This is a genomic window from Sphingomonas sp. (assembly GCF_019746665.1).
In the GTDB taxonomy this organism is placed as follows: Bacteria; Pseudomonadota; Alphaproteobacteria; order Sphingomonadales; family Sphingomonadaceae; genus Sphingomonas.
This window is the reverse complement of sequence record NZ_JAIERS010000006.1, coordinates 107,729-162,776: the sequence shown is the minus strand read 5'-3', so window position 1 is coordinate 162,776 and position 55,048 is coordinate 107,729. Positions and strand designations below refer to the sequence as shown.

Below are 55,048 nucleotides of genomic sequence, written 5' to 3'. Positions count from 1 at the left end.
TCGATTCGGTGCTCGAGATCACCGGCCCGGGCACTTCGCGCATCCGCTTCGAGATCGACCCCCGTCATTTCCACGCAGGCGGCGCGGCGCACGGCACGAGCTATTTCAAGATGCTCGATGATGCCGCCTTCTATGCCGCGAATACGCTTGTGACCGATCGGTTCCTGCTCACCACCCAGTTCAACCTGCTGTTTACCCGCCCGATGGGAGCGGGGCCGGCAATCGCCGAGGGGCGTTGGGTGAGCGGCCAACGTCGCGTGCTGATCGCCGAGGCGCGGTTGATCGATGGCGGCGGCGAGGAGGTGGCGCGCGGCACCGGCACCTTCATGCGCTCGCGCATCCCGCTCGCCGGGCTCGCGGGCTATCGTTTGGGATGAGCGACCGGCTGCCGACTCACCTGCGCGTGGGCGCGCTGCTCCGCCGGGTGAACGACTCGGGCGGCATGGGGATGGTCCGCGCCAAAGGCGAGCCGCAAGGCGGCGCGGTGCTGCTGATCGTCAGCGAAAAGGGCGCCGACTTCAAATGCTTCGAGCGTGGGATAGGGGCCGCTGGCGTGCCCGGGCTGATCCCGGCCGGACCGATTGACGGCGACGCGGCCGCGATCACCGAATATTGGCAGCGCCGTCGCGCGCGAGACCCGGATTTGTGGGTGATCGAACTGGACGTCGCATCCCACTCACGGTTCACCGCTGAAACGACCGACTTTTATTGACCTGTTAAGCAGGCGGGAGCCTAAGGCGCAGGCCTATTGCAAAGCGTAGGCCGGCAGGGGTGCGATACCGGCCGGCAACGTAGTCGGGGGGCCACCCGAGAACGGCGTTTGACCGCGAACCGCGGATCAGCGGCGGTTCTTCGCGTACCCACCGCCCATTGATGACGGTTGATGCTTTTTTCTTTCCGGCAAGCTGCGGCCACGTTGCTGCTCTGCTCGCTATCCCTTACCGGCGCCGGCAAGCCTGGCCTGGCGCTGACGCTCGACAAGCCGGCCGGTGCGCCGCTTGCGACCACCAATCTTCCGGCCGTGCCTTCGGTTCCCGCGCCAGCCGCGCTCCCACCGCAAATTTCCGTCGATGACGATGAGGCCGAGGCGCCCGCGCGCTATGCTTCGCTCGCCGAGGCGATCGACGCGCAAGACATGCCCGAGGCACCCGATGACGAGCTGCGCTGCCTGGCCGGCGCGATTTACTTCGAAGCCAAGGGCGAACCGCTGGTCGGCCAGCTCGGCGTGGCGCAGGTGATCCTCAACCGTACCCAATCAGGCCGCTTCCCACGCACCATCTGCTCGGTCGTCAAGCAGCGCGGCCAGTTCGCTTTCCTGCGCGACGGCGAGATGCCGGCGATTCCCGACAATGCGCATTATCGTACCGCGATGGCTGTCGCGCAGGTTGCGCTTGACGGTGGCTGGGAAAGCCCGGTCGGCGACGCGCTGTTCTTCCACGCGAGCCGTGTCGCCCCCAGCTGGGGCAAGCGCCGTGTCGCCGCAATCGGCGGGCACGTCTTCTACCGCTGAGGGTGTTTGGGGCGTGATGGCGCCTGCCAGCCTCTAAGTTCGAGTCCACGGCATCGGTACTGTGCCCCCCGACGGATGTCGGGGGCCAGCATCCGGCGCGCTGCCATTGAGCGCCGCGCGGCGAGCGTCGCATGCCTCGGCCTTGGCCGTCGCCGGGCAGGATTGGTCAGGCTCTCGGGAAGGTAGTCTTCCCCTTGTTCGGCAAATGTTCTAGGACGTGGCGATGCTTTCGCCCGATCTCACCGCTCGTGATGTCTGCCGCGGCGTATCGCGGCTGTTGCTGCGCCACGATCTGACGCCGGTCGCCGAAGTCCCGCTCGAGGGTGGGCGGCGGGCCGACATCATGGCGCTCGATCCGCGCGGCGGCATCACCATCGTCGAGATCAAGGTGAGCCGCGCCGATTTGCTCGGCGATGGCAAGTGGCAGGATTATCTGGCGCATTGCGACCGTTATTTCTGGGCGGTCCCGCAGGGGTTCGATCACGCCCCGCTCGCCCAGCCGGCGTTTCTCCCCGAACGCAGCGGGATCATCGTCGCCGATCGCTATGATGCGATGATCGTCCGCGAGGCGCACAGCGTTCCCCTCCCGGCGCCCGCGCGTCGGCGGGAGACACTGGCCTTCGCAAGGCGCGCCGCTAGGCGGCTGGCGTTGACGCTCGATCCCGATGCCGAAGCGGGCCTGATCGAGGGGTAAACCCACCACCGATATTGATAGTCACTCGCAAAAGACGTATCTGGCGACTCATGCTCGCCCCCGCGCTGACTCTGGAACAATTGGCCCCGCGCATCGCGGCCCAGATCGCGACCATCGATTGGGACCGCCTCGCCGAGCCCGAGGCGCGGCGCCTGCGTGAGCTCGGCTTCGACGAGGGCGTGAGCGTCGAGATGTTGCACCGCGCGACTTTGTGGGGCGGGCCGGTCGCCTGCCGGATCGGGCGGATGACGGTCGCGCTGCGCCGCCCGGTCGCCGCGGCGATTCGGGTCACGCAGACCGGCTGATGCACGCCGCCCCGCTGGTCGCGCTGGTCGGCAATCCCAATGCCGGCAAGAGCGCGCTGTTCAACGCGCTCACCGGCGCGCGGCAGAAGGTCGGCAATTATCCTGGCGTGACGGTGGAGCGTCGTTCGGGGCGCGCCCTGCTGCCTGATGGCCGCCCGCTCGAACTGGTCGATCTCCCCGGCGCCTACAGCCTCGATCCGCTGTCGCCTGATGAGCGGGTGACGCGCGACGTGCTGCTAGGGACGCAAGCCGGCGAACGGCTGCCCGACGCGCTGGTGATCGTGCTCGACGCGGGCAATCTCGACAATCACCTGCGCTTCGCGCTCCAGTTGATCGCGCTCGGAATGCCGGTGGTGGTCGCGCTCAACATGGTCGATCTCGCCGAGCGCGACGGGCTGATGCTTTCGCCCGAGCGACTCGCCGCCGAGCTGGGCGTCGCGGTGGTGTCCACCATCGCGGTCCGCAAGCGCGGGCTCGACGCCTTGCGCGAGGCGCTCGCGGCTGCGCTGGGGACAAGCGGCGCGGTGCGGCTGCGCGCGAGCGACACGCCGCCCGCCGCTGATCTGCGCGCGCTCCAGCAGCGCGCGCGAACGATCGCGCGGAACGTGATCGTCAGCGAAACCCCGACCCGGCGGATCACCCATGCGCTCGACGCGGTGGCGCTGCATCCGGTCTGGGGCACGGCGCTGCTGCTGACAATTCTGTTCCTGATGTTCCAGGCGGTGTTCAGCTGGGCGACGGTGCCGCAGGACGCGCTCGACGCGCTGTTCGCCGATGCGGGGCGTGCGGTTTCGGCCGCCTTGCCCGAGGGGTTCGTCCGCGGGTTGATCGCCGACGGGATCATCGCCGGCGTCGGCGCGGTGATCGTGTTTCTGCCGCAGATCCTGATCCTGTTCCTGTTCATCCTGCTGCTGGAGGCGAGCGGCTATATGGTCCGCGCCGCGTTCCTGATGGACCGGCTGATGGCGGCGGCGGGGCTTTCGGGGCGGGCGTTCATCCCGCTGCTGTCGAGCTTCGCCTGCGCGGTGCCCGGCATCATGGCGACGCGCACGATCGAGGATGAGAAGGACCGGCTGACGACGATCCTGATCGCGCCGCTGATGACCTGTTCGGCACGGCTCCCCGTCTACACGCTGGTGATCGGCGCGCTGATCCCCAACACGCGCATCATCCCCGGCGTGGGCCTGCAGGGGCTGGTGATGTTTACGCTGTATATCCTTGGCATCGTCGGTGCGTTCGTCGCCGCGCTGGTGCTGCGGCGGACGGTGACCAAGGGCGCCTCGTCGGGCTTCATGATGGAGCTGCCCAAATATCAGCTGCCGCGCGCGCGCGACGTGGCGCTGGGGCTGTGGACCCGCGCCTACAGCTTTTTGCGCCGGGCGGGGACGATCATCCTGGGCACCACGATCGTGCTGTGGCTGCTGCTCAGCTATCCCAAGCCGCCGGCGGAGAGCACGGTGAACCCGGTCGACTATTCGGTCGCGGGACGGATTGCCAACACCGCCGCGATCGTCACCAAGCCGATCGGGTTCGATCGCGATATCACGCTGGCCTTGATCCCGGCGATCGCCGCCCGCGAGATTTCGGTCGCGGCGCTCGGCACCGTCTATGCGGTAAGCGCCGATCAGAACAGCGCGGCGGGGCAGGCGGCGATCACGGATGCGCTCAAGCGCCGCTGGTCGCTCCCCACGGCGCTCGCTTTCCTGATGTGGTTCGTGTTCGCGCCGCAGTGCATCTCGACGATCGCGGTCACCCGGCGCGAGACCAATGGCTGGAAATGGCCCGCATTCATGGTTGGCTATTTGTTCGCGCTGGCCTACGCCTTTTCGGGCGCGACCTATTGGCTGGCGGTCGCCGCAGGGCTTTGAGAGGATGTTATGGCGGGCAGCGTCAACAAGGTGATCCTGGTCGGCAATCTGGGGCGCGACCCCGAGACGAAGAGCTTCCAGAACGGCGGCAAGGTGGTGAACCTGCGCATCGCCACGTCGGAAAGCTGGAAGGACCGTACTTCGGGCGAGCGCAAGGAGCGCACCGAATGGCATTCGGTCGCGATCTTCAACGAAAGCCTGGCCGGCGTCGCCGAGCGCTATCTGCGCAAGGGCAGCAAGGTGTATATCGAGGGCCAGCTCGAGACGCGCAAATGGCAGGACGCGAACGGGCAGGACCGCTACACGACCGAAGTGGTGCTGCGCCCCTATAACGGCACGCTGACGATGCTCGATGGCGCGCCCGGCGCGGGTGGTGGTGGCCGTTCGAGCGGCGGCGACGACTATGGCGATGATTTCGGCGCTGGTCGGAGCGGCGGCGGTCGCGGCGGCTTCAGCGAGGATCGCGGCGGGTTTGGCGGCGGCTCGGGCGGCCGCAGCGGTGGCTCGGGTGGCGGCTTCGGCGGGGGCGGCGGATTCCCGGACGACCTGGATGATGACGTGCCGTTTTGAGCGATTGACGAAACTGGTGAAGGTGCGGAGCGCCAGCCGAAGGCCGGTTTCCATGCTTCTCTAGCAACATCTGCGGGAGTCTATCCCCGCACCAAAAACACCGCATGTTCCGCGAACCAGTTCGCCCCCGCCGCGCCGCACGCCTGGTCGCCCGCCAGGAACCACGCCTGCTCCACCGTCACACCTTGCGCCGCGACAAGGGCGCGAAAATCTTCGATCGTCAGGTGGTGGATGTTGGGCGTGTCGTACCAGCGTTCGGGTAGCAACCGCGTCACCGGCATCCGCCCGGTCGTGAGCAGCGAAAGCCGCACGCGCCAATGCGCGAAGTTCGGGAAGGAGATGAACGCGCGGCGCCCGATCCGCAGCAGCTCGGCCAGCACGCGATCGGGGGCGCGCGTCGTCTGCAGCGTCTGGCTCAGGATCGCATAGTCGAAGCTCGCCGAGGGGTAGGCGCTCAAATCACGGTCGGCATCGCCCTGCACCACCGCGAGCCCGCGCGCGACGGCGGCGGCGACATTGCCCGCATCGAGCTCCAGCCCCCGCGCATCCACCCCACGCTCGTCGCGCAACGCGGCCATCAGCGCGCCGTCGCCACAGCCCACGTCGAGCACCCGCGCGCCGGCTGCGACATTGGCGGCGATGATCGCGAGGTCGGGACGCAGGCTCATTGCCCGGCATAGACCCGGGCGAGTTCGGGGCTGATCCGCTCCATATAATAATCGGCGCGCATCAGCGGGCGGAAGCCGAGCGCGGCATAGACGCCGTGCGCGTCGCGCGTCGTGAGCCCGATGCGGCGCAGATCGCCGTAATCGGCCTGATCGACGAACCACGCGGCCAGCCGCCGACCCAGCCCCTGGCCACGCGCGCTTTCATCGACCCACACATCCGCGAGCCAGGCGAAGGTCGCGCGGTCGCTGATCAGTCGCGCGAAGCCGATCTGGTCGCCGCCGCGATAGGCGCCCAGGCAGTGCGAGTTCGCGATCGCGCGCTCCACCCGCTCGCGCGTGATCCCGGGCGACCAATAGCTGCCCGCCAGCCAGCCATGAATGCGATCGACATCAAGCCGCGCCTTGTCGTCGCACAGTTCAACGTCGTTCATGCCGGCGCTCCCAGAAAACCGCTCACCACCCGGTTGAGCTCGGGCGCATCGAGCAGGAAGGCGTCGTGCCCGAACGGGCTCGACAGTTCGACGAAGCTCACCGGCGCGCCGGCGGCGTTCAAGGCTTGAACGATCAGCCGCGATTCGGGGGTCGGGTAGAGCCAGTCGGTATCGAAGCTCACCACGCAGAAGCGCGTCGCGCGGGCGCCAGCGAAAGCGCGGGCGAGCTGCCCGCCATGCGGCTCGGCGAGGTCGAAATAGTCCATCGCGCGAGTAATGTAGAGATAGCTGTTCGCGTCGAAGCGATCGACAAAGCTCAGCCCTTGATGGCGCAGATAGCTTTCCACCTGGAAATCGGCGTCGAAGCCGAAGCTCTTGGCCTCGCGCGCTTGGAGCCGGCGGCCGAATTTTTCGGTGAGCCCGGCTTCGGAGAGATAAGTGATGTGCGCCGCCATCCGCGCCACCGCGAGGCCCGCCGCTGGCGGCTCGGCGCCATAATAGTCACCACCCTGCCAGTGGGGATCGGCCATGATCGCCTGGCGGCCGACCTCGTGAAAGGCGATGTTCTGCGCGGTGTGGCGCGCGGTGGTGGCGATGGCGACGCACGTCCGCACGCGCTGCGGAAAGAGCGATGCCCAGCCGAGCGCCTGCATCCCCCCCATCGATCCGCCGACCACCGCCGCGAGCGTCTCGATGCCCAGATGATCGAGCAGCAGCGCCTGCGCCCGTACCATATCGGCGATGGTGATGACCGGGAACCGCATTGCGTAACGCGCGCCGTCGGGCGCCAGGCTCGCCGGGCCGGTCGAACCGAGGCAGCCGCCGAGCACATTGGCGCAGATGATCAGGTGGCGCGCGGGGTCGATCGGCTTGCCCGGCCCGATCATCCGGTGCCACCAGCCCGGCTTGCCGGTGATCGGATGGGTGCTCGCGACATGCTGGTCGCCGGTGAGCGCGTGGCAGATGAGGACGGCGTTGTCGCCGGCGGCGTTGAGCGCGCCATAGGTTTCGTACGCGATGTCGAGCGGCGCGAGGCTGCTTCCCGCGTCGAGCGGGAGCGGCCCCGCCAAAGTCACCCGCCGGGCGAGCCCGAAACGTCCATCGCTCATCGCTTGGCGGCTAGGGGGCTGGCGCCCGGCTTGTCAATCGCGCTAGGGGCGCAGGCCATGAGCAAGCCCCAAGCCAAGCCCTGGGTGATGGCGATCGCCCCCTATGTTCCCGGCAAGTCGAAGGTCGATGGCGTGGCGGTGAAGGCCAAGCTGTCCTCCAACGAAAACCCGCTCGGCACGCCCGAGGGCGCGCGTGCGGCGCTCGCCGAAGCGCGGGGGAGCCTTGATCGCTACCCAGACCCCGGCGCTACCATCCTGCGCGAGGCCGTGGCGGCGAAGTACGGGCTCGATCCGGCGCGGGTGATCTACGGCACCGGCTCCGATGATATCCTCCATCTGGCCGCGGGCGCGTTCGCCGGGCCGGGGGACGAGGTGGTGTTCGTCCGCTACGGCTTCGCGGTGTATGAGATCGCCGCGCGGCGGGTCGGCGCGACGCCGGTGATCGCGCCGGACAAGGATTATGCGACCGATATCGACGCGGTGCTCGCCAGCATCACCGAGCGGACGCGGATCGTGTTCCTCGCCAACCCGAACAACCCGACCGGCACCTTCGCCCCGCGCGCCGAGATCGCCCGGCTGCACGCGGCGCTCCCCGGCGATGTGCTGCTCGTGCTCGATCAAGCCTATGCCGAATATCTCGAGCCCGACGAGGATGATCACGGCCTGGAGCTGGCGAAGACCGCGGTCAACGTGCTGGTGACTCGCACCTTCTCCAAAATCTATGGCCTCGCCGCCGAGCGGATCGGCTGGGGCTATGCGAGCGCCGAGGTGATCGAGGCGCTGCACCGCATCCGCCTGCCCTTCAACGTCACCACTGCCGGGCAAGAGGCGGCGGTGGCGGCACTGGCGGACGAGGGCTTCGTCGCGCACGCCCGCGCGCATAACGCCAAGTGGCGGGCGTGGTTCGCCGAGCAGATCGCGAGCCTGGGCAATGCGGGGCTACGGGCGATCCCCAGCAAGGCCAATTTCGTGCTGGTGCTGTTCGAGGGCGCGGTGAGCGCGGAAGTGGCGTATCATGGCTTGCTCGAGCGGGGCTATATCGTCCGCTGGCTGCCCGGGCAGGGCCTGCCGCACGGGTTGCGCATGACGATCGGCACCGAGGACGAGACCCGCGGCCTGATGGCGGCGCTGCGGGAAGTGGTCGGCTGAGGGCCGCACACGAAAGCGCGAAAAAGCCGCTGCGCATCCGCTTCGTGGACCTCGCTGTTTTCCTTCCCCGGCGAAAGCCGGGGCCTAGTATCGCGCGCAGTGGCAACGGGAGCGCGCGCTATCCATCTGCCGCGCGGCTGGGCCCCGGCCTTCGCCGGGGAAGGGGAAAATTGCTGCTCTTGGTCAGGCACTTCCGCCGCAATCGAGCAGTATCTTGGCGTCTTCGCGTGATCCTACCCTCAATGCCGGAAGTGCCGCATCCCGGTGAAGAGCATCGCCACGCCATGCGCATCGGCGGCGGCGATGACTTCCTCGTCGCGGATCGAGCCGCCGGGCTGGATCACTGCCGTTGCCCCCGCTGCGATCGCCGCGAGCAAGCCGTCAGCGAAGGGGAAGAAAGCGTCCGAGGCGACAGCCGACCCATGGGTGCGCGGCGTGGACCAGCCGGCTTTGGCGGCGGCGTCCTCGGCCTTCCACGCCGCGATCCGTGCCGATTCGAGCCGGTTCATCTGCCCCGCGCCGATGCCCGCGGTCGCGCCGTCCTTCGCATAGACGATCGCGTTCGACTTCACATGCTTGGCGACCGTCCAGGCGAACAGGCAATCGGCGAGCTCCTGCTCGCTCGGCGGGCGCTTGGTCACCAGCTTCAGCGCGTCGCGGTCGAGCGCGCCATTGTCGCGCGATTGCACCAGCCATCCGCCGATGATCGACTTGATCGCGAGCCCCGACCGCTTGGGTTCGGGCAAGTCGCCCGTCAGCAGCAGGCGCAGATTCTTCTTGGCGGCGAAAATCTTTAGCGCCGCTGCGTCGGCATCGGGCGCGACCACGACTTCGGTGAAGATCCCCGTGATCGCCTCGGCCGTCGCGGCGTCGAGCGGTCGGTTGACCGCGATGATCCCGCCGAACGCCGACACCGGATCGCACGCCAGCGCCGCTGCATACGCCTCGGCGATCGTCCCCGCGCGGGCGACGCCACACGGGTTGGCGTGCTTCACGATCACCACCGCCGGATCGTCATGCTTGAACTCGCTCACGAGCTCGAGCGCGGCGTCGGCATCGTTATAGTTGTTGTAGCTCAGTTCCTTGCCCTGCACCTGGCGCGCCTGGCCGATACCGCGCACGGCGGGGCCGCGATGCGCGTAGAAGGCGGCGCGCTGGTGCGGGTTCTCCCCATAGCGCAACACCGCCGGCGCCTGCAGGATCAGCGGCAGCGTCGGCGGGAAGGCCTCCCCCTGATCGGCGAAGGCGAACCAGCTCGCGATCATGGCGTCATAAGCAGCGGTCGCCGCATAGGCGCGTGCGGCGAGGCGGCGTCGGGTGTCGAGCGTGGTCGCGCCGTCCTGGGCATCGAGTTCGGCGATGAGCGCGGCATAATCGGCGGGATCGGTAAGCACTGTCACGAATTCATGGTTCTTCGCCGCCGATCGGATCATCGCCGGGCCGCCGATGTCGATATTCTCGATGATCTCGGCGCGCTCGGCGCCCCTGGCGACGGTCGCCTCGAACGGATAGAGATTCACCACCACCAGATCGATCGGCGCGATGGCGTGCTCGGCCATCGCCGCCTGGTGATCGGCCGCGTCGCGCAAGCCAAGCAGGCCGCCATGGACCTTGGGATGGAGCGTCTTGACGCGGCCGTCCATCATCTCGGGAAAGCCGGTGAGTTGGGCGACCTCGATCACCGCGAGTCCCGCGTCGCGCAGCGCCAGCGCGGTGCCGCCGGTCGACACCAGCTCGACCCCGTGCCGGGCAAGCGCCTGCCCCAGCGCCACGATTCCCGTCTTGTCCGAAACCGACAGCAGCGCGCGCTTGATCGCGGTCATACCCATCCCCTTGATCCGAAGCGCGGCTGATAGCGTGATGCTGGCGCACCGCCTAGGCGCAATAGGCTGGCGTCGCCGCGACACGCGGATTAGCAAGCGGGGATGATCGCGTATCTCAAAGGCCGGCTGGTCGCGACCGGCGTCGACCATGCCGTTGTCGAGCTTGTTGGCATTGGCCTACAGGTCAATTGCTCGGCCAAGACGCTGGCGAGCATCGGTCCGGTTGGGGAAGCGGTGCTGCTCCACACCGAATTGCTGGTGGGCGAGGACTTCATGCGGCTGGTGGGCTTCGCGAGCGCGGCCGAGCGCGACTGGTTCCGGCTGCTCACCGGGGTTCAGGGGGTGGGCGCGCGGGTGGCGCTCGCGATCCTGTCGACGCTCGCGCCCGATGAGCTGGCGCGGGCGGTGGCGGCGCAGGACAAGGCAATGGTGGCGCGCGCCAACGGGGTCGGACCTAAGCTTGCCGAGCGGATCGTTCGCGAATTGAAGGACGCCGCCGGTCCCGCGCTCGGACCGGCAGCGTCTGGCACGATGCCAGCCGCCGGCGCGACCAATGACGCCATCTCCGCGTTGCTCAATCTCGGCTTCAAGCCCGCCGAGGCAAGCGCCGCGGTCGGGCGAGCGAGCGAAGATCTGGGCGAGGGCGCGAGCCTAGACGCGCTCGTCCGGCTCGCGCTGAAAAAAGCCGCACGATGATTACTTCGCGCCGACCGTCTCGTGGTCGTCGGCGCTTTCTTCGCCCGAATCAACCAGTGCCTCGCCGAGCGCGCGGACCTTCTCGCTAACCTTCTCGTCATCGCAACGATCGGCGAGCTTCACCGTGGCTGGCCCGAGCTTGCCCAGCAACTTCTCGATCTTCGTGGGATCGGCGTCGTCCTTTTCAAGCTCGGTCGCGAGCTTTTGCAGATCGCCGTGCAATCCCTTGGCACCGGGCAGATCGAGCTTTTCGACCTCGCCCAGCCATTCGCGCACCAGCTTGGCGCCTTGCTTCGGGCTGGTGTTCTCCAGGCCCTTCTCGATTGCATTCTCGGTCGCGGTGAAACGCTTGGGCATCTGGGCTCTCCTAGTGTGCGATGCCTCTAACCGCTTGGATTAAAGGCTGTTCCCGGCAAGCTGGCGCAATTTGTTCGGCAGAGCCGGGCGCCTGGCCACACTGGCGCGCGCGCCGCCGCACCGTTAACACAGCGCAGCGATCATCGGTTTTTTAGGAGGCCCGGCATGGCGCGTCTCGACCCCGGGATGGCAGGAAGGATCAGCGATCAACGCAACGGCGCCATCCGTCGCCGCGCGCGGTTGATCCATGGCGGACGGATGATCGGCGGAATGTTCGCGCTCCTATTCGGCTTGACGGCACCGCTCGTGGCCGCGCCTAGTGGCGCCATGTCCACGCCCGCCAGCGCCAACCCGATCGCTTATGTCGAATTGCCGGTCCACGATTTGGATCGCGCGACCGCCTTCTACACCGCCTTGTTAGGGCTCACGTTCGAGCGCGAGCGGATCGACGGCTATGAGATGGCGTTGTTCCCCGCAGAGGCGGGCGCTGAGGGGGCGAGCGGCGCGCTGGTGCGTGGCGACGTCTATGTGCCCGCCAAGGCAGGAGCGATCGTTTATTTTCGGGTCGCCGAGATCGACCCGACGCTGGCACGCGCCCGCACCCTTGGCGCGAAAATCCTCTATGAGAAGAAGGCGATTGGGCCAGCCGGGTTCGTCGCCGAAGTCGAAGACAGCGAAGGCAATCGCATCGCGTTGATCGCGCCGCGATGACCGTGAACCCCCTCACGACCCCCGCTCGCCAACCCGAAGACGCCGATGCGGCGCTGCGCCCCAAAACGCTCGCCGATTTCGTGGGCCAGCAGGCGGCGCGGGAGAATCTGCGGGTGTTCATCGCCGCCGCCAAGGCGCGGGGCGAGGCGCTTGATCATGTGCTGTTCTTCGGTCCCCCCGGGCTCGGCAAAACGACGCTCGCGCAGATCATCGCGCGTGAAATGGGGGTCGGATTCCGCGCCACATCCGGCCCGGTGATCGTCAAGTCGGGTGATCTCGCCGCGCTCCTCACCAATCTGGAGGAAGGCGATGTGCTGTTCATCGACGAAATTCACCGCCTGCCGCCCGCGGTGGAGGAAGTGCTCTATCCGGCGATGGAGGACCGCGCGCTCGATCTGATGATCGGCGAGGGACCATCGGCGCGGTCGGTGCGGATCGACCTGCCGCGCTTCACGCTGGTCGGCGCGACGACGCGGCAGGGATTGCTCACCACGCCCTTGCGCGATCGCTTTGGCATTCCGGTGCGGCTCAACTTCTACACGGTCGACGAGCTGGAACGGGTGGTGACGCGTGCCGCCGGACTGCTCGGGCTTGGCATCGCGCCCGACGGTGCGCGCGAGATCGCGGGCCGCGCACGGGGCACGCCGCGCATCGCCGGGCGATTGCTGCGCCGGGTGCGCGATTTCGCCGATGTCGCGGGCGTCGCGATCGTCGATGCCGCGCTCGCGGACCGCGCGCTCACCCGGCTGGAGGTCGATGCGCTGGGGCTCGACGCGATGGATCGCCGCTATCTGACGATGATCGCCGATGTCTATCGCGGCGGCCCGGTCGGGGTGGAGACGCTCGCCGCCGGCCTTTCCGAACCCCGCGACACGATCGAGGAAGTGATTGAGCCCTATCTGATCCAGCTCGGCCTGATCGCGCGGACCGCGCGCGGGCGGTGCCTGAACCCGCTCGGGTGGAAGCATCTGGGGCTGAACCCGCCGGCGGGGGCGCAGGAGGGGCTGTTCGAGTAGCGGAACGTTGCGTGCTTAATCGACCCACCCCCGGCCCCTCCCTGTCAGGGAGGGGGGTTTAAGACGAGCTGGAGCCCCTCCCTGAAAGGGAGGGGTTGGGGTGGGTGGCAGCGAAGCCTACCGGCCGTCCCCCCGCTTACACCACCGCGAGCGCCTGCTCGAAATCGGCGATCAGATCCTCGGGATCCTCCACCCCGATCGAGATGCGCACCAGATTGTCGGTGATTCCCAAGGCGGCCTTGCGGGCCTCGGGCACCGACAAATGTGTCATCCCCGCGGGATGGCTGGCGAGCGTCTCGGTTCCGCCGAGCGAAACGGCGAGCTTGGCGATCTTGAGCGCGTCGAGGAAGCGGAACGCCTCCGCCTCGCCGCCCTTCAGATAGAGCGAGAAGGTTGAGCCAGCCCCGGTGCAGTGGCGGCGATAGATGTCGGCCTGGCGCGCGTCCGGCCCGTCCTCCAGGAAACCCAGATAGCCGACGCGCTCGACCTTGGGGTGATCGCGCAGGAAGGCGCAGACCTTGGCGGCATTCTCGCCCGCACGCGTCATCCGCAGCTCGAGCGTCTCCAGGCTGCGCAGCAGCATCCAGGCGGTGTTGGGATCGGTGATCGTGCCGATCGTGTTGCGCATCAGCCGCACGACATCGATCTGCGCCTTGGAGCCGAGCAGACCGCCCGCGACCAGGTCCGAATGGCCGCCGGCATATTTGGTGAGGCTGTACACCACCATATCGGCGCCATGCTTCAGCGGCTGGTGCCACAGCGGCCCGAGGAAAGTGTTGTCGATCGCGATCGGCGGTTTTTCCGCCGCATTGGCGAAGATCGCGTCGCGGCTGGCGGCAACGGCTTCCACATCGACCAGCGCGTTGGTGGGGTTGGCGGGGCTTTCGAGATAGATCAGCGCGACCCGGCCCGACGCCGCCTTGCTCAGCACCGCGTCGATTTCGGCTCGGGTGGCGCCCGCCGGAAAATCGAGGAAATGCACACCGAACCGGCCGAGCACGCGCGCGATGAGCGTCTCGGTCGCGGCGTAGAGCGGACCGGAGTGGACGATCGTGTCGCCCGGCCGGACCAGCGACAGGAACAGAGTCGCGATCGCCGACATGCCCGAGGAGAAGGTGAGCGCGTCCTCGGCCTCTTCCCACACGCTCAGCCGATCCTCGAGGATTTCCTGATTGGGGCCGTTGAAGCGCGAATAGACCAGCCCCTCGGCGCCGCCCGGGCGCTTGCCTGTCACACCCTCGAAATGGCGCTTGCCGGCGGCGGCGTTGGGGAAGACGAAGGTCGAGGTGAGGAAGATCGGCGGCTTGAGCGAGCCTTCTGAGAGCATCGGATCGAAGCCATGCCCCATCATCAACGTCGCGGGCTTCAGCTTGCGGCCGTTGATCTGATCGACATCGGGCTTGGGCCGCGCGCGCGCGACGGCTCCGGTGAGATCGGCTTCGGTTTCCTGAGTCATGGGATGCTCCCTGGGGATGATGCGCCCCTAGTAACGCGCGAAACCGTTTGCCGCCATGCCCCGCGGCGTGGTGCTAAAGCCCGATCAGGCTGATCTGCCGGCCATAGCTGCTTTCGCGCGCGTGCGTCGCGCGGCGATAGCTGAAGAAGCGGTCTTCGTCGGCATAGGTGTCGAGCCCCAGCGCCTCGATCCGGGTGACGCCGGCGGCGGCAAGGCGTGACGCGACATAGCCTTCGAGGTCGAACTGATGATGCCCGGCGCGGCCGGGGGAAAAGAAGCGCTCGGTCGCCGGGTCCGCCTCGGCGAAGCGGGCGAAGAACGCATCGTCCACCTCATAGCTCGCACGGGCGATACAGGGGCCGATCGCGGCGGCGATCCGCGCGCGATCCGCGCCGAGCGCGACCATCGCTTCGACCGTCGCCTCGCACACCCCCGCGAAGGCGCCCTTCCAGCCGGCATGGGCCGCGCCGACCACGCCCGCTTGCGCGTCAGCAAGCAGCACCGGCGCGCAGTCGGCGGTGAGGATGCCCAGCACGAGCCCGGGCGTCGCCGTCACCATCGCGTCGGCACGCGGGCGCTCGTCGAAATCGATCGGCGCGACCACGGTCACCACCTCGGCTGAATGGATTTGATAGACCGTCACCAGCGTCGCCCCCGGCGCGACTGCGTCGACGGCCAGCGCCCGGTTCTCCGCGATCGCCGCCGCCTCGTCGGCCGAGCCGGTGCCGACGTTGAGCCCGGCATGGACCCCGCTCGAAACCCCGCCGCGCCGGCCGAGAAAGCCGTGCTTTACGCCGTAAAGGGCGTCCGCCCGGATGACCTCGACGCTCACAGCGCGAGCCGCATGATATGGTCCTCGTCGGCGTGGCTGCCGACCATGAAGGCATAGGTCCGGACGAATTCGAAGCCGTAGCGCTCATAGAAGCGTCGGGCGCGGTGATTGTCCGTGAAGACCGACAGGTACAGCTCGTCGGCGCCGCGCGCGCGGGCTTCGGCGATCGTCCACTCCATCAGCCGCGCGGCGAGCCCGCAGCCGTGCCAGGGCTTCAGCACGTAAAGCTGGCGTAGCTCGATCGGGTGCCCTTGGGGGGTGAAGGGCAGCGAGGGCGGGCCGAGCTTGGCATAGGCGATCGGTCGCCCCTCGGCCTCGGCGACGCGGATCGCATAAGCGGGATCGGCGAGCTGTTCGGCCCAGCGCTCGGGCGCGTGATTTTCGAGGAACGCGGCGAGGTTTTCGGGCGTGTAGAGATGGCCGAAGGTTTCGACGAAAGTCTCCTTGCCGAGCGTCGAGAGCGCTTCGGCATCGTCTGGTTGGGCGAGCCGTTCGATCATGCAAACCCCTCCGGTCGCGGCCAGCCGGGGGCGGTCGCGGCCAGCACCTTGAACAATTGCCCCATCTGGTCCGGCGCTACCAGCCGATCCCGGTCCGCCGATACCGCCGGGCCAAGCGCCGCCGCGCGCGCGTCGATGCCGAGCGTCGTCAGGAAGGCGCCTTGCGTCACCGGCCCGTGCGGCACTGCCCCGCCCTGCGCGAGCGCGGCAGCGAGCGTCGCGAAGTCGACATGGGCGGTCAGGTCATGCTCTCCCGGCGCCTCGAACGGGTTGACGAAGGCATGGGCGCGCACCGCCTGCAGCGTCTCACCAAGCGCGGGCCCCTCATAGCCGTAATCGACCGCCAGCAACCCGCCGCCCTGCCGCGCCAACCGCTCGGCCAGCGCGCGGGCGATCGCGACGCTCGCCGGGCTGGTTTCGATCACCGCGCCGGGCGGGGCGGGGCGTAGCGGTTCGGGGATGATCGCCTCCGGCACCGGATCGCCCGCGATCGGCAGGAACAGTGTGTCCTGGCAGGCGACCAGCCGTTCGTGCCATGCGTCGCGACCGCGCACCAACTGCCGGATCGGCAGCGCGTCGAAAAACTCGTTGGCGACGATCAGCAGCGGCACGTCATCGGGAAGCGTCTCGATGCTGTCGTGCCATGCGGCATCCGCCACCCGCTCGGCTTGCGCCGCGCGCAATACGGGGCTCGTCTCGACGAAATGGACGGGCGGCGCGAACCCTGCTTTCGCCATCGCCCGCCGCGCATCGGCGGCAAGCGTTCCGCGCCCCGGCCCAAGCTCCACATAGGCGGCGTCGGGTCGCCCGGCGCGGTCCCACAGATCGGCGAGCCACAGCCCGATCAGCTCGCCAAACATCTGGCTGATCTCCGGCGCGGTGATGAAGTCCTGCCCCAGCGGGTCGCGGGTCGCGTAATAATGGCCGTTCGCCGCAGCCATATACTGCGCGACCGAGATCGGCCCGGCCAGCGTGATCGCCCGCGCCAGCCGCTCGGCGAGCAGCGGCTCGGCGCTGCTCATGCGACGCTCTGCTGCCCGGCGATGCTTTCGACGCGCTGACGGCGGCCCTTGGCGGTGGCGATCAGATAAGCGCCGCCCAGGATCATCGGCACGCACAGCCATTGGCCCATATGCACGCCGCTCTTCACCAGCAGCACATCGTACAGGCCGTAAAAGGCGTTGTTCGGATCGTAGAATTGGGCGTCGGGCTCGCGGTAGAATTCGACGATGAAGCGCGCGACGCCATAGCCCCCCATGAACAGCCCGGTCAGTCGCCCCGGCTGATAGCGCGCCTTGGTTCGCCAGAACGCCAACCAAAGCAGCGCGAACAGCAGGATGCCCTCCAACCCCGCCTCGTAGAGCTGGCTCGGATGGCGCGGCACGTCCGCCGGGGTGCGCGGGAAGACGATCGCCCAGGCGACCTGGCTCGGCTTGCCCCACAGCTCACCATTCACGAAATTGGCGATGCGCCCGAAGAACAGGCCGAACGGCACGCAGCAGCTGAGATAATCATGCACCCGCAGCCAATCGAGCTTGTGCGCGCGGGCGAACAGGATGATCCCGATCGAGGTGCCGATCGCGCCACCGTGAAAGCTCATCCCCCCGTCCCACAGCCGGATGATCTTGAGCGGACTCAGGAACATCTCGGGCGCGTAGAAGATCACATAGCCCAGCCGCCCGCCGGCGATGATCCCGATCGTCGCATAGAACACCAGATCATCGGCATGGCGCCGCGCCATCGGCGCGCCGGGCTGCGCGATCAGCTTGAGCATGTACCAGTAACCGATCAGGATGCCGGCGATATAGGCGAGCGAATACCATTTGATGTCGAACGCGAAGCTGCCCAGCCGGATCGGGATCGCGACGGGATCGATGCCCAGATCGGTGAAACGCAGGTGCCGGTCGGCGGCGGCGACGAGAGACAGGATCAAGGCTTTTCCCCAGGCTGCGCCGCCTCCATAAGGGGCGCAACGCATAAGACCAAGAGGAGAGAGTGATGCCGTCAGTGCTCGACCAGCGCATGGATGCGGTGCTCGCCGCGCTCACCGCGCCGGGGGGCCAGCTGCCGCTGACCTCGGTGACGCGTGACGGGCGCGATTATCCGGCGATTGCCACCGCGCCGCCCGCGCTTTCTTACTATTTCGCGCATTTCTGCCAGCAGCATGGCGACAAGACCTTCCTGGTGGCGGGCGAGGAGCGGCTGAGCTTCGCCGAGGTGTACGCCATCGCCCAGAATGTCGCGCGCGCGCTGGTGAGCGGGTTCGGCGTGGCGAAGGGCGACCGGGTCGGCATCGCGATGCGCAATTCGCCGAGCTGGATCGCGCTCTACATGGGGGTGCTGATGGCGGGCGGCGTCGCGACCCTGCTCAACGGCTGGTGGCAGGCGGGCGAGCTGGCCGAGGCGGTGGCCGATGTCGAATGCCGGCTGGTCTTCGCCGATGCGCCGCGCGCGCAGCGCCTGGCCGAGGCGACCGGGGTCGGGGCCGAGGTGGTCGCGATCGACGATCGCCTGCCGCTCGCCCAGGCGCTCGCCAGGCTGACCGAGCGCGGGCGCGACGATGCCGCGTTGCCGATACTGGGGCCGGACGATCTCGCGACGATCCTGTTCACCAGCGGCTCCACTGGCCGCTCCAAGGGCGCGTATAGCGATCACCGCGCGGTGACGCAGGCGGTGTTCAACTATCTGACGAGCGCGCTCACCATGTTCGCGATCCTCTCGCAAGAGGGCGGCAGCGCGCCCACCGAGCACGCGACGTTGCTCAACGTGCCGCTGTTCCACGTCACCGCCGAAGTCCCCGTGTTCCTGCAAAGCTTCGCGATGGGGCGGAAATTGGTCCTCATGCCCAAATGGGACGCCGAGGAGGCGATGCGGCTGATCGAGCGCGAAAAGGTGACCTATTTCGTCGGCGTGCCGCTGATGAGCTATGAGATTCTGACGCATCCCAATCGCGCGCGCTATGATCTGTCGACGGTCACCGATTTCGCCGCCGGGGGCGCGCCGCGTCCGGTCGAGCATGTGCGGCGCCTGAACGAAGAGATGGGCGGGGCCAAGCCGCTGATCGGTTATGGCCTCACCGAAACCAACGGCGTCGGCTGCGGCAATTTCCGCGACAATTACCTCGCCAAGCCCAATTCGACCGGCCGTGCCTCGCCTCCCTTGGTCGAGTTGGCGATCCTCGACGGCAATGAGCGGCCGGTTCCGGCGGGGACGCGCGGCGAGGTCGCCATCCGTTCGATCTGCAACTTCCGCGGCTATTGGAACAATCCGCAGGCCACGGCGGCCGCCTTCACCACCGACGGCTTCTTCCTGACGGGCGACATCGGCTATCTCGACGAGGACGGCTATCTGTTCATCGTCGATCGCAAGAAGGACATCATCATTCGCGGCGGTGAGAATATCTCGTGCCAGGAAGTGGAGGCCGCGCTCTACGAGAACCCGGCGGTCGCCGAATGCGCGGTGTTCGGCCTGCCGGATGAGCGCTATGGCGAAGTGCCCGGCGCGGTGGTGCTGATCCGCGCCGGCGAGGTGATGGACGCCGAGGCCCTGTGCGATTTCCTCGAAGCGCGCATCGCCAAGTTCAAGGTGCCGGCGAAGATCTGGCTCGCCGAGGGACCGCTCCCCCGCCTTGGCACCGAGAAGATCGACAAGGTGGCGCTCAAGGCCGAATATCGCGCGCGCTGGGCCGAGCGGGCGGTGGCGTAGGGGGCCGATCTGGAGAAATCGCCCCCGTCACCCCGGTTCCCGAGCCGAGTTACCCCCGCCGATTGAGCCGCAGCGCGACCGATCGCGCGTGCGCCGGCAACCCCTCGGCTTCGGCCAGCGCCACTGCCGCCGGGCCGATTTCGGCGAGGCCGTCGCGCTCCAGCGCCAGGAAGCTGGTGCGCTTCATGAAATCGAGCACCGACAGCCCGCTCGAGAAACGCGCGCGGCGGCCGGTGGGGAGGACGTGGTTGGGTCCGGCGACATAATCGCCGATCGCCTCCGGCGTGTGGCGCCCCAGGAACACCGAGCCGGCATGGCGCACCCGGTCGAACAGCGCCTCGGGCTCCGCGACCGCGAGCTGGAGATGCTCGGGCGCGAGCGCGTCGACCAAGGGCGGCACCTCGGCGAGCGGCGCGACGATGATCGCGCCATTGGCTTCCCAGGAGGCGCGCGCCACGGCCTGCGTCGCGAGCGTCGCCAGATGTGCCTCCACCTGCGCCGCGACCGCCGCGCCGAAAGCGGCATCGTCGGTGAACAGGATCGATTGGCTGGTGGGATCATGCTCGGCCTGGCTCAGCAGGTCGGCGGCGGTGAGGACGGGATCGTTGTCGCCGTCCGCCACCACGACGATCTCGCTCGGCCCCGCAACCATGTCGATCCCGACCACGCCGTAAAGCTGGCGCTTGGCCTCCGCCACCCACGCGTTGCCGGGGCCGGTGATGACGTCGACCGGCTTGATCCGCTCGGTGCCGAAGGCGAGCGCGGCGATCGCCTGCGCGCCGCCCACCCGCCACAGCTCGTCCACCCCCGCGACATGCGCGGCGGCGAGCACCAGCGGGTTCACCTCGCCGCGCGGGGTCGGCGTCACCATCACCAGCCGCTCGACGCCGGCGACCTTGGCGGGGAGCGCATTCATCAGCACCGAGCTGGGATAGGCCGCGCGCCCGCCGGGCACATAGACGCCCGCCGCATCGACTGGGCGCCAGCGTGCGCCGAGCCGGATGCCGGCTTCCTGATAGCTGGCATCCTCGGGCCGCTGGCGCGCGTGATAAGCGCGGATGCGCGCGGCGGCGAGATCGAGCGCGTCGCGCAATTCGGGGGCGAGCCCGTCATAAGCCGCACGCCACTCGGCCGGGTCGATCCGCCAGCCGGTCTCATCAAGGTCGTGACCATCGAACTGCGCTGTGAGCGCGTGGAGCGCGGCGTCGCCCTCGGCGCGGACGCGGGCGATGATCACGGCGACATCGCGCGAGACATCGGCGTCCGCCTCGCGCCGGGCGTTGACGAGCGCGGCGAAGCGGGTGGGGAAATCGGGGTCGGTGGTGGTGAGGTGGATCATGGCAAAGCCCTAAAATCCTCCCTGAGCTTGCTCGGGGACGGGGACCATTGGCGCGGCCAATGGTGGAGGGGCAAGCGACGGTCGCACCCGGCGGCGCCCCACCACCGTGCTGCGCACGGTTCCCCTCCCCAGCAAAGCTGGGGAGGATCTAACAAAGAACGCCCTCATCCCACCGCCCCGCGAAACGCCTCGACCAGCGGCACCAGTTCGGCACGGGTCTTGAAGGCGGCGCGGTTGACAATCAGGCGGCTGGTGACCTCGGCGATCACTTCCACCTCGACCAGCCCGTTCTCCTTCAGCGTCCGCCCCGAACTCACCAGATCGACGATGCGCGGCGCGAGGCCGAGCACCGGCGCCAGCTCCATCGCGCCGTTGAGCTTGACGCACTCTGCCTGCACGCCCCGGGCCGCAAAATGCGTCTTGGTGACGTGCGGATATTTGGTCGCGATCCGCACATGGCTCCAGCCGCGCGGATCATCGGTCGCGGCGAGCGCGGCGGGCTCGGCGACCGACAGCCGGCACGGGCCGATCCGAAGATCGACCGGGGCGTACAGCTCGGGATAAGCGAATTCGAGCAGCACGTCCGAGCCGACAATGCCGATCTGCGCCGCGCCATGCGCGACGAAGGTCGCGACATCGAAGGCGCGCACGCGGATCAGCTCGATACCGGCGACGTTGGTCTTGAAGCGTAGCGCGCGAGAGGCTTCGTCGCTGAAGGCGGGCTCGGGCTCGATCCCGGCGCGGGCGAGCAGCGGCACGGCTTCGGCCAGGATGCGGCCCTTGGGGACGGCGAGGATCAGCGGCTCGGTCATGGAAGGCGCCGCTTTACTTAGCGGGCCGAGCGGGTGCAACCTGAGCGCGATAGGAGCGTGCCGTGGCGGACGAAGCGAATAATCGCGGGGCCTTCGCGATCCAGGAATATTATTGCCGCACGATGGACGCGCCGATCTATGCGCGGCTGTGCACGGCGATCGAGCAGGGGTTGTCGCGCGAGAGCACGATCGGACGGCGTATTCTCGATTGGCCCGGCGAGCCGACCAAGGACGCGCTCCCCTTGCGCTTCATCGGCGGGCTGCATGCGCTGGTGAGGGCGGGGGCCGATGCGGAGCTGGCCCAGGTGTTCGCGGGCGCGATAACCGAAGCGGGCGCGATCGCGGCCGTGGTGAACCGCGTCTGCGCCGAGCATCACGCCGCGCTCGACCCCTGGCTCGACGGGCCGCCGCAAACCAACGAGCCGGGGCGCTCGGCGGCGCTGATGCTCGGGCTCATGGCGGTCGCCAAGCGCTGCACGCCCCGACTGGAGGTGCTCGAGATCGGGTCGAGCGGCGGGCTCAACCTGCTGATCGATCGCTACCGCTTCGTGCTCGGCGGGGTGGCGGTGGGGCCGGCGGACAGCGCGGTGACGATCACCCCCGACTGGCGCGGGCCGCCGCCCGAGCCGCAGGCGCTCGAAATCGTGTCGACGCGCGGGTGCGATGTGAATCCACTAGACGTGACCGATCCCCAAGTCGCGGCGCGGCTCGCCGCCTATGTCTGGGCCGAGACCCCCGAGCGGGGCGCGCGGCTGGCGCGCGCGATCGAGATGGTGCGCGCGAAGCCGGTGGACCTTGCCCATGCCGACGCGGCCGACTGGCTCGAAGCGCGCCTTGTCGAGCCGCAGGCGGAAGGCGTGACGCGGGTGCTGATGCACTCGGTCGTCTGGCAATATCTCCCCGAGCCCGTCGCCGAGCGTATCCGCCGGGCGATGGCGGCGGCAGGGACACGGGCGACCGCCGAGCGGCCGCTCGCCTGGGTGGCGATGGAGCCCAACCGGGCGTTCGCGCATATGTTGCTGTCGGTGCGCGGCTGGCCGGGGTCCGGCGAACGCGAGGTGATTGCGCATAGCCATGCCCATGCGGCGTGGATCGAACCGGGTGTCCCGGTGCCGACTGGCCCGGGCGTACCGGCGGGAGCGGTGATCGAGCTTTGACCCTCGCGCCGACGTTTTTAGTTCACGCGGAGACGCGGAGGTTTTGGGATTCAAGTGCGGTTCGTGCAGCTACGGAGTTCGCGCAGAGGCACAGAGGCGCAGAGGGAGGACGCCGAGGGCCTCGCCCATTTCCTTCGCGCCGAAGGCGCTTCAATCACGTCGATGAACGGCGCTACGCGCTGGCCCTTGGCACCGCGTCCCCTCTGCGCCTCTGCGCCTCTGCGCGAACCAAATCCTTCTTTCTTCTTCCTCCGCGATCGCCGCGCCTCCGCGTGAACCAAAACGCCAGCACCACCCGCCAATCATTGGTAAACCACAATCTCACACCACCCCCGGCACTAACCCGATCTTAGCGCGCCGCCGCCTAAGCCTCAGGCTCCAGGAGGCTATGCATGCGTCACTATCCGCTGATCGCGCCGCGTCCGCCGCGGTTGAGCGCGCACCCCGAAGCGCTCGCGCGGCTCGAAGCGTCGGGCCAGTTCAGCAACAATGGCCCCGAGGTGCAGGCGTTCGAGGCCGAGGCGACCGAGCGGCTGTTCGGCGGGCGGGGCGCTAGCCTTGCCGTCGCCAACGCGACCCTGGGGCTGATGATCGCGATTCGCCAGGCCGCCGGCTGGCTGCCCGAGCCCGGCGCGCTCGCGCTGATGCCGAGCTTCACCTTCGCCGCGACCGCCCATGCCGCGCTGTGGGCAGGGCTGACGCCGCTGATCTGCGACATCGATCCCGATGACTGGACCGCGAGCGCCGCCGAGGAAGAGCGGCTGATCGCGCATTATGGCCGCCGGATCGCGGTGGTGGTGCCTTATGCGACCTTTGGCACCGCGATCGACCTCGATCGCTACGCCGCGCTCCAGGCGCGCAACATCGGCGTGGTGGTCGATGCCGCCGCGTCGCTTGGCACGCTCGACGATGCTGGCGAGGGCTTTGGCGCCGACGCACCCTTCGCCGTCGTCCATTCGATGCACGCGACCAAGACCTTCGCGGTCGCCGAAGGCGGGCTGATCCATTCGGGCAACGCCGCGCTGATCGACAATTTGCGCGCGATGGCCAATTTCGGTTTCGCGGGGAGCCGCAGCGCGGCGATGCCGGGGCTGAATGCCAAGCTTCCCGAACTGCTCGCGCTCACCGCGCGGCTGAAGCTGGACGAGTTCGCCGGGGTCGCGGAGAATCGTGCCGCGATCGAGGCCGCGTATCGCGAGGCACTCGCCGATTTCTCGCTCCAGGCGCCGCGCGGGAGCCGCCGTGCACCGCAATTCATGCCGGTGCTGTTGCCGGAGGCCGCCGCGCGCCGCCGTCCGATGGTGCTCGCCGCGCTGGCCGAGGCCGGGGTGCAGGCGGGCCAGTATTTCAGCCCGCATCTGGCTGAACAGCCTTTCTTCAAGGCGAGCGCGCTGATCGAGCCGACCCCGGTCGCCGATCGCATCGCCGCACGCGCCGTCTCGTTGCCGATCACCGATGCGATGACGCCGGACGACGCGCGGGCGATCGCCGAACGCTTCCGCGCCGCCTGCACCGCGACCCCCAAGGTGACCCAGTTCCCGGCGCGCACGCGGCGCTTCGCGGTCGCGCGCACGCTGGTGGTGGGCGCGGGGCCGGCGGGCACCGCGATGCTCACCGCCGCCGCCAAGCACGGGCTGCTGCCGCGACTGGCGCAAGGGCTGGTGCTGGTCGACCGCGACGACGCGGTCGGGCGCGGACGGTTGGGCGATTATGCGATCACCTCCGACAGCACGGCCCAGACTTTCCTGACGGCGGTGAAGGACAATGCCGAACCCGCGCTCGCCGCGCTCGCCGATCATCCGGCGGCGCGCACCGTGGGCAATTTCACCGATGCGCTCGGGGTGCCCTTGGTCGATGTCGGGCCGCTGCTGCGGGTGACCGGCGAGCGGCTTGCGGGGCTGGTCGAGCAGCATGGTGGCGCGGTGCTGACCGGGCATGAAGTGCTTGGCGCCGAACGCACGCCCGAAGGCCCCTGGCGCGTCCGGCTGCGCGCGCGCGCGAGCGGGCGCGAATTCGATCAGCTGGCCGACAATCTGGTGATCGCGACCGGCGGGCATCAGCCGATCGAGCCGATCGCGCGGGCGAGCGTCGCCGGCGCCCCGCTCGCCGCGCTCGCGGGCGAGCGGTTGGTCACGTCGGACGAGGTGCTGGCGCTGGGCGGGATGGCGAAGCTCGTCGATCGCCTGAGCGCCAAGCGCGCGCCCAAGGTGGCGGTGGTCGGCGGCTCGACCAGCGCGCTCGCGACCGTCGCGCTGCTGTTGAAGACGATTCCCGCGCTGCCGTTCGGCGCCGGCGCGATTACCCTGCTCCACCGCCGGCCGCTGCGGCCTTTCTACCACAGCGCCGAGGCCGCCCATGCCGATGGCTTCACCGATTTCGGCCCGGACGATATCTGCCCGGTCTCGGGCTTCGTCTATCGCCTCGCGGGCTTCCGGCTGGAGGCGCGCGAGCTGGTGCTGCGGATGCTCGGCATTGGCGGGCGGGTGCCCGATCCACGCGTCGCGTTGCACCGGATCGACGCCGACGAGGCCGGCGCGCAAGCGGTTCTGCGCGAGGCCGATCTGGTGGTCGGCGCGCTCGGCTATCGCCCGCACGCGCTGCCGCTGAGCGATTATGCCGGCCGCCCGATCCGGCTCGCGGCGGATGGCGGCGCGCCGATGGTCGATCCGCATTGCCGGGTGATGGCGGCGGACGGCACGCCGGTGCCGGGCGTCTATGGCATCGGGCTCGCGGCGGGCTTCGTCCCCTGGGGCAGATTGGGCGGCGAGAAGAGCTTCCGCGGCCAGGCCAACGGGCTGTGGCTGTGGCAGAACGATGTCGGGCTGATGATCGTCGAGCAGCTGCTCACGCAAGGCGCGCGGGCGGTGGCGTGACCCCCGCCGTCAGCGTCATCATCGCCGCCTATAACGGCGCGTCGCTGATTGGCGAGACGATCGTGAGCCTCAGCCGTCAGACGCTGACCGATTTCGAGGTGGTGATCGTCGACGATCGTTCGACCGACACCACCCGGGAAGTTTTGCGCGCGATCGGCGACCCGCGCTTCCGGGTGATCGAGGCCGAGGCGAACCAAGGCCCGGTGCGCACCCGCAACCGCGCGCTCGCCGCCGCGCGTGGGCGCCACATCGCCGCGCTCGATCAGGATGATCTTTGCGCGCCCGATCGCCTGCGCGCGCAGTTCGACTATCTGGAGGCGCACCCCGATGTCGTGCTGGTGGCGAGCGCCGCCGATGTGCTGGAGGATGGCACGCTCTCGCCCTCGCCGCTGCCGGCGGTGACGACCCCCGCGCTGGTCGAATGGATGCTGTGGGTGTGCAACCCGCTCGTCTGGTCGAGCGTGATGGTGCGCGGCGATGTCGCGCGCCGGCTCGATCCCTTCAGCCGGCCTGAAATCCTCTATGCCGAGGATTTCGATCTCTATCACCGGCTGAGCGCCTTTGGTCGGATCGCGCGGATCGACACCCCTTTGCTCCATTATCGCCGCCATGCCGGGGGCGCTTCGCAGCGCTATACCGATACGATGCAGGCGAGCGCGACCCGCGTGCTCGCCGAGCGCCACGCCGACATTTGGGGCACTGACACCGAGGCGCGGGCGGCGCTGCTCGTGCGCCATGTGATGCTGGGCGCGCCGGTGCCCGACCGCGCCACGCTGCTTGAGCTCGGGGCGACGCTGACCGCGTTGCAGGCGGCCTTTATCACGCAACGGCGGCCAAGTGCCGAGGATCGCAAGCTGATCCGCTGGCAGACCGCGCGGCTCTGGGCGCGGATCGGGCGTGCCGGGCTGCGCTCCGGGCAATTGGCGCTCATGGATGTGATGGCGGTGCGCCCCGATCATCTGGGGCTCGGCTATGCCGGGCTCGACGCACTGGTCCGCTCACGGCTGGTCGGCGCGGCGCGCGGCGCGACCAATAGATTTCGTCGATCAAACTGATGAACGAAATTTAACCCCGGCCCCACTGCAAAGCTAGATGGTAGTTCCTACATCGGAACGGTCGTCGTGCCCTGCCCCCTGCCGGCGACCTTGTGCGGCGGCGTCCGGTCGCTCCCCCTGAACCGGACGCCGCCCCTTCAGCCGCAGACAGTCGATCACTCCGACGCAGCGCCGCCCCCGCGCGCCGTCCGGTGCCCCCGATCGTCCGTGTCATCAGCCGCTGCTTCGTGTCGCGATCGTCAGGACTGCCTTCAGCCCCGGTCCGTTATCGCGCAGCGCCAGCCCTCCATCGTGCAAATGCGCGACCGCCGCAACTAGGGAAAGTCCCAGGCCCGATCCGCCGGGCCGTCGCGCGGGATCGAGCCGCCCGAAGCGTTCGAGCGCTTTGCCGTGCGATTCCGGGGGGATGCCGCGGCCGTCATCGGCGACCCACAGGCACGCGGCGCCGGGTTGCGTCGCGGCGCCAAGCGTGATCGTCTGCCCGCCTTCGGCATAGAGCGTCGCATTCTCGATCAGATTGCCCAGCGCTTGCAGCAGCAGCTGGCGGTGGACCGGCGCGGTCAGGTGTGGCGGCGCCTCGATCCGGATCGTGAAGCCGCGTTCCTCCGCGAGTGGACCATAAACCTCTGCCAGATCGTCAAGCAGAGGCACGAGGTCGATCGACTCGAACTGGTCGCGTCCGATCCCCGCCTCGGCGCGACTGATGAGCAGCGCGGTGGAGAGCATCGCGAGCAGCGAGTCGGCCTCCGCCATCGCCCGGTCGAGCGCGGCGCGCGCGGCGGGATCACTAGTCTGGCTCGCCGCCTGATCGACCACGGTGCGCAGCCGGGTGACGGGGGCGCGAAAATCGTGGGCGAGGCCGTCGGTCATCATCCGCAGCTGCGACACCAGCCCCTCGATCCGATCGAGCATCGCGTTGATCGCCGCGCCCAGCCGATCGAAGGCGTCACCGCTGCCATCGGTCGGCGCACGGCTGGCGAGCCGCCCCGCGGCGACATCGCGTGTGGTATCGACCAGCGCGCCGATCTGCCCGGCGAGCAGGCGGCCGAGAATCAAGGCGCTGGCGAGCGCGAGCATCAGCCCGATCAGCAGGCCGGTCGCCGCCGCCTCCTCGGTGGTAAGCGCGAGCCCGGTGCTCGCCGCGACCGAGCGGGCGATCAGCAGCCGGCCGCCCGGAATCTCCCAGCTCGTCACCCCGGTCGGCTCGTCGCCAGCGACACCGGGCAGGGAGACCACCTGCCAGCGGGTGCGCGCCGGCACCGCGCGCGGCCAGGCGGCGAGATTACCCGCCAGCTTGTGCCCGTCCGCCGCGAGCAGCAGCAGCAGCACCCGGTCGCGCGCGCTACTCCCCAGCCGGCTTTGATCGTTTACCGCGCGGACCAGCGCCGGCATCCCGCCGTCGAAGAAATGGGTCATCAGCTCGCGCCGGACGCCGTCGATCCGTTCGCGCTGGTCGGCGCGGATCGCGGCGTCGCTCGCCTGCCAGACGAACAGCAGCACCCCGCCGAACACGGCGAGCTGAAAGCCGAAGGCGAGCAGGACGAAGCGCGCGATGCGCGATCTGAACCAGCCGGCCAGCTTAGCTCTCCATGCTCAGCCGATAGCCGGCGCCGCGCACGGTATGGAGCATCGGCCGCGCACCCTCGTCGATCTTCTTGCGCAGCCGGCTGATATGCACGTCGATCACATTGGTGCCGGGATCGAAATGATAGTCCCACACGCCTTCGAGCAGCATCGTGCGTGTCACCACCTGATCGGCGTGGCGCATCAGATATTCGAGCAGGCGGAACTCGCGCGGTTGAAGCTCGATCGCCCGCCCGGCGCGGCGGACCTTGCGCGCAAGCAGGTCCATCTCCAGCTCGCCGACCATGAGCTTGGTGACGGGCGCCGGCCCGCCACCGCCCGCGCGGCGCAGCAGCAGGTTGAGCCGGGCGAGCAGCTCGGCGAAGGTGAAGGGCTTCACCAGATAATCGTCCGCGCCCGAAGTGAGCCCGCGCACCCGGTCCTCGGGCGTGCCGAGCGCGGAGAGGATCAGCACCGGCGTCGCGATCCCGGCGGCGCGCAGGGCGCCGAGCACCGCCATTCCCTCCATCGCCGGCAGCATCCGGTCGAGCACGATCGCATCGAAGCTGCCGTCCGACGCCAGGAACAGCCCGTCGCGGCCATTATCGGCGCGATCGACGGTGAAGCCCGCTTCGCCCAGACCCTTGGCGATATAGGCGGCGGTCGCGTCGTCATCTTCGATCAGCAATATCTTGGCCGTCACCAGGGTCCCCTCGCGCGGGAGCCGCTGTAGCGTGATTTCGGTGTCGGTGAAATGACGCGAGACTGCGGAAATTACGGGGGTTCGCCAAGAGCATGGCCGCTCGCGGCTGGGCCGTATCGCATGCTATATGACAAAACGGTAAGGCAGGTGCCATTCCCGGGCAACGCCCGCGCGGCTAGGCCACGTGCTTCCCTATGCCGCCCTTGGGGCAGGATGGCCATGACCAAGCCCGTGTTCTTCGATCCCAGCGGCGGGCGCAAACGCTGGTCCCAACGCACCGTCGCCGCGCTGGCGCTGCTCGTGGTGGGCGCGGCCTTGTTCTTCGCTTTCACCCTGATCCAGGTGTCGGCCCAGGCCGAGCTGCCGCTGGGGCTGGAGCGGCTGCAGGCGGCGCCGCTCAGCAAGCAATTGAACCGAGTGGGATCGCGGCTGCGCGCCAATGCGCGCGGGCTCGGCTGGCTTCCCGCACGCGACCGCGCCGCGCAGGGCGAGGCAATCAATCTGGGCTTCTATGTGCCCTGGGATCCGTCCAGCGCATCCTCGCTCCAGGCGCATCTGGGCGAACTCGATTGGCTGGCGCCGGCGACGCTCAGCATCACCGGTGGCCAACAATTGCTCACCCAGGTCGCCGATGCGCGGCTGGGGCGGGTTTTGGCGGGCGCGGCGCGGCGCCCGGTGGTCCTGCCGATGGTTCAGAACGCCTCGGGAGGGGCGTGGGACGGCACGGGCGCGGCACGGTTGCTCGCCCGGCCGGTCGCGCGCCGGCAGCTTGCCCAGGCGCTGGCGGCCGCGATCACGGCGCAACGGGGGCAGGGGATCGTCTTCGATCTCGAATCGCTCCCGCCCAGCGCGCTCGCCAATTACCGCCGCCTGATCGCCGAAACGCGCGCGCTGCTCCCCGCCGGGCGCCGCCTCGTCGCGGTGACGGTGCCCGCGGGCGATACCGACTGGCACCTGCCCGATTTCGCCCGCGTCGCCGACCGGGTGATCCTGATGAACTATGACGAGCATTGGCAGACCGGCACGCCCGGCCCGATCGCCTCGCAGCCTTGGTTTGTCGATCAGGTGCGCGGGGCGGTGCGCGCGATCGGCGCGGGCAAGCTGATCGTCGCGGTCGGCTCCTATGCCTATGATTGGCCGAAGGGTGGCGCCGCCGACGCCGAGTCGATCGAGGAAGCCTGGCTCGACGCGCATGACAGCGGCAGCCCGATCCTGTTCGATAAGGCGAGCGGCAATCCCGGCTTCGGCTATGAGGACGAGCAGGGCACCCACCACGATGTGTGGTTGCTCGATGCCGCCACCGCCTGGAACCAGCTGCGCGCGGTGCGGGCGATGGGGGTGGCGGGCGTCGCGCTGTGGCGGCTGGGGAGCGAAGACCCCGATTTCTGGCGTGTGCTCAAGAACTTCCGTGGCGGACAGCGCCCCGATCTGCGCCAGATCGCCGAGCTCGCCAATGTCGATGTCGAGGGCAGCGGCGAGATCTTGCGAATCACCGCCACGCCGCAAATGGGTACGCGTGCCCTGCAATTCGATTCGCGCGGGCTGATCCGCGACGAGCGCTACGTCACGCTGCCCACGCCTTATGTCGTCGAGCGCACCGGCGATCGCGACAAGCTGGTCGCGCTGACCTTCGACGATGGCCCCGATCCCAGCTGGACGCCGAAGATCCTCGACATCCTTCAGGCCAAGCACGTGCCCGCCACCTTCTTCGTGGTGGGCGAGAACGCGCTCGAAAATCCGGGGCTGCTGCGGCGGATCGTCGCCGAGGGGAACGAGCTGGGCAACCACACCTACACTCACCCCAATCTCGCGCTGGAGAGCAACAGCGGCAGCCGGATCGAGATGAACGCGACCCAGCGGCTGATCCAGGCCTATGTCGGTCGCTCGACACGGCTGTTCCGCGCGCCCTATTTCGGCGACGCCGAGCCGACCACCGCCGACGAACTCGGCCCCGCGCTGATCGCGCAGCAGCTCGGTTACACCGTGATCGGGCTCCACACCGATCCCGATGACTGGCAGCGCCCGGGAGTCGACGCGATCGTCGCGCGCACGATCGACGAGGTGACGCACCCCAAGCCCGATCATTCGCAAAATATCGTGTTGCTTCATGATGGCGGCGGCGAGCGGCAGCAGACGGTCGACGCGCTCCCCCGGATCATCGATGCGCTGCACGCGCGCGGCTATCGCTTCGTGCCGGTGTCGACGCTCGCCGGGCTTTCGACCGACGCGGTGATGCCGCCCGTGAAGGGCGAGGATCTGGCGCTGGTGCGCGCCGATGTCGGCATCTTCATCATATTGGCTATGGCGCAGGTGGCGCTGCGCTGGATCTTCTTCCTGGCGATCGGCTTCGGCATCGCGCGCGCGCTGCTGATCGCGGGGCTGGCACTCACCGCGCGGCGCGCGGCGCCGGTCGATCCCGATCATTGCCCCAGCCTGTCGGTGATCATCCCGGCCTATAACGAGGCACGGGTGATCGAGGCCTCGGTCCGGCGCGTGCTCGCAAGCGATTATCCCGGATTGCAGCTGATCGTCGCCGATGATGGCTCCAAGGACGAAACGAGCGCGATCGTGCGCGCGGCGTTTGGCGACGATCCCCGCGTCACGCTGCTCACGCTCGCCAATGGCGGCAAGGCCGCCGCGCTCAACCGCGCGCTGCGCCAGGCGCGGGGCGAGGTGATCATCGCGCTCGACGCCGACACCCAGTTCGAGCCCGACACCATCGCCAAGCTCGCGCGCTGGTTCAGCGATCCCGGCATCGGCGCGGTCGCGGGCAATGCCAAGGTGGGCAACCGCCACAATCTCGTCACCCGCTGGCAGGCGGTGGAATATGTTACCGCGCAGAATCTGGAACGGCGCGCGCTCGCCCGGTTCGATGCGATGCTGGTCGTGCCGGGCGCGGTGGGCGCGTGGCGCAAGGCGGCGCTCGACCAGGTGGGCGGCTATCCCGAGGATACCCTCGCCGAGGACCAGGACCTGACGATCGCGATCCAGCGCGCCGGCTGGCGCGTGGCCTATGATACCGACGCCGTCGCCTGGACCGAGGCGCCCGAAACCTTCCGCGCGCTTTCCAAGCAGCGCTACCGCTGGGCGTTCGGCACGCTGCAATGCCTGTGGAAGCACGCGGCGGTCGTCGCGACCGGGCGCCCGCGCGGGCTCGCCTGGATCGGGATGCCGCAGGCCTGGCTGTTCCAGATCTTCTTCGCCGCCGTCTCGCCGCTCATCGATCTCGCGCTGGTCAGCTCGGTGATCGACACCGCGATCCGAGTCGGCCAGCACGGCTGGGCGCAGACCCAGAGCGACGTGCTGACGATGGCCGGCTTCTGGCTGGTGTTCACCGCGATCGACGTGCTGTGCGGCTGGGTCGCGTACCGGCTCGACGCGCGCGAGCCACGCTATCCGGCGCTGCTGCTGATCGCGCAGCGCTTCGCCTATCGCCAGCTGATGTACTGGGTGGTGCTGCGTGCGATTCGATCGGCGGTGGCGGGCTGGTCGGTCGGCTGGGGCAAGCTGGAGCGGACCGGGCGGGTGGCGCCGGCGTGAGCTTTGGGCTCACGCGTCTCCACGTGACCCAAAATTTCAGGCCGGGACCACCGCCGCCGCCTCGGTCTCGGCGATCCAGCCGCCGCCCAGCACCCGGTCGCCAGCGTAGAGCACCGCCGCTTGGCCCGGCGCGACACCATATTCAGGCGCCTCGAACACCAGCCGCTCGCCCTCCAGCCGCGCGGGCACCGGCTTCGCGAGCGAGCGCACCTTGGCGGTGAGCGGCGCGGCCGCATCGCCACCCAACCAGTTCACCCCCTCCAGCCGCGCCGCGCGCACGGCGAGCGCCGCGCGCGGGCCGACCACGACGCGCTGGGTCGCCGGCTCCAGCCGCAGCACATATAGCGGTTCGGCGGTGCCGCCGATCTCCAGCCCGCGCCGCTGGCCGACGGTGTAGTGGATCAGCCCCTTGTGCCGCCCCAGCACCTGGCCCGCCTGATCGACGATCTCGCCGCCATCGCCCGCCTCGGGTCGTAGCTTCTTCACAAGCGACGCATAATCGCCATCAGGCACGAAGCAGATGTCCTGGCTGTCGGGCTTGGCCGCGACACCCAGGCCGAGTTCGGCGGCGATTTCGCGCACGCGCGGCTTGGGCAGGCCGCCGAGCGGAAAGCGCAGATAATCGAGCTGCGCGCGCGTCGTCGCGAACAGGAAATAGCTCTGGTCGCGGGCCGGATCGAGCGCGCGGTGGAGTTCCGCGCCATCGGCCCCCTCGACCCGGCGGACATAATGGCCGGTCGCGAGGCAATCGCCGCCCAGCTCGCGCGCGAGCGCCAGCAGATCGGTGAATTTCGGCCCCATGTTGCACTTGATGCAGGGGATCGGGGTGCGGCCGCTCAGATATTCGTCGGCGAAATCGTCGATCACCGCCGCGCGGAAGGCGCTTTCATGATCGAATACATAATGCGCGATGCCGAGCGTATCGCACACCGCGCGCGCGTCGCGGATGTCGCGCCCGGCGCAGCAGCTGCCGGCGCGGCCCACCGCCTCGCCGTGATCGTAGAGCTGGAGGGTGATCCCGATCACCTCCGCCCCCGAGCGCGCGGCGAGCGCCGCCACCACCGAACTGTCGACCCCGCCCGACATCGCGACGACGATCCGCCGCCCGGCAAGGTTCGCCCCCAACTGAAAATCCACGTCCATCGCTCGCGCACATAGGCGCGCCGGGCACGTGTCGGAAGGGCGCTTTACCGCTCCTTCACCACAGCCGCCTAGAGATGGGGGGTCAAGAGAAGAGCGATGGACCTGAGTTTTCCCCGATTTGAACCTGTCGAGGCGTTGCGGAGCCCACCACCGCTGGCGATTCTGCTCGCCGCGACCGCCGCGCGCCAAGCGGCCTCGGTTACCGCGCGCAGTGCCGCGCAAGCAGCGCTCGGCACGTCCGCGCCCGCGGGCAGCGGCGCGTTCAACGCCCGCGCCGCGCGCACGCTCATCGCCTGGCAAGACACATGAAGGGCTTGTTTACCCAGCCATTTCAGCAGCTGTTCAACCCCGGCTGCTATTGCTGGCGACAGAGCTGGAGGGGCTCCCCCTGCCCTGACGAGGTTGTGGAATGATCGAGAACCAAAAGATCCGCCCGGAAAAGGTGATTGGGCCGCTTGGCGAGTCGCTGACGCTCGACTCGCTCCCGCCGCCCAGCACGACCTGTTGGGTCGTGCGGCGAAAGGCGGAGGTGGTCGCGGCGGTGAACGGCGGGCTGCTGTCAGTGGACGAAGTGTGCGCGCGTTATAATCTTACCGTCGAGGAATTCGCCGGGTGGCAGCGGGCGATCGATCGGTCGGGGATGCCTGGCTTGCGCGTGACGCGCATCCAGCACTACCGTTCGCTCTACGAGCGCCAGCAGAAATATTGAGCCGGGCCGCCGGCGCGGCCCTCCTTTTGCCAAAGTTCAGCCCAGCGGGCCGGCTTCCCATGGGAACCGGCTCGTTGTCCATGCGTCTCTACCGCATCTGCCCGGCCACGTCCGGGCGTGGCAGTGGAGGCGAAACGTCATGGATCTCATTGGCCTTATCGTGTGGCTCGTGGTCGGCGGTGTTGTTGGTTGGCTGGCGAGCCTCGTGATGCGCACGGATGCGCAGCAGGGTTTGGTGTTGAACATCGTCGTCGGCATTATCGGCGCGTTCATCGGCGGGCTGCTGTTCCGCGGCTCGATCAACGACGGGATTACCGTCTATTCATTCATTACTTCGCTGGTTGGCGCGATCATTTTGCTCGCGCTGGTCAATCTGGTGCGGCGCGGCGCGGTTCGCTGAACCAATTACAATCGCTCCCAGAGGTGATGGGCCGGCCCCGGTGCCGGCCCGTTTTTTATTGGAGCAGGAAGCGCACCGACAGCGTCGCGCCGACTTCGCTCTCGCCGGCGCGAATTTCGGTATCCGCCTTGGCCTGAACCCGCGCGAGCCCGTAAGCGACGGGCATCGGCGGCGACAGCACCGGCCCGCCCTCGCTGATCGACACGATCCGCGCCACCCGCAGCCCCGCCGCCTTGGCGTAAAGCTCGGCCCGCGCCCGCGCGCGCGCCACCGCGTCGCGTCGTGCCTCGTCGAGCACCGCTTCGGGGTCCGCGAAGCCGAGCGTTGGCCCCTCGATCTGATTGGCGCCCGCCGCCACCAGCGCGTCGAGCGCGGCGCCACTGCGGGCGATGTCGCGGAACCGCACGCTGACCGTGCTCGTCGCTTGATAGCCGGTGATCGCTGGCGGCTGATTGTCGGCATAGCGATATTGCGGCTGGAGCGAGACGCGCGTGGTCTGCACATCGCCGCGGGCGATTCCGGCGCGATCGAGCGCGGCGAGCACGCCCTGCATCCGCGTCGCCTGGGCCTGCATCGCTGCCGCCGCGGTCGCCGCCTGCGCGACCACGCCCGCGTTCAGCTGCGCCTGGTCGGGCTCGCGCCGTACCTTGCCTTCGGCCTGCACGTCGAGCAGCGCGCCCTCGGGCAGAATGGCCCCCACCGGAGGAAGCTGTGCCGCCGCCGCCGCCGGTACCGTCGCCATCGCCATCGCCCAGATCAACCCGCGCATCCTCTGTTCCTCCATCGGCCGGGCGATTCGCCCGCCGCGTGCTTGTGCCGGGCGGTAGATCGCCACAAGCTGAACGGTTCGCCGCCGTACGGGCGCTGTTTGTGAAACCGTAATGTTTCGAGTGGCATGGGCAAAAGCTTGCAAAAAGTACCGAAATCCGTAAGGGCGGCCCGCCACGGCGAGAGGCCTTGAGGCAGGTGACATAATAGTCTAATACAGCAAGACATCGCGCGTCGGGCGCTGCGATGGCGCTGGAAGGGCGTGGTGATGAATTACGAGCCGGGCAGATTGATGGACGCACAGTTATTGACCGACCAGGTGCCGGCGAAGCGCTCGCGCGCGATGTGGTACATCCTCGCCGTCGCCGCGGTCGCGGCGGTGGCATTGCTGTGGTGGTACGCCAGTCATAGCCGCCCAGTCGATGCGCCCACCGCTCCGCAGGCGCCGAGCGTAACGGTCATCGTCCCCGGCCGCCAGCAGGTGGCGCGCGAAGTGACGGCGACGGGAACGCTCGCGGCGCGCGTCGACATGCCGGTCGGCGTCGTGGGCGAGGGCGGGTTGGTCGATGCGGTGCTCGTCCAGCCTGGTGACTGGGTGCGCGCCGGCCAGGTGCTCGCGACGATCGATCGCTCGGTGCAGGTGCAGACCCAGGCGCAGCTCGCGGCGAGCATATCGGTCGCCCAGGCCGATGCCCGGCTGGCGCAGTCGGAACTTGATCGTGCGCAGACGCTGGTCGCGCGGGGCTTCATCTCGAAGGCCGATCTCGACCGCCGCACCGCGACGCGCGACGCGGCGCTCGCGCGGGTGAAGGTGGCCGAGGCGCAGTTGGGCGAAACCCGCGCCCGCACCGCGCGGCTGGCGATCCGCGCCCCGGCGGCGGGATTGGTGCTGACCCGCGCGGTCGAGCCCGGCCAGGTGGTCGGTCCTGCCTCGGGCACCTTGTTCCGCCTCGCCAAGGGCGGCGAGCTCGAATTGCGCGCGGCATTGGCCGAGGGCGATCTCGCGCAGCTGAAGGTCGGCGCGACCGCCGAGGTGACGCCGGTCGGCGCCACGCGCAGCTTCGCGGGGCGGATCTGGCAGGTATCGCCGGTGATCGATCCGCAGAGCCGGCTCGGCACCGCGCGGATCGCGCTTGGCTATGATCCGATGCTGCGTCCGGGCGGTTTCGCGGGCGCGTCGATTGTCGCCGGCGATGCCAGCGCGCCGCTGCTGCCGCAAAGCGCGGTACAAAGCGACGACAAGGGCAACTATGTGTATGTGGTTGGCGCCGGCAACAAGGTTGAGCGCCGGGCGATCAAGATCGGCGTGGTGTCCGATGCCGGGGTCGCGATCACCCAAGGGCTGGCGGGCGATGAGCGTGTCGTCGCCTCGGCGGGTGCGTTCCTCAACCCGGGGCAGAAGGTGATCCCGGTCGCGGCCAAGCCCGCGCGCTAGAGTTTCGAGCAAGGATTGGCAGCATGGGTTTCCGTAACATCTCGGCCTGGTCGATCCGCAACCCAGTGCCGCCGCTGGTGCTGTTCGTGGCGCTGCTGATCGCCGGGCTCGTCAGCTTCTCGCGGATGACCGTCGCGGACAATCCCGACATCGATTTCCCGGCGGCCTTTATCGAGATCAGCCAGCCGGGCGCGGCGCCCACCGAGCTCGAGAACCAGGTGACGCGCAAGGTCGAGACCGCAGTGCGCAACATCAACGGCATCGAGGACGTGAATTCCTCAATCGGCGAGGGGTTCAGCCGCACCTTCGTGACCTTCAAGATCGGCACCCCGGTCGATCGCGCGGTGAACGACGTGCGCAACGCCGTCGCCCAGATTCGTGGCGAGCTGCCCGACGGCATTCTCGAGCCGCAGGTCACCCGCGTCGACGCCGGCAATGACTCGCTCGCTTTCTTCTCGGCCGAGGGCACCGACCTGACGCTCGAGCAGCTGAGCTGGTATGTCGATGATACCGTCTCCAAGAAGCTGCGCTCGATCAGCGGCCTAGCCGAAGTGAAGCGCACCGGCGGCGTCAACCGCGAGATTCGGGTGATCCTCGATCCGCTGAAGCTGCAATCGCTGGGACTGACCGCGGTGCAGGTGAACCAGCAGCTGCGCGCGATGAACCTGAACGCGGCGGGCGGCCGCGCCGAGATCGCGGGGTCCGAACAGTCGGTGCGCGTGCTGGCCAACGCCCGCAGCGCGGCGACGCTCGCCGATACCGAGATCGCGGTCGGCAATGGCCGCCGGGTGAAATTGTCCGACATCGCCGATGTGAAGGATCTGTATGGCGAACAGCGCGCGCTGGCGCTGATGAACGGCCATCAGGTGCTCGCCTTCGACATCAAGCGCGCCAAGGGCGCGTCGGACCTCTCGGTGTTCAAGGAAGCCACCAAGGCACTGCGTGAACTGGAAAAGGTGAACCCCAAGGTCAAGTTCACCGAGCTGTGGACCTCGGCGCACCAGACCGAGACGCAATATCATTCGGCGATCGAGGCGATGATCGAGGGTGCCGCGCTCGCGGTGCTGGTGGTGCTGTTGTTCCTGCGCGATTGGCGCGCGACCGTGATTTCGTCGATCGCCATCCCGCTGTCGGCGATTCCGGCCTTCTGGTTCATGGACCTGATCGGCTTCACGCTGAACTTCCTCAGCCTGCTCGCGCTCAGCCTGGTCGCGGGTGTGCTGGTGGATGACGCGATCGTCGAGATCGAGAATATCGTCCGCCACATGCGGATGGGCAAAACCGCCTATCAGGCCGCGATCGACGCCGCCGACGAAATCGGCCTCGCCGTGCTCGCGACGACCATGTCGATCGTCGCGGTGTTCCTGCCGGTGGCGCTGATGCCCGGTATTTCGGGGCAGTTCTTCAAGAATTTCGGGCTCACCGTCGTGATCGCCGTGCTGCTCAGCCTGGGCGTCGCGCGGATGATCACGCCGATGATCGCCGCTTATTTCCTGAAGGCCAAGGGCCATGCCGAACATGGCGAAGGCTTCCTGATGGACGGCTATATGGTCGCGCTGCGCTGGACCATGCGCCACCGCTGGAAGACCGTTGGCATCGGCGGCCTGTCGTTCGTCGTGATGATCGGGCTTTTCATGGGCGTGCCTGGGCTGCTGAAGCCGATCCCGACCGCGTTCCAGCCCAAGCTCAACAATGATTTCAGCCAGATCCAGATCACGATGGCGCCGGGTACCACCGTCGAGCAGACGCGGCGCACCGCCGAACAGGCGCTGGCGGCGGTGCAGTCGGCGCCCGAGGTGCGATCGGCGTTCATCAGCGTTGATCCGGCGAGCGCGGGCATCTTCCTGACGCTCAGCCGCGACCGCACGCGCACCTCGACCGAGTTCGAGCGCGCCTATGCGCCGAAACTGGCGGCGATCCCCGATGCGCGGGTGTTCTTCCAGTCACAGGGCGGCGGCGGATCGTCGGGGCGTGACATCACCATCACGCTCGGCGGCAGCGACCCAGCGCTGCTGACGCAAAGCGCCAATCGGCTGGTCGAGGAAATGGCCGAGATCCCCGAACTGCGCGCGCCGCGCGTGGTGGGCGATCTTCAGCGCCCTGAGATCACGATCAAGCCGCGGCTCGATCTCGCCGCCGACCTGGGGGTGAGCACCGCCGCGCTCAGCCAATCGATCCGGATCGCGACGCTGGGTGATATCGACCAGAACACCGCCAAATTCTCGCTGTCGGACCGCCAGATTCCGATCCGTGTCGCGCTGAGCGAGAATTCGCGTCGTAACCTGTCGACGATCGAGAATCTGCCGGTGCCCACCGCGACGGGCGGTTCGGTGCCGCTCAAGTCGGTCGCCGAGATCAGCTTCGGCGCCGGGCCGACGCTGATCCAGCGCGCCAACCTGACGCGGCGCATCACGATCGGCGCCGATCTGGCGCCCGGCAAGGTGACCGGCGACGCGATGCCCAAGATCCAGGCGCTGCCCGCGATCAAGAACCTGCCGGTCGGCGTCACCCAATTGAAGCTGGGCGAGGCGAAATGGCAGGCCGAGCTGATCATGAACTTCGTGATCGCGGTGATCTCGGGCATCCTGCTGGTGTTCGCGGTGCTGGTGCTGCTCTACAAGCGGCTGATGCCGCCGATGGTGAACCTGGCGTCGCTGCTGCTGGCGCCGCTGGGCTCGGCGATCGCGCTGCGCTTTACCGGAGACGCGGTGTCGATGCCGGTGTTCATCGGGCTGCTGATGCTGTTCGGCATCGTCGCCAAGAACTCGATCCTGCTGATCGACTTCGCGCTGGAGGAAATGGCGAAGGGCGTGCCAGTGGTCGACGCGATCCTCGACGCGGGGCACAAGCGCGCCCAGCCGATCGTGATGACCACGGTTGCCATGGTCGCGGGCATGGTGCCGGTGGCGCTCTCGCTCACCGGCGATGGCAGCTGGCGCGCGCCGATGGGCGTCACGGTGATCGGCGGCCTGTCGCTGTCGACGCTGCTCACCTTGCTGATCGTGCCCGCCGGCTTCTCGCTCGCGGTTGGGCTGGAGAGCTGGATCGCGCCGCGCCTGTCGCGTCGACTGCTCACCTACCAGCCCGGCGATGACGGCAGCCGTGTCGTCGGTGGCCCGGCCGATCCCCGCCCGATCGACTATCGCGGCGGCGGCGCGGTCCAGCCCGCCGAATAGGCTCTTGAACAATCCCCGGCTTCGGGGATTGTTACGCGGTAATGCCCGCCGCCGATCGACCCGTCCGACTCCCGCCCCCGCCGGGACTCGTGCGGATGCGCCTGGTCGCCACCGCGTTGCTGGTGCTGATGGCGGCGGTGTTCCTCACCTGCCGCTGGCTGGGGCCGGTGCATCCCGCGATCGGCTTCGTCCGCGCCTTCGCCGAAGCGGCGATGGTCGGCGGGCTGGCCGATTGGTTCGCGGTGACGGCGCTCTTCCGTCACCCGCTCGGCCTGCCGATCCCCCACACCGCGATCGTGCCGCGCAACAAGGACCGGATCGGCGACACGCTCGCCAATTTCCTCCGTTCGAACTTCCTGGTGCCGGCGGTCGTCGCGCGGCGGATGCGACGCGCGGATGTGGCGGGCGCGCTCGGTCGGTGGCTTGCGCAGCCCGAGACGCGCGACAGCCGGCTGCGCGCGGGCGCGGGGCGGCTGTTCGGCGATCTGCTCGAAGCGCTCGATCAGCAGCGGCTGGGCGGGATGGTGAAGGCGACGATCGGCAACCGGATGCGCGCGCTCGATCTCGCGCCGCTGATCGGCCAGGCGCTGGCGGCGGCGATCGCCAATGATCGGCATTTGCCGTTGATCAATGGCATCGTCCATTGGTCGGGCCGCACGCTGGAGGCGAACGAGGCGCTGATCCGGGGCGTGGTGCATGAACGCGCCGGGTCGCTGATGCGCTGGACCGGGCTCGACGAGACGCTCGCCAACAAGATCATCGACGGGTTGCAGCAACTGCTGGTGCAGATGGGCGAGGACCGCGGCCACCCGATGCGCGCCAAGATCGAGGAAGCGCTTGGCCAGCTGGCGCATGATCTCCAGCACAGCCCCGAAATGCAGGCACGGGTCGATCGGCTGAAGCTGGAAATCATCGACAATCCGGCGATGCAGGCCTGGCTCGACGGCTTGTGGGAAAGCGGCCGCCACGCGCTGCTGCGCTTCGCGCGCGCGCCGGGCGGCGTGCGGCGCGGGCGGCTGGGCGAGGCGCTACGTCAGCTGGGCGAGACGTTGCAGCGCGAGCCGAAGCTGGCGGCGGCGGTCAACCGCTTCACCCGCCGCGCGGCGGTGGGCTTCGCCGCCGATTATGGCGACGGCGTCGTGCGGCTGGTGTCGGAGACGGTACGGGGCTGGGATACCCAGACCGTCACCCAACGCCTGGAGAACGCGGTCGGCCGCGACCTGCAATATATCCGCATCAACGGCACGATCGTCGGCGGGCTGGTCGGGGTGGCGCTGCACGCGCTTGATGTGGCGCTGTAATGGGGGTTGCGTCAGCGCCAGTCGAGCACCGGCCAGCCGCGCGCTTGTGCCAGCCGCCGCAGCCGGGGATCGGGGTTCACCGCGAAGGCCTGATCGGCCCAGGCGAGGCTGGGCGCGTCGGACACATGGTCCGAATAAAAGCGGACCGTGGCCGCATCGCGCGCGATGCCCTGGCCCGCGAGCCAATCGCCGATCATCCGCAGCTTGGCGGCGCCGTAGCAATTCTCCCCCACCAGCCGGGGGCGCCAGCCGGCGCCGTCGCGCGCGGCCTCGGTCGCGATCACCGCGTCGAACCCCAGCCGCTTCGCGATCGCCTCGGCATAATAGCCGAACGAGGCGGTCGCGAGCACCAGCCGATACCCCGCCGCGCGATCGGCGGCGATCTGGGCGAGCGCGCCGGGGCGCAGCTTCACCTGGGCCGCGAAGCGCTCGGCGAGGCCCACCCGCGCGGTATCGGGCAGGGCGCGGCCGATCAGCAGCCGCTGGGCTCGCGCCTTTACCCCGGCGCGGTTCACGATGCCGAGCTTGTATGCCAGCCCCCAGCCCCCGGCGACCGGCAGCAGCGCCAGTCGCCACGGGGCACGCGCCTGCGCGGCGGCGATCAGGAACGGCGTCCAGGTGGGCGCCGCGGTGATCGTCTTGTCCATGTCGTAAACCGCGAGCTTGTGCATCGCACCGAATTTGGCGCGGTTCGGCTTGCCGATCCAGCCGCTTTCGCCCAAACAGGGCGCGCATGAACGCCAAGGCCGACTTTCGACATGAAAATGACGGCGGCGCCGAAGTGCTGCGCTTCACCGGCCGGCTATCGCTGTCGTGCCTCGATGATTTTCCCGAGCGGCTGCGCAGTTTCCAGGGGCGGGTCGATCGGCTCGATCTTTCGGGCATCGATCGCATCGATACCGTCGGCGCCTGGCTGATCCATCGTTTCGCGATCGAGCACGAAGCGCGGATCGAGGGCCTGTCGGACGAGGCGCATCATCTGCTCGATCAGGTCGCCGCCGCCGATCGCCCGATGGCGGTGCGCCCGCCGCGCGATTCGAGCCTGGTGCGCGTGGTCGCCGAAGTTGGCGCGGCGACACTACGGCTGACGCACACGTTGCGCGGCCTGATCGGCTTTTTCGGCGCGACGGTGATCGCCTTCCTCACCGTGCTGCGCCACCCGCGCCGCTTCCGCTTCAACGCGACCGTCCACCGCTTCGAGGTGGTCGGCGTCTCCGCGCTGCCGATCATCGGGCTGATGAGTTTCCTGATCGGGGTGGTGATCGCGCAGCAGGGATCGGTGCAGCTGCGCCAGTTCGGCGCGGAGATTTTCACCATCAACCTCGTTGGCCGCATCACTTTCCGCGAGCTGGGCGTGTTGATGACCGCGATCATGGTCGCGGGCCGCTCCGGCTCGGCCTTCGCGGCGCAATTGGGCACGATGAAGCTGACCGAGGAAATCGACGCGATGCGCACGATCGGCGTCTCGCCGATGGAGGCGCTGGTGCTACCGCGCGTGCTGGCGGCGGTGCTGATGATGGTGCTGCTCGGCTTCTACGCCTCGATGTGCGCGATCGTCGGCGGCGGCCTGTTGTGCTGGGCCGCGCTCGACATTCCGCCGCCCACCTTCATCCAGCGGCTGCGCGAGGTGGTGCCGATCACCGACGTCTATGTGGGCATGTTGAAGGCGCCCGTGTTCGGCGCGATCATCGCGATCGCCGGCTGTTTCCAGGGGATGCAGGTGGAAAGCGATGCCGAACAGGTCGGCAGCCGCACCACCTCCGCCGTGGTGCAGGCGATCTTCATGGTGATCGTGCTCGACGCCTTTTTCGCGGTGTTCTTCACCTGGATCGGGTGGATCTGATGCCCGAGGCGATCATCAAGGTGCGCGGTTTGCGCAACAGCTTCGGCGAGCAGGTGGTGCACGAGAATCTCGATCTCGACGTGCGCCGGGGCGAGATTCTGGGCGTGGTCGGCGGATCGGGTACCGGCAAATCGGTGCTGATGCGCTCGGTGATCGGGCTGCAGACCCCCGATGCGGGCGAAGTCCATGTGTTCGGCGAGGATACCGTGGGGCGCGACGAGTTCGATACCGCCGCGTTCCGCCGCCGCTGGGGGGTGCTGTTCCAGGGTGGCGCGCTGTTCTCGACGCTGACGGTCGCCGAGAATGTGCAGGTGCCGCTGCGCGAATTCTACCCCGGGCTCGACCAGGGGCTGCTCGACGAGATCGCGAGCTACAAGGTGACGATGACCGGGCTCCCCGCCGAAGCCGGCCCCAAATATCCGTCCGAACTTTCAGGGGGCATGAGGAAGCGCGCCGGGCTCGCCCGCGCGCTCGCGCTCGACCCCGAATTGCTGTTCCTCGATGAGCCGACCGCCGGGCTCGACCCGATCGGCGCCGCCGCGTTCGACGAGCTGACCCGCGCGCTCCAGCAGACGCTGGGGCTCACCGTGTTCCTGATCACCCATGATCTCGACACGCTTTATGCGATCTGCGACCGCGTGGCGGTGCTCGCCGACAAACGCGTGATCGCGGTCGGCACGATTCCCGAACTGCTCGCGCTCGACCATCCGTGGATTCAGGAATATTTCAACGGCCCGCGCGGCCGCGCCGCCACCGCCACCGTCGACCGACAGACTGAACGACAGGGGACCGCCTGAATGGAAACCCGCTCCAACCACGTCCTGGTGGGCTCGGTCGTGCTGATCCTGCTGCTAATGCTGGCGCTGTTCTTCGTCTGGCTGGCGCGGCTCGGTAGCTCGGCCGATCGTGAGTACGACATCTTCTTCAAGCAATCGGTCACCGGCATCGCCAAGGGATCGAACGTCTCCTATGCGGGCGTCCCCTCCGGCCAGGTGAAGGACATCGCGCTGTGGAAGGAAGACCCGGAATATGTCCGCGTCCGGATCAGCGTGAACCCCGATGTGCCGGTGATCGAGGGCACCACCGCGACGATCCAGGGGGTGGGCTTCACCGGGGTGAGCGAGATCCTGCTCGATGGCGGCAAGAAAGGCGCGCCGCGGCTCAGCTGCGACAAGGCCGCGCCGCGCAGCGATTGCCCGTTCGGCGTGCCGGTGATCCCCACCCGCCAGGGCGGGTTCGGCGCGTTGCTCTCCTCCGCGCCGCAATTGCTCGAGCGGCTGTCGACGCTCGCCCAGCGATTGACCGAGGTGCTTGACGACAAGAACCAGCAATCGATCGCCGGCATCCTGGCCAACACCAACCGCCTGACCAAGACGCTTGCCGATCAATCGCCGCAGATCGGGCAGACGCTCGCCGAGACGCGGGCGACGCTCCAGAAAGTGGGCGTCGCCGCCGAACAGATCGGCGCGCTGGCGGAGACGACCAACGGTATCGCCAAGGAAGATCTGAAGCCTGCCGCCGCCAAGCTGAGCAAGACGGTGGAGGCGGCACAGAAGACGTTCGATACCCTCAACGAAACCCTCGCCGAGGCCAAGCCCGGGGTGCAGGCGTTCAGCAAGCAGACCGTGCCCGAGATCGGCCAGTTGGTTCGCGATCTGCGGATCATGTCGGCCGCGCTCACCAATGTCGCAGAAAAGATCGACCAGGGCGGCGCGGGCGCGCTGCTCGGCCAGCCCCGCCTGCCCGATTACAAGCCCAAGAAATGAGGCCGATGATGCGCTCGCCTGCTTTCCTTGCCCTCCCGCTCGCGCTCGCCGTTCCGCTCGGCGGGTGCATCAGCTTCGCGCCAAAGCCGCCCGAGGCGCTGCTGACGCTGAACGCCGCCAACGCGGTCGCCGCCGGGCAGGAGGCCGATTCGGCCAACGCCAAGACGATCACCGTGCTGGTGCCGGCTACCCCCGCCGCGATCGCGACCAACCGCGTCGCGGTGCAGACCGGCGTGACCTCGCTCGCTTATGTTAAGGGCGGCTATTGGAGCGAGGCCCCCGCGCGGCTGTTCGCGCGGCTGCTCGCCGATACGGTGACGGCGCGCACCGGTCGGGTGGTGCTCTCCAACGCGCAGAGCTTCGCCGATCCGGGCGCGCGGCTCTCGGGCGAACTGCGCAACTTCACCGTTGATTCAGCGCGTGGCGAGGCGATCGTGACCTATGACGCGACGCTGATGCGCGACGGCGCGAAGACGTTCGACAAGCGCCGCTTCGAAGCGCGCGCGCCCTTGGGCGGCGGCGTGACGCCGGGCAGCGCCGCGAGCGCGCTCAACCGCGCGGCGAATGACGTGGCGGTGCAGGTCGCGGATTGGGTGGGGCGATAGGGCCCGGACTTCGGACCCACCCCCGGCCCCTCCCTTTCAGGGAGGGGAGAAGGTGATGCCTCTAGGAGGCCCCCGTTGCGGGAGGCCGCGGCAACTCCCTTAAGGAAAGCCCCTCCCTGGAAGGGAGGGGTTTGGGGTGGGTCGAAGCAGCGCGCGACTGCCTGATAACAGTCCGCTCAGTTCGGCAGGGCGCCCGCTTCCACTTTCTCCACCCAATAAGGGAAGAAGCTCGGCTCGCGGGTCGACCAGCCGGCGGCGGTCGCGGCGGCTTCGCTGATCGATTGCAGCAGCCGGCGGCGCATGTCCGGGTGGAGATGCGGCAGCGCGGCGGCGGCGCAGAAGGCGGCGGGCAGCCAGGGGCGGACCGCGGCGCCCAGCAGCCGCTCGTAAAGGAAGCGATAGGCCGAAAAGCTCGTCAACCGGCCCTGACCCAGGTCGAACGCCGAGAGCGTGACGAGCTGGCCGAGAAAGGCGTCGACCCGGTCGATCCCGGCATCGTTGGGTACCGTCGCGCGCAGGTCCGGCAGGCGTTCGTACAGGCGATATTGCGCGCGGATGCTCGCCGCCTCCACCACGTCGCGCGACCAGCGGTTGAGCGCGTCGTCACGTTCCAGCCCGACATCGAGCGAGCGGCGGACATAACGCTGCGTCGCCGCGGCGAACGTCGCGAATTCCTTCATTTCGGCGAGCGCCATAGCGCCGGCGGCGGGCTTCATGCGCGAACTCATCGTCCTGGTTCCTGTCTCCTCTGGCTGCCCCAAGGTGCGCCGATGATGGTTAACGGGGGAATAACGCACACCCCCGTAACTTTCCGAAAGCAATCATATCGCGCTGCACAATGCAATTAGATTACCTGCTAACCCTCAAGAAAAGTTGCATTGTATCTCTTGCAACCAGTTTGACCGGGTCAGCCGCTGCGTTGATCGGCGCTCGCGTCCTCGGGCGGCAGCGGCGGCAAATGGGTGCGCGGCTGGGTGATCGAGGGCGGATCGGAGGCGTCCATCGTCTCGTCGAGCGCCTCGTCGAGCCGCGCGTCCTGCGACCGGGGCTGTTCGGCGACGCGGCCGGCGACGTCCGGGTCCTGGCCGGCGGGCTGGGCGGGGTCGCCTTCCTTCTCGGCGGCGGGATCGGGGGGCGGGGCGACCGCCATCGCGTCGAGCGCCTCCTGCGGCGCCAGCTGGTCCTTGTCGGGCACGGGTATCTCTCCTTGCGGCTGTTCCGCCTCAACGAGCGGCGCGCGCGCCGCGTTCCGCCAGCGAGGCGCGCCGTGGCGGTGCCCCGGAAAAGCCCGGCACGAAAAAGCCCGGCGGGGTCTCCCCCACCGGGCCATTTGCGAGCGCGTCTCGCGCGGCTTAGCTGTCGCGGCTACCGAACAGGCGCAGGATGTAGAGGAACATGTTGATGAAATCGAGGTAGAGGTTCAGCGCCGACATGATCACCGCGCGCCCCTCATAATCGCTGCCCGCGACTTCGGCGTAGAGCGCCTTGATCCGCTGCGTGTCATAAGCGGTGAGGCCCGCGAAGATCAGCACGCCAACCGCCGAGATCACCAGCGAGAACGGCCCCGACTGGACGAACAGGTTGATCAGGCTCGCCACGATCAGGCCGACCAGGCCCATGATCAGGAAGGTGCCCATCGCCGACAGGTCCTTCTTGGTCGTATAGCCCCACAGGCTGAGGCCCGCGAAGCCCGCCGCGGTCGCGAAGAACGCCTGCGCGATCGAAAGCGGCGAATAGACCAGGAAGATCGTCGACAGCGACAGGCCCATCGCGATCGCGAAGCCCCAGAACAGCGCCTGCAGCGTCGCCGTGCTCATCCGCGCCTGACCGAAGCTCATCGCGAAGATGATGCCGAGCGGGGCGAAGGTGATCACCCATTTCAGGATGCCGCCCGCGACGAACACCTGCGCCGCCGCGCCGCTCAGCACGAAGCCCAGCGCCACGATCGCGGTGAGCAGCACGCCCGAGACCATGTAGTTGTAGACCGACAGCATGTAGGACCGCAGCCCCGCGTCATACGCGGCACCGCGCAGACCCGCGCGCGCCGCGAAAGCGGAGCTCGCCCGGGGATCAGACCAGTTTGCCATTACCAACTCCTTTGCCCGGATACACAGACTGTCCGGATGCCTGTGAATATTGCCCCTTCCTTGGGCGCTTTCAAGCAAAACCGGCGCGCGCGAAAGTCGTGCCCTCGATAATTCGGGACGCTTTTTCGGGGCGTTAACGCCCGATGAACGTGCACAGCCGGTGGACAGCGTCGCCCCACCACGGCAGGAATTCACCAATGCACCGGCTTTTCATTGCCTTACGCCCGCCGCCCGCGATCCGCGCGCGGCTGATCGCGCTGATGGAAGGCGTCCCCGAGGCGCGCTGGCAGAGCGAAGCGCAGCTGCACCTGACGCTGCGCTATATCGGCGAGGTCGAGGCGCGGGTGGCGGACGAGGTCGTGCTCGCGCTGGGCCAGGTGCATGGCCTCGCGCCATCGGTCGCGCTGGCGGGTGTCGGGCGATTCGGCGGTGCGCGGGCGGGCGACGCGCTGTGGGCGGGGGTGGCGCCCGCCGCCCCGCTCGCGTTGCTCCATAAGAAGCTCGATCAGGCGCTGGCGCGGATCGGGCTGCCCCATGAAGGCCGCGCCTATCACCCGCACATCACCCTCGCCCGCCTGCCGCGCCGTACGCCGGCGCCGCCGGTCGACGCCTTTCTCGCGCGCCATGCCGCCCTGACGAGCGCGCCGTTCACGATGGACGCGATGCTGCTCTACGAAAGCCATCTCGGCCAGGAAGGCGCGGATTACGAAGCGATCGGCCGCTGGCCGCTGGACTTGTAAGGCGGTCGGCCGTTGGCCGCTGGACTTTTGAGGCGATCGGCCGTTGGCCGCTCGACGCGGCAGGGCCCGCTTGCTAGCCTTGGGATAAGCCAAAAAAGGGGAGCGGGATGGAAGAAGACGCGCGCACGCCGGGCTATGCCTGGTACGGCCTGGCGATATTGGTCGCGGTCTACATCCTGAACTTCATCGATCGCCAGCTGATCTCGATCCTCGCCGAAGACATCAAGCGCGATCTGGGGATGCGCGACGAGGATTTGGGCTTCCTCTATGGCACCGCCTTCGGGGTGTTCTACGCGCTGTTCGGCATTCCGCTCGGGCGGCTGGCGGACAATTGGCACCGGGTGCGGTTGCTCGCGAGTGGGCTCGCTTTGTGGTCGGCGATGACGATGGTCTCGGGGCTCGCGCGCGGCGGGGCGATGCTCGCGGCGGCGCGGGTGGGGGTGGGCGTCGGCGAAGCGAGCGCCGCCCCGTCCGCCTATTCGCTGATTTCGGACTGGTTCCCCAAGCGGCTGCGCGCGACCGCGCTCGCGATCTATTCGGCCGGGCTCTACATTGGCGGCGGGGTGTCGCTGGGGATCGGCGCGCTGATCGTCCAGCGCTGGAACGCGGCCTATCCGGTCGACCCGCCGTTCGGGCTGCATGGCTGGCAGGCGGCGTTCCTGATCGTCGGCGCGCCGGGACTGCTGCTCGCGCTCGTCGTGCTAAGCTTGCGCGAGCCGCCGCGCGCCGGGCCGCGCCCGGCGGCGCCGTTCGCCGAGTTTTTTGGCGAGCTGCTCACGATCCTGCCGCCCCTCACGCTGATCGGCGCCGCGCGCCGGGGGCCGCGCGCACTTATCGGCAACCTCGTCGCGGTCGCGCTGCTGGTGGGGTTCGTCTACGCGGCGACCCGGCTGGGAGAGCCGGCGGCGCAGTGGAGCGCGTGGGGGCTCGGCGTCTATGCCGTCTTCTCGTGGGCGAGCGCCCTGCGCGCCCGCGATCCCGAGGCGTTCCGCCTGATCGTCGCCAACCCCGCCTTCATCGCGGTGCTCGTCGCGTACGGGCTGAACGCGTTTCTCGGCTATTCGACCAGCCTGTGGCTTCCCCCTTATGCAGAACGGGTGCTGGGCGAGGCGAAGACCACCGCCGGGCTGATCATCGGCGCGTCGGGCGCGCTGGGCGGCTTCCTGGGCACCACGATCGGCGGCGCGGTGGCGGATCGGCTGCGGCGACGGCATCCGGCGGGGCGGGTGATGGTGGTGATCTTCGGGGCGCTCGCGCCGCTGCCGTTCATCGTCACCGCCTTCACCACCCGCACTCCCGCGATCTTCTACGCGATGGTGCTGCCGATGACCGCGCTCGGCAGTTGCGCGCTTGGCGCCGCGGCGGCGACGACCCAGGATCTGGTGCTGCCCCGGATGCGCGGCACCGCGACCGCGACCTTCCTGATCGGCACGACGCTGCGCGGCCTCGCGCTCGGCCCCTATCTCGCCGGGCGGCTTTCGAGCGCGAGCGGAAGCCTGTCGGTGGGCGTGCTGAGCCTGCTGGTGACGGTGCCGATCGCGCTGGGGGCGGCGATCACGGCGTTCCGGCTGGTACCGATCCATGAGCGGCGGCTGGCCGAACCGCACCCTATGACTACCGTAAATTAACCGGAGTCGTGCCACCATCGCAACGATGACGGACCGCGACTCCCTTGCGATGCACCCCGCGCCGAGCGATGGCGCCGAGCATCGCCGTGCGCCGCGGCTGGCGGTGCGCATCCCGGCGCGGATGACGACGAGCGCCGCCTGGGCGGCGGTGTGCCGCGTCGCCGATCTGTCGGCGCTGGGGGTGCGGATCGAGACCACGACCCCGCTCACCCCCGGGCGCGCGGTGTTCATCACGCTCCCCGGCGAGCCGCCGCGCGAAGCGGCCGTCGCCTGGAGCGATGGCAACCAATCGGGCTGCTATTTCGCCGAACCGCTCGCCGCTGACAGTCTCGCGAGCCTGGTCGCACGCTTCGCGGAGCCCGAGCCGCCGTCGGTCCATCTCGTCGTTCTGGACTGAGCGTTACTCCGCCCGCGCCGGCGCGGGTTCGTCGAGCGGGATTGGTACGCGCTTGCTCTTGTCGGGCTTGGGGGTCGCGGCCTTCACCAGTGCCTTGCCGAGCGCGAGCGCCAGTGGGATGATCGGCAACCCGCCGCCGCACCCGCCCGAGGTCGCGGCGCAGGGCGTGTTCATCGCCGCGAGCGCGCCGTGGCCGGTGAGATCGGGGTTGCTCGGCCGGGGCCGGCTGGCGTCGATCTCCTCGGGATAAGGGAGTTTCTGGCTGGGCAGCGCGTTGCCGCACACCACGACTTCGCCCTCGGCGGGGCCGGGCCTGCAGGGCTCGCCCGGCACCGGCGCCAGGATCGAGAAGCGTTCGGGCGGGGGCGCCGCCTTCATCGTCGTCACCGGCGTCGCGGCCTGGGCCAGGAGGAGCAGCAGCATGGGATCAGGCTCGCACGGCGGGCGGCGGGCGGCAAGCCGTCGTTCAGCCGCGCGGCGCGATTCCCAGCCGGTGCAGCTCGATCGCCGGGCAGCGGTCCATCACCACCTTCAGCCCCGCCGCTTCGGCGCGCGCGGCGGCGGCTTCATCGATCACGCCCAGCTGCATCCACACCGCCTTCGCGCCGACCTCGATCGCGTCATCGACCACCGCGCCCGCGGCGGCCGAGTTGCGGAAGATGTCGACCAGATCGATCGGGTCGCCGAGCTGCGCCAGCTCGCGGAACACGAACTCGCCGTGGATATGCTCGCCGGTGATCGCGGGGTTCACCGGGATCACGCGGTAGCCATGCGCCTGGAGCGTCGCCATCACCGCGTAGCTCGGGCGATCGGGCTTGTCCGACGCGCCGACCATCGCGACCGTGCGGACGTTTTCGAGCAGCTCGCGAATCTCGGCATCGGTGGTGAGCGGCATGGACGTTATCCCGGTTGCGCGGCGAGCCAGGCGTCAACCTGTTCGGCCAGGGTTGCGAACGCGGCGGCCTCGGCCCCGTTCCCGGCGGCGGGGGGCGTGCCGGCGTCGGAGGCTTCACGGATCGCCATCGCCAGCGGCAGCCGGGCCAGGAGCGCGATGCCGAGCGCTTCCGCCGCCGCCGCCGCCCCGCCGCGTCCGAACGGATCGGAGACCGCGCCGCATGTCGGGCATTGATAGCCCGCCATGTTCTCGACGAGGCCGATGATCGGCACCTCGGCCTTTTCGAACAGCGCGATCGCGCGGCGCGCGTCGAGCCAGGCCAAGTCTTGCGGGGTGGAGACGATCACCACCCCGTCGGGCTTGTGCCGCTGCACCATCGTCAGCTGCACGTCGCCCGTGCCCGGGGGCAGATCGAGGATCAGCGTGTCGACCCCCGCCCAATCGGCCTCGACCAGCTGGAGCAGCGCGCCCGCCGCCATCGGCCCGCGCCAGGCGATCGCGCTGTCGGCGGCGGCGAGCTGCCCCATCGACAGCAGCGCCACGCCATAAGGCGTCGCCACCGGCAACAACTGCTTGCCGCGCGCCTGCGCCCGCACCCCTTCCACCCCCAGGATGCGGGGTTGCGAGGGACCATAAATGTCGGCGTCGACCACCCCGACCCGCGCCCCGCGCCGCGCCAGCGCCACCGCGAGATTGGCGGCGACGGTCGATTTGCCGACCCCGCCCTTGCCGCTCGCCACCGCGATCAACCGCCGCCGGCGGCGCTCGGCGGTGCGCGCGATCGTCACCGCGCTCACCCCCGGCAGCGCTTCGGCCGCCGCCTTCAGCCGCGCTTCGAGTGCGTCGGCTTGCTCGGCCGCGAGCCCGTCCACGTCGAGCACGATCCGCGCGCGCCCCTCCGTCAGCCGCCCCGTCGCGCGCGGCTCGGTCGCGAGCAATTGCTGCAAAGCATCCATGGCGGGGCTGATAAGCCGCTGCCGCACGCTTGCCACTGTTTTTCTTCCGTAGGGCACCTATAAAGACGGATATGACGACCTCTCCGGCCTGGTGGCGGCGCCTTCCCTTCTTCATGAGCGACAAGAACAGCCCCTGGGGTGGGGGCAGCGGTGGCGATGACGGCAACCGCAATCCCTGGGCGGTGCCTCCGGGCGGCCGGCCGCGCCCGGGCGGGCCGAAGCCGACCGCGCTCGACGAGTTCCTGCGCCGCGCGCGCGGTCCGCAGGGGCCGGGCGGGGGCGGCGGCGGCTTTGGCGGGCTGCCGGGCGGCGCGCAGGCACGCAACCTGTGGCTCGCCGGCATCGCGCTGGTGGTGGTGCTGTGGGTGATGCTGACGAGCATCCACGTCATCGGCCCGCAGCAGCGGGGGGTGGTGACGGTGCTGGGCCGCTATGCCGATACGCTGCCCTCGGGCATCGGCCTTACCTTGCCCGCGCCCTTCGCCGCGGTGCAGAAGATCGACGTCGAAAGCGTGCGCACGATCGGCTTCCCCGGCAATGGCGGGAGCGAGAATCTGGTGCTGACCGGCGACCAGAACATCGTCGACCTGAGCTACACCGTCTCGTGGAACGTCAGCAACCCGCAGGATTATGTGTTCGAGATCAAGGATCCCGAGGAAACCGTGCGCGCCGTCGCCGAAGCCTCGATGCGCGCGGTGATGGCGACCGTCACGCTCGACCAGGCGATCGCCGGCGGCAAGGCGGCGATCGCGGCGCGGACCCAGCAGCTGATGCAGAGCCTGCTCAACCAATATCATGCCGGCATCCAGGTGCAGGGCGTCGATATCGGCCGGGTCGATCCGCCGTCGAAGGTGCGCGACGCTTTCAAGGAAGTGAGCGCGGCGCAGCAGGAAGCGCAGTCGAACATGAACAACGCGCGCGGCTATGCCCAGCAAGTGATCGCGCGGGCCGAAGGCGCGGCGCGCGAGTTCGATCTCGCTTACGAACAATATCGCCTCGCGCCCGACGTGACGCGGCGGCGGATGTATTACGAGACGCTGGAGCAGGTGCTCGGCCGCGCTGACAAGACCGTGGTCGGCACGCCGCAGGGGGTGCAGCCCTATTTGCCGCTGCCGGTGACGCCGCGCACCCCGCCGGCCGCCGACGAGGCGACCGTTACCAGCAGCGCGCGCGCGGGAGGCAGCCAATGACCAATTTCTGGCGCTCGCCGATCGCGCTCGTCGTCGCGGCCTTGCTGGTGCTGATCCTGATCGGATCGTCGTTCGTCGTCGTACGCGAAACCCAGCAGGCGGTGATCCTGCGCTTCGAAAAGCCGGTGCGCACGATCAACAGCTGGCGCGCGAACGAGCAATTGGGGCGGACCGAGGCCGGCCCGGTGTTCAAGTTCCCGTTCTTCGACAAGGTCGTGCTGGTCGACAAGCGCGTCCTCGATGTCGATCTGTCGAACCAGCCGGTGCTTTCGACCGAACAATATCCGCTCGAGGTCGATGCCTTTGCCCGGTTCCGCATCGTCAAGCCGCTCACCGCCGTGGTCTCGACCGGCAGCGCCGGCAATACCGAGCAGATCGTCGCCGACCGGCTGCGCCCGCTGCTCGCCTCCGCTTTGCGCAACGAACTCGGCAAGCGGCCGTTCGCCGCGCTGCTCAGCCCCGAGCGCGATGCGGTGATGGACAATATCCAGGCCGGGCTCCAGCGCCGCGCGAGCAGCTATGGCGTCGAGATCGTCGACGTGCGCATCCGCCACGCCGATCTGCCCGATGGCAGCCCGCTCGAAAGCGCGCTCACCCGCATGGCCTCGGCGCGCCAGCAACAGGCGACGACGATCCGTGCCGAGGGGCAGAAGCAGGCGCAGATCATCCGCGCGCAGGCCGATGCCGATGCTTCCCGCATTTATGCCGAAAGCTTTGGCAAGGACCCGGAATTCTATGATTTCTACCGTGCTATGCAGTCCTACCGGACGACCTTCGCGCAAGGCCAGACCCAGGTGGTGCTGACGCCGGGCGATGCGTATCTGCGGCAGTTCGGCGGCCGCGCGGGCGCCGCCGCACGGTGAGTCGCGACAAGTTTATTCAAAAAGCGTTCAGACTGGTTGGGCGACAAGCCGCCCCAAATTGCGGATAGGAAGGGACCGAAAGTGCGTTACGCTTATGCGATCACGGGTGCGTTGTTGCTGGCGGGGACGACCGCGTCGCTCGCGCTGAATCCGCCGGCGCAAACCGCGCAGAATGCGCCCGAGGCGATGGCGCAGATCGCGCCGCGCGCCGGCGCGCCGGTTAGCTTCGCCGATCTGGTCGCGCGGCTGCAGCCGGCGGTGGTCAACATCTCGACCAAACAGTCGATCAAGGTGCAGCAGCAGGCCAATCCGTTCCAGGGCACGCCGTTCCAGGATTTCTTCAACCAGTTCGGCGGCGGGCAGGGCGGCGGCCAGGGCGGCGCGCCGGTCACGCGCCAGGCGCAGTCGCTCGGCTCGGGCTTCATCATCTCGGCCGATGGCTATGTGGTGACGAACAACCACGTCGTCGCCCCCGGCGCGCGCGGCGCCACGGTCGATTCGATCACCGTGACGCTCACCGACGGGAAGGAATATCCGGCGAAGCTGATCGGCCGCGATCAGGATTCGGACCTGGCGCTGCTCAAGATCGAGGGCGCGACCTTCCCGTTCGTGCGCTTCGGTGATTCGACCCGGGCGCGCGTCGGCGACTGGATCGTCGCGATCGGCAACCCGTTCGGCATCGGCTCGACGGTGACCGCGGGGAT

At 68.8% G+C, this 55,048-nt stretch carries 55 protein-coding genes (2 of these 55 cut by a window edge); 32 read left to right on the top strand and 23 right to left on the bottom strand.

Features of this window, described 5'->3' with window-relative positions:
* From K2X73_RS05770 to ssb, 7 genes are all read left to right on the top strand, one after another.
* Positions 1-377, top strand: partial view of a PaaI family thioesterase gene (locus K2X73_RS05770; protein WP_294109309.1) — the 3' portion only. The gene continues 79 nt to the left of window position 1, outside the view; 377 of the gene's 456 nt are visible here — the last part of the coding sequence; its start codon lies off the left edge, out of view; the stop codon is at positions 375-377.
* Complete coding sequence (locus K2X73_RS05765; protein ID WP_294109178.1) at positions 374-712, top strand: DUF1491 family protein; 339 nt, start codon at positions 374-376, stop codon at positions 710-712. The genes K2X73_RS05770 and K2X73_RS05765 overlap by 4 nt, the downstream gene beginning before the upstream one ends.
* A 171-nt stretch (positions 713-883) precedes the next feature.
* Positions 884-1,510: a cell wall hydrolase gene (locus tag K2X73_RS05760; RefSeq protein ID WP_294109177.1), complete on the top strand. Its 627-nt coding sequence runs from the start codon at positions 884-886 to the stop codon at positions 1,508-1,510.
* A gap of 223 nt (positions 1,511-1,733) precedes the next feature.
* Positions 1,734-2,204 (top strand): MmcB family DNA repair protein, encoded by a 471-nt coding sequence (locus K2X73_RS05755; protein WP_294109176.1) that lies wholly within the window; start codon positions 1,734-1,736, stop codon positions 2,202-2,204.
* Positions 2,205-2,254: 50 nt separating this feature from the next.
* Entirely contained in the window at positions 2,255-2,509 is a 255-nt protein-coding gene (locus tag K2X73_RS05750; RefSeq protein WP_294109175.1) for a FeoA family protein, read from the top strand.
* Entirely contained in the window at positions 2,509-4,377 is a 1,869-nt protein-coding gene (locus K2X73_RS05745; protein WP_294109174.1) for a ferrous iron transporter B, read from the top strand. Before K2X73_RS05750 ends, K2X73_RS05745 begins: the two co-directional genes overlap by 1 nt.
* Positions 4,378-4,386: 9 nt before the next feature.
* Complete coding sequence (gene ssb / locus K2X73_RS05740; RefSeq protein ID WP_294109173.1) at positions 4,387-4,947, top strand: single-stranded DNA-binding protein; 561 nt, start codon at positions 4,387-4,389, stop codon at positions 4,945-4,947.
* Between the two features lie 80 nt (positions 4,948-5,027).
* Here ssb and metW read toward each other — a convergent pair whose 3' ends face one another.
* The 3 genes from metW to K2X73_RS05725 are packed head-to-tail and all read right to left on the bottom strand — an operon-like array spanning position 5,028 to position 7,155.
* Positions 5,028-5,615, bottom strand: coding sequence for a methionine biosynthesis protein MetW (gene metW, locus K2X73_RS05735; protein ID WP_294109171.1), 588 nt, complete (start codon positions 5,613-5,615; stop codon positions 5,028-5,030).
* Entirely contained in the window at positions 5,612-6,046 is a 435-nt protein-coding gene (locus tag K2X73_RS05730; protein WP_294109170.1) for a GNAT family N-acetyltransferase, read from the bottom strand. The genes metW and K2X73_RS05730 overlap by 4 nt, the downstream gene beginning before the upstream one ends.
* Complete coding sequence (locus K2X73_RS05725) at positions 6,043-7,155, bottom strand: homoserine O-acetyltransferase (RefSeq protein ID WP_294109169.1); 1,113 nt, start codon at positions 7,153-7,155, stop codon at positions 6,043-6,045. Before K2X73_RS05725 ends, K2X73_RS05730 begins: the two co-directional genes overlap by 4 nt.
* Before the next feature lie 57 nt (positions 7,156-7,212).
* Between K2X73_RS05725 and hisC the strand changes: the two genes are divergently transcribed.
* Positions 7,213-8,304: a histidinol-phosphate transaminase gene (gene hisC / locus K2X73_RS05720; protein WP_294109168.1), complete on the top strand. Its 1,092-nt coding sequence runs from the start codon at positions 7,213-7,215 to the stop codon at positions 8,302-8,304.
* A gap of 239 nt (positions 8,305-8,543) precedes the next feature.
* Here hisC and purH read toward each other — a convergent pair whose 3' ends face one another.
* The gene (purH, locus tag K2X73_RS05715; RefSeq protein WP_294109167.1) at positions 8,544-10,127 is read right to left on the bottom strand and encodes a bifunctional phosphoribosylaminoimidazolecarboxamide formyltransferase/IMP cyclohydrolase; all 1,584 of its coding nucleotides are present in this window, start codon (positions 10,125-10,127) and stop codon (positions 8,544-8,546) included.
* 102 nt (positions 10,128-10,229) lie between these two features.
* Here purH and ruvA point away from each other — a divergent pair, with 102 nt between their 5' ends.
* Complete coding sequence (gene ruvA / locus K2X73_RS05710; protein WP_294109166.1) at positions 10,230-10,823, top strand: Holliday junction branch migration protein RuvA; 594 nt, start codon at positions 10,230-10,232, stop codon at positions 10,821-10,823.
* Here ruvA and K2X73_RS05705 read toward each other — a convergent pair whose 3' ends face one another.
* Positions 10,824-11,180 carry a hypothetical protein gene (locus K2X73_RS05705; protein WP_294109164.1) on the bottom strand — a complete coding sequence of 119 codons (357 nt, stop codon included), beginning with the start codon at positions 11,178-11,180 and terminating at the stop codon, positions 10,824-10,826. It abuts the gene before it with no gap.
* 165 nt (positions 11,181-11,345) lie between these two features.
* On the opposite strand from K2X73_RS05705, the gene K2X73_RS05700 reads away from it, so the two are divergent.
* Both K2X73_RS05700 and ruvB read left to right on the top strand, forming a co-directional pair.
* On the top strand, positions 11,346-11,891 hold the full coding sequence (locus K2X73_RS05700) for a VOC family protein (protein ID WP_294109163.1): 546 nt from the start codon (positions 11,346-11,348) through the stop codon (positions 11,889-11,891).
* Positions 11,888-12,907, top strand: coding sequence for a Holliday junction branch migration DNA helicase RuvB (gene ruvB, locus K2X73_RS05695; RefSeq protein WP_294109162.1), 1,020 nt, complete (start codon positions 11,888-11,890; stop codon positions 12,905-12,907). The genes K2X73_RS05700 and ruvB overlap by 4 nt, the downstream gene beginning before the upstream one ends.
* 136 nt (positions 12,908-13,043) lie before the next feature.
* Here the strand turns inward: ruvB and K2X73_RS05690 are convergent, their stop codons facing one another.
* The 5 genes from K2X73_RS05690 to lgt form a co-directional block, all read right to left on the bottom strand.
* Complete coding sequence (locus K2X73_RS05690) at positions 13,044-14,363, bottom strand: cystathionine gamma-synthase family protein (protein ID WP_294109161.1); 1,320 nt, start codon at positions 14,361-14,363, stop codon at positions 13,044-13,046.
* A gap of 73 nt (positions 14,364-14,436) precedes the next feature.
* Positions 14,437-15,195 carry a peptidoglycan editing factor PgeF gene (gene pgeF / locus K2X73_RS05685; RefSeq protein ID WP_294109160.1) on the bottom strand — a complete coding sequence of 253 codons (759 nt, stop codon included), beginning with the start codon at positions 15,193-15,195 and terminating at the stop codon, positions 14,437-14,439.
* Positions 15,192-15,695, bottom strand: a complete 504-nt coding sequence (locus tag K2X73_RS05680; RefSeq protein ID WP_294109159.1) for a GNAT family N-acetyltransferase — start codon at positions 15,693-15,695, stop codon at positions 15,192-15,194. Before K2X73_RS05680 ends, pgeF begins: the two co-directional genes overlap by 4 nt.
* Positions 15,692-16,717 carry an SAM-dependent methyltransferase gene (locus K2X73_RS05675; protein ID WP_294109158.1) on the bottom strand — a complete coding sequence of 342 codons (1,026 nt, stop codon included), beginning with the start codon at positions 16,715-16,717 and terminating at the stop codon, positions 15,692-15,694. The genes K2X73_RS05680 and K2X73_RS05675 overlap by 4 nt, the downstream gene beginning before the upstream one ends.
* Positions 16,714-17,628: a prolipoprotein diacylglyceryl transferase gene (gene lgt, locus K2X73_RS05670; protein ID WP_294109157.1), complete on the bottom strand. Its 915-nt coding sequence runs from the start codon at positions 17,626-17,628 to the stop codon at positions 16,714-16,716. The genes K2X73_RS05675 and lgt overlap by 4 nt, the downstream gene beginning before the upstream one ends.
* A gap of 65 nt (positions 17,629-17,693) precedes the next feature.
* Between lgt and K2X73_RS05665 the strand changes: the two genes are divergently transcribed.
* Complete coding sequence (locus tag K2X73_RS05665) at positions 17,694-19,400, top strand: class I adenylate-forming enzyme family protein (protein ID WP_294109156.1); 1,707 nt, start codon at positions 17,694-17,696, stop codon at positions 19,398-19,400.
* Positions 19,401-19,449: 49 nt separating this feature from the next.
* Here the strand turns inward: K2X73_RS05665 and hisD are convergent, their stop codons facing one another.
* Together hisD and hisG are read right to left on the bottom strand one after the other, a co-directional pair.
* A complete protein-coding gene (gene hisD / locus K2X73_RS05660; RefSeq protein WP_294109155.1) occupies positions 19,450-20,739 on the bottom strand; it encodes a histidinol dehydrogenase in 1,290 nt (429 codons plus the stop codon).
* 164 nt (positions 20,740-20,903) lie between these two features.
* Positions 20,904-21,551, bottom strand: a complete 648-nt coding sequence (gene hisG, locus K2X73_RS05655) for an ATP phosphoribosyltransferase (protein ID WP_294109154.1) — start codon at positions 21,549-21,551, stop codon at positions 20,904-20,906.
* 62 nt (positions 21,552-21,613) lie between these two features.
* On the opposite strand from hisG, the gene K2X73_RS05650 reads away from it, so the two are divergent.
* The 3 genes from K2X73_RS05650 to K2X73_RS05640 all read left to right on the top strand — a co-directional run bounded on the left by K2X73_RS05650 (position 21,614) and on the right by K2X73_RS05640 (position 26,636).
* Positions 21,614-22,708, top strand: a complete 1,095-nt coding sequence (locus K2X73_RS05650; RefSeq protein ID WP_294109153.1) for a DUF2332 domain-containing protein — start codon at positions 21,614-21,616, stop codon at positions 22,706-22,708.
* 392 nt (positions 22,709-23,100) lie between these two features.
* Entirely contained in the window at positions 23,101-25,581 is a 2,481-nt protein-coding gene (locus K2X73_RS05645; RefSeq protein ID WP_294109152.1) for a DegT/DnrJ/EryC1/StrS family aminotransferase, read from the top strand.
* Entirely contained in the window at positions 25,578-26,636 is a 1,059-nt protein-coding gene (locus K2X73_RS05640) for a glycosyltransferase family A protein (RefSeq protein WP_294109151.1), read from the top strand. The genes K2X73_RS05645 and K2X73_RS05640 overlap by 4 nt, the downstream gene beginning before the upstream one ends.
* A 213-nt stretch (positions 26,637-26,849) precedes the next feature.
* Here K2X73_RS05640 and K2X73_RS05635 read toward each other — a convergent pair whose 3' ends face one another.
* Both K2X73_RS05635 and K2X73_RS05630 read right to left on the bottom strand, forming a co-directional pair.
* Positions 26,850-28,148: a HAMP domain-containing sensor histidine kinase gene (locus tag K2X73_RS05635; RefSeq protein ID WP_294109150.1), complete on the bottom strand. Its 1,299-nt coding sequence runs from the start codon at positions 28,146-28,148 to the stop codon at positions 26,850-26,852.
* Between the two features lie 67 nt (positions 28,149-28,215).
* A complete protein-coding gene (locus K2X73_RS05630; protein ID WP_294109149.1) occupies positions 28,216-28,902 on the bottom strand; it encodes a response regulator transcription factor in 687 nt (228 codons plus the stop codon).
* Between the two features lie 219 nt (positions 28,903-29,121).
* Between K2X73_RS05630 and K2X73_RS05625 the strand changes: the two genes are divergently transcribed.
* Positions 29,122-32,442 (top strand): glycosyltransferase, encoded by a 3,321-nt coding sequence (locus tag K2X73_RS05625; RefSeq protein WP_294109148.1) that lies wholly within the window; start codon positions 29,122-29,124, stop codon positions 32,440-32,442.
* 36 nt (positions 32,443-32,478) lie between these two features.
* Here K2X73_RS05625 and mnmA read toward each other — a convergent pair whose 3' ends face one another.
* Positions 32,479-33,585 carry a tRNA 2-thiouridine(34) synthase MnmA gene (gene mnmA, locus K2X73_RS05620; RefSeq protein WP_294109147.1) on the bottom strand — a complete coding sequence of 369 codons (1,107 nt, stop codon included), beginning with the start codon at positions 33,583-33,585 and terminating at the stop codon, positions 32,479-32,481.
* 96 nt (positions 33,586-33,681) lie between these two features.
* On the opposite strand from mnmA, the gene K2X73_RS05615 reads away from it, so the two are divergent.
* From K2X73_RS05615 to K2X73_RS05605, 3 genes are all read left to right on the top strand, one after another.
* Entirely contained in the window at positions 33,682-33,894 is a 213-nt protein-coding gene (locus K2X73_RS05615; RefSeq protein ID WP_294109146.1) for a hypothetical protein, read from the top strand.
* A gap of 100 nt (positions 33,895-33,994) precedes the next feature.
* The gene (locus tag K2X73_RS05610) at positions 33,995-34,294 is read left to right on the top strand and encodes a DUF1153 domain-containing protein (protein WP_294109145.1); all 300 of its coding nucleotides are present in this window, start codon (positions 33,995-33,997) and stop codon (positions 34,292-34,294) included.
* Positions 34,295-34,442: 148 nt separating this feature from the next.
* Positions 34,443-34,694, top strand: a complete 252-nt coding sequence (locus tag K2X73_RS05605; RefSeq protein WP_294109308.1) for a GlsB/YeaQ/YmgE family stress response membrane protein — start codon at positions 34,443-34,445, stop codon at positions 34,692-34,694.
* Between the two features lie 55 nt (positions 34,695-34,749).
* Here the strand turns inward: K2X73_RS05605 and K2X73_RS05600 are convergent, their stop codons facing one another.
* Entirely contained in the window at positions 34,750-35,463 is a 714-nt protein-coding gene (locus K2X73_RS05600) for an SIMPL domain-containing protein (RefSeq protein WP_294109144.1), read from the bottom strand.
* Between the two features lie 267 nt (positions 35,464-35,730).
* Here K2X73_RS05600 and K2X73_RS05595 point away from each other — a divergent pair, with 267 nt between their 5' ends.
* From K2X73_RS05595 to K2X73_RS05585, 3 genes are all read left to right on the top strand, one after another.
* Positions 35,731-36,897 carry an efflux RND transporter periplasmic adaptor subunit gene (locus K2X73_RS05595; RefSeq protein WP_294109143.1) on the top strand — a complete coding sequence of 389 codons (1,167 nt, stop codon included), beginning with the start codon at positions 35,731-35,733 and terminating at the stop codon, positions 36,895-36,897.
* Positions 36,898-36,920: 23 nt separating this feature from the next.
* On the top strand, positions 36,921-40,073 hold the full coding sequence (locus K2X73_RS05590; protein ID WP_294109142.1) for an efflux RND transporter permease subunit: 3,153 nt from the start codon (positions 36,921-36,923) through the stop codon (positions 40,071-40,073).
* Positions 40,074-40,168: 95 nt separating this feature from the next.
* Positions 40,169-41,374, top strand: coding sequence for a DUF445 domain-containing protein (locus tag K2X73_RS05585; protein ID WP_294109140.1), 1,206 nt, complete (start codon positions 40,169-40,171; stop codon positions 41,372-41,374).
* Between the two features lie 11 nt (positions 41,375-41,385).
* Here K2X73_RS05585 and K2X73_RS05580 read toward each other — a convergent pair whose 3' ends face one another.
* A complete protein-coding gene (locus K2X73_RS05580; RefSeq protein WP_294109139.1) occupies positions 41,386-42,045 on the bottom strand; it encodes an HAD-IB family phosphatase in 660 nt (219 codons plus the stop codon).
* Positions 42,046-42,107: 62 nt separating this feature from the next.
* Between K2X73_RS05580 and K2X73_RS05575 the strand changes: the two genes are divergently transcribed.
* From K2X73_RS05575 to K2X73_RS05560, 4 genes are read left to right on the top strand one after another with little or no spacing between them, the layout of a single operon-like run.
* The gene (locus tag K2X73_RS05575; RefSeq protein ID WP_294109138.1) at positions 42,108-43,217 is read left to right on the top strand and encodes an ABC transporter permease; all 1,110 of its coding nucleotides are present in this window, start codon (positions 42,108-42,110) and stop codon (positions 43,215-43,217) included.
* Positions 43,217-44,014: an ABC transporter ATP-binding protein gene (locus K2X73_RS05570; RefSeq protein ID WP_294109137.1), complete on the top strand. Its 798-nt coding sequence runs from the start codon at positions 43,217-43,219 to the stop codon at positions 44,012-44,014. Before K2X73_RS05575 ends, K2X73_RS05570 begins: the two co-directional genes overlap by 1 nt.
* Complete coding sequence (locus K2X73_RS05565; protein ID WP_294109136.1) at positions 44,015-44,983, top strand: MlaD family protein; 969 nt, start codon at positions 44,015-44,017, stop codon at positions 44,981-44,983.
* Positions 44,984-44,991: 8 nt separating this feature from the next.
* Positions 44,992-45,588: an ABC-type transport auxiliary lipoprotein family protein gene (locus tag K2X73_RS05560; protein WP_294109135.1), complete on the top strand. Its 597-nt coding sequence runs from the start codon at positions 44,992-44,994 to the stop codon at positions 45,586-45,588.
* A 176-nt stretch (positions 45,589-45,764) separates the two neighbouring features.
* Here the strand turns inward: K2X73_RS05560 and K2X73_RS05555 are convergent, their stop codons facing one another.
* The 3 genes from K2X73_RS05555 to K2X73_RS05545 all read right to left on the bottom strand — a co-directional run bounded on the left by K2X73_RS05555 (position 45,765) and on the right by K2X73_RS05545 (position 47,675).
* A complete protein-coding gene (locus tag K2X73_RS05555; RefSeq protein WP_294109134.1) occupies positions 45,765-46,316 on the bottom strand; it encodes a hypothetical protein in 552 nt (183 codons plus the stop codon).
* 179 nt (positions 46,317-46,495) lie between these two features.
* Positions 46,496-46,783 carry a hypothetical protein gene (locus K2X73_RS05550; RefSeq protein ID WP_294109132.1) on the bottom strand — a complete coding sequence of 96 codons (288 nt, stop codon included), beginning with the start codon at positions 46,781-46,783 and terminating at the stop codon, positions 46,496-46,498.
* Between the two features lie 157 nt (positions 46,784-46,940).
* Positions 46,941-47,675, bottom strand: coding sequence for a Bax inhibitor-1/YccA family protein (locus K2X73_RS05545; RefSeq protein ID WP_294109131.1), 735 nt, complete (start codon positions 47,673-47,675; stop codon positions 46,941-46,943).
* 197 nt (positions 47,676-47,872) lie between these two features.
* Here K2X73_RS05545 and thpR point away from each other — a divergent pair, with 197 nt between their 5' ends.
* The 3 genes from thpR (at position 47,873) to K2X73_RS05530 (ending at position 50,440) form a co-directional block, all read left to right on the top strand.
* Entirely contained in the window at positions 47,873-48,415 is a 543-nt protein-coding gene (thpR, locus tag K2X73_RS05540) for an RNA 2',3'-cyclic phosphodiesterase (RefSeq protein ID WP_294109130.1), read from the top strand.
* A gap of 107 nt (positions 48,416-48,522) precedes the next feature.
* Positions 48,523-50,043, top strand: a complete 1,521-nt coding sequence (locus K2X73_RS05535; protein ID WP_294109129.1) for an MFS transporter — start codon at positions 48,523-48,525, stop codon at positions 50,041-50,043.
* 25 nt (positions 50,044-50,068) lie between these two features.
* A complete protein-coding gene (locus tag K2X73_RS05530) occupies positions 50,069-50,440 on the top strand; it encodes a PilZ domain-containing protein (RefSeq protein WP_294109128.1) in 372 nt (123 codons plus the stop codon).
* 3 nt (positions 50,441-50,443) lie between these two features.
* Here K2X73_RS05530 and K2X73_RS05525 read toward each other — a convergent pair whose 3' ends face one another.
* The 3 genes from K2X73_RS05525 to K2X73_RS05515 are packed head-to-tail and all read right to left on the bottom strand — an operon-like array spanning position 50,444 to position 52,291.
* A complete protein-coding gene (locus tag K2X73_RS05525) occupies positions 50,444-50,863 on the bottom strand; it encodes a hypothetical protein (protein WP_294109127.1) in 420 nt (139 codons plus the stop codon).
* A gap of 43 nt (positions 50,864-50,906) precedes the next feature.
* Positions 50,907-51,335, bottom strand: coding sequence for a CoA-binding protein (locus K2X73_RS05520; protein ID WP_294109126.1), 429 nt, complete (start codon positions 51,333-51,335; stop codon positions 50,907-50,909).
* 5 nt (positions 51,336-51,340) lie between these two features.
* On the bottom strand, positions 51,341-52,291 hold the full coding sequence (locus K2X73_RS05515) for a P-loop NTPase (protein ID WP_294109125.1): 951 nt from the start codon (positions 52,289-52,291) through the stop codon (positions 51,341-51,343).
* A 71-nt stretch (positions 52,292-52,362) separates the two neighbouring features.
* On the opposite strand from K2X73_RS05515, the gene K2X73_RS05510 reads away from it, so the two are divergent.
* The 3 genes from K2X73_RS05510 to K2X73_RS05500 form a co-directional block, all read left to right on the top strand.
* Positions 52,363-53,481, top strand: coding sequence for a protease modulator HflK (locus tag K2X73_RS05510; RefSeq protein WP_294109123.1), 1,119 nt, complete (start codon positions 52,363-52,365; stop codon positions 53,479-53,481).
* Positions 53,478-54,344: a protease modulator HflC gene (locus tag K2X73_RS05505; RefSeq protein ID WP_294109122.1), complete on the top strand. Its 867-nt coding sequence runs from the start codon at positions 53,478-53,480 to the stop codon at positions 54,342-54,344. Before K2X73_RS05510 ends, K2X73_RS05505 begins: the two co-directional genes overlap by 4 nt.
* Before the next feature lie 81 nt (positions 54,345-54,425).
* A protein-coding gene (locus tag K2X73_RS05500) for a Do family serine endopeptidase (protein WP_294109121.1) crosses the window boundary here: on the top strand, positions 54,426-55,048 show its start. 919 nt of this gene lie beyond the right edge of the window; 623 of the gene's 1,542 nt are visible here — the first part of the coding sequence; its start codon is at positions 54,426-54,428; its stop codon lies off the right edge, out of view.

Coding starts and splice junctions, on each gene's coding strand:
- K2X73_RS05535 (WP_294109129.1), top strand. CDS start 48,523: ATGGAAGAAGACGCGCGCACGCCGGGCTATGCCTGGTACGGCCTGGCG.
- K2X73_RS05750 (WP_294109175.1), top strand. CDS start 2,255: ATGCTCGCCCCCGCGCTGACTCTGGAACAATTGGCCCCGCGCATCGCG.
- K2X73_RS05615 (WP_294109146.1), top strand. CDS start 33,682: ATGGACCTGAGTTTTCCCCGATTTGAACCTGTCGAGGCGTTGCGGAGC.
- K2X73_RS05505 (WP_294109122.1), top strand. CDS start 53,478: ATGACCAATTTCTGGCGCTCGCCGATCGCGCTCGTCGTCGCGGCCTTG.
- K2X73_RS05690 (WP_294109161.1), bottom strand. CDS start 14,363: ATGACTCAGGAAACCGAAGCCGATCTCACCGGAGCCGTCGCGCGCGCG.
- thpR (WP_294109130.1), top strand. CDS start 47,873: ATGCACCGGCTTTTCATTGCCTTACGCCCGCCGCCCGCGATCCGCGCG.
- K2X73_RS05765 (WP_294109178.1), top strand. CDS start 374: ATGAGCGACCGGCTGCCGACTCACCTGCGCGTGGGCGCGCTGCTCCGC.
- K2X73_RS05585 (WP_294109140.1), top strand. CDS start 40,169: ATGCGCCTGGTCGCCACCGCGTTGCTGGTGCTGATGGCGGCGGTGTTC.
- K2X73_RS05595 (WP_294109143.1), top strand. CDS start 35,731: ATGAATTACGAGCCGGGCAGATTGATGGACGCACAGTTATTGACCGAC.
- K2X73_RS05575 (WP_294109138.1), top strand. CDS start 42,108: ATGAACGCCAAGGCCGACTTTCGACATGAAAATGACGGCGGCGCCGAA.
- ruvA (WP_294109166.1), top strand. CDS start 10,230: ATGATCGCGTATCTCAAAGGCCGGCTGGTCGCGACCGGCGTCGACCAT.
- purH (WP_294109167.1), bottom strand. CDS start 10,127: ATGACCGCGATCAAGCGCGCGCTGCTGTCGGTTTCGGACAAGACGGGA.
- K2X73_RS05700 (WP_294109163.1), top strand. CDS start 11,346: ATGGCGCGTCTCGACCCCGGGATGGCAGGAAGGATCAGCGATCAACGC.
- K2X73_RS05600 (WP_294109144.1), bottom strand. CDS start 35,463: ATGCGCGGGTTGATCTGGGCGATGGCGATGGCGACGGTACCGGCGGCG.
- K2X73_RS05760 (WP_294109177.1), top strand. CDS start 884: ATGCTTTTTTCTTTCCGGCAAGCTGCGGCCACGTTGCTGCTCTGCTCG.
- K2X73_RS05560 (WP_294109135.1), top strand. CDS start 44,992: ATGCGCTCGCCTGCTTTCCTTGCCCTCCCGCTCGCGCTCGCCGTTCCG.
- K2X73_RS05730 (WP_294109170.1), bottom strand. CDS start 6,046: ATGAACGACGTTGAACTGTGCGACGACAAGGCGCGGCTTGATGTCGAT.
- K2X73_RS05520 (WP_294109126.1), bottom strand. CDS start 51,335: ATGCCGCTCACCACCGATGCCGAGATTCGCGAGCTGCTCGAAAACGTC.
- K2X73_RS05705 (WP_294109164.1), bottom strand. CDS start 11,180: ATGCCCAAGCGTTTCACCGCGACCGAGAATGCAATCGAGAAGGGCCTG.
- K2X73_RS05510 (WP_294109123.1), top strand. CDS start 52,363: ATGACGACCTCTCCGGCCTGGTGGCGGCGCCTTCCCTTCTTCATGAGC.
- ssb (WP_294109173.1), top strand. CDS start 4,387: ATGGCGGGCAGCGTCAACAAGGTGATCCTGGTCGGCAATCTGGGGCGC.
- K2X73_RS05725 (WP_294109169.1), bottom strand. CDS start 7,155: ATGAGCGATGGACGTTTCGGGCTCGCCCGGCGGGTGACTTTGGCGGGG.
- K2X73_RS05675 (WP_294109158.1), bottom strand. CDS start 16,717: ATGAGCAGCGCCGAGCCGCTGCTCGCCGAGCGGCTGGCGCGGGCGATC.
- K2X73_RS05525 (WP_294109127.1), bottom strand. CDS start 50,863: ATGCTGCTGCTCCTCCTGGCCCAGGCCGCGACGCCGGTGACGACGATG.
- ruvB (WP_294109162.1), top strand. CDS start 11,888: ATGACCGTGAACCCCCTCACGACCCCCGCTCGCCAACCCGAAGACGCC.
- K2X73_RS05610 (WP_294109145.1), top strand. CDS start 33,995: ATGATCGAGAACCAAAAGATCCGCCCGGAAAAGGTGATTGGGCCGCTT.
- K2X73_RS05745 (WP_294109174.1), top strand. CDS start 2,509: ATGCACGCCGCCCCGCTGGTCGCGCTGGTCGGCAATCCCAATGCCGGC.
- hisG (WP_294109154.1), bottom strand. CDS start 21,551: ATGACCGAGCCGCTGATCCTCGCCGTCCCCAAGGGCCGCATCCTGGCC.
- K2X73_RS05680 (WP_294109159.1), bottom strand. CDS start 15,695: ATGATCGAACGGCTCGCCCAACCAGACGATGCCGAAGCGCTCTCGACG.
- K2X73_RS05545 (WP_294109131.1), bottom strand. CDS start 47,675: ATGGCAAACTGGTCTGATCCCCGGGCGAGCTCCGCTTTCGCGGCGCGC.
- K2X73_RS05665 (WP_294109156.1), top strand. CDS start 17,694: ATGCCGTCAGTGCTCGACCAGCGCATGGATGCGGTGCTCGCCGCGCTC.
- mnmA (WP_294109147.1), bottom strand. CDS start 33,585: ATGGACGTGGATTTTCAGTTGGGGGCGAACCTTGCCGGGCGGCGGATC.
- K2X73_RS05570 (WP_294109137.1), top strand. CDS start 43,217: ATGCCCGAGGCGATCATCAAGGTGCGCGGTTTGCGCAACAGCTTCGGC.
- K2X73_RS05555 (WP_294109134.1), bottom strand. CDS start 46,316: ATGAGTTCGCGCATGAAGCCCGCCGCCGGCGCTATGGCGCTCGCCGAA.
- K2X73_RS05515 (WP_294109125.1), bottom strand. CDS start 52,291: ATGGATGCTTTGCAGCAATTGCTCGCGACCGAGCCGCGCGCGACGGGG.
- K2X73_RS05580 (WP_294109139.1), bottom strand. CDS start 42,045: ATGCACAAGCTCGCGGTTTACGACATGGACAAGACGATCACCGCGGCG.
- metW (WP_294109171.1), bottom strand. CDS start 5,615: ATGAGCCTGCGTCCCGACCTCGCGATCATCGCCGCCAATGTCGCAGCC.
- hisD (WP_294109155.1), bottom strand. CDS start 20,739: ATGATCCACCTCACCACCACCGACCCCGATTTCCCCACCCGCTTCGCC.
- K2X73_RS05645 (WP_294109152.1), top strand. CDS start 23,101: ATGCGTCACTATCCGCTGATCGCGCCGCGTCCGCCGCGGTTGAGCGCG.
- hisC (WP_294109168.1), top strand. CDS start 7,213: ATGAGCAAGCCCCAAGCCAAGCCCTGGGTGATGGCGATCGCCCCCTAT.
- K2X73_RS05625 (WP_294109148.1), top strand. CDS start 29,122: ATGACCAAGCCCGTGTTCTTCGATCCCAGCGGCGGGCGCAAACGCTGG.
- K2X73_RS05590 (WP_294109142.1), top strand. CDS start 36,921: ATGGGTTTCCGTAACATCTCGGCCTGGTCGATCCGCAACCCAGTGCCG.
- K2X73_RS05755 (WP_294109176.1), top strand. CDS start 1,734: ATGCTTTCGCCCGATCTCACCGCTCGTGATGTCTGCCGCGGCGTATCG.
- K2X73_RS05530 (WP_294109128.1), top strand. CDS start 50,069: ATGACGGACCGCGACTCCCTTGCGATGCACCCCGCGCCGAGCGATGGC.
- K2X73_RS05565 (WP_294109136.1), top strand. CDS start 44,015: ATGGAAACCCGCTCCAACCACGTCCTGGTGGGCTCGGTCGTGCTGATC.